General features: G+C 53.3%; 48 protein-coding genes (1 of these 48 cut by a window edge). 23 read left to right on the forward strand and 25 right to left on the reverse strand.

Translation table 11 applies throughout. The features are described 5' to 3' along the window. Together TH63_RS13040 and TH63_RS13045 are read left to right on the forward strand one after the other, a co-directional pair. A protein-coding gene (locus TH63_RS13040) for an ABC transporter ATP-binding protein (protein ID WP_048921323.1) crosses the window boundary here: on the forward strand, positions 1-222 show its 3' portion. The gene continues 414 nt to the left of window position 1, outside the view; only the last 222 of its 636 coding nucleotides appear in the window; its start codon lies beyond the left edge, outside the window; the stop codon is at positions 220-222. Positions 223-492: 270 nt separating this feature from the next. Further along, positions 493-834, forward strand: coding sequence for an endonuclease domain-containing protein (locus TH63_RS13045; protein ID WP_048921324.1), 342 nt, complete (start codon positions 493-495; stop codon positions 832-834). 305 nt (positions 835-1,139) lie between these two features. Here the strand turns inward: TH63_RS13045 and TH63_RS13050 are convergent, their stop codons facing one another. Together TH63_RS13050 and TH63_RS13055 are read right to left on the reverse strand one after the other, a co-directional pair. Beyond that, positions 1,140-2,423, reverse strand: a complete 1,284-nt coding sequence (locus TH63_RS13050) for an erythromycin esterase family protein (protein ID WP_048921325.1) — start codon at positions 2,421-2,423, stop codon at positions 1,140-1,142. Positions 2,424-2,734: 311 nt separating this feature from the next. Further along, entirely contained in the window at positions 2,735-3,469 is a 735-nt protein-coding gene (locus TH63_RS13055) for a DUF4197 domain-containing protein (protein WP_048921326.1), read from the reverse strand. A gap of 72 nt (positions 3,470-3,541) precedes the next feature. On the opposite strand from TH63_RS13055, the gene TH63_RS13060 reads away from it, so the two are divergent. The 3 genes from TH63_RS13060 to TH63_RS13070 all read left to right on the forward strand — a co-directional run bounded on the left by TH63_RS13060 (position 3,542) and on the right by TH63_RS13070 (position 7,088). Next, positions 3,542-4,804, forward strand: a complete 1,263-nt coding sequence (locus TH63_RS13060) for a competence/damage-inducible protein A (RefSeq protein ID WP_048921327.1) — start codon at positions 3,542-3,544, stop codon at positions 4,802-4,804. Between the two features lie 177 nt (positions 4,805-4,981). Then, entirely contained in the window at positions 4,982-6,337 is a 1,356-nt protein-coding gene (locus TH63_RS13065) for a dihydrolipoamide acetyltransferase family protein (protein ID WP_048921328.1), read from the forward strand. Between the two features lie 199 nt (positions 6,338-6,536). After that, a complete protein-coding gene (locus tag TH63_RS13070) occupies positions 6,537-7,088 on the forward strand; it encodes a hypothetical protein (protein WP_048921329.1) in 552 nt (183 codons plus the stop codon). 95 nt (positions 7,089-7,183) lie between these two features. Here the strand turns inward: TH63_RS13070 and TH63_RS13075 are convergent, their stop codons facing one another. Then, positions 7,184-9,817, reverse strand: a complete 2,634-nt coding sequence (locus tag TH63_RS13075; RefSeq protein ID WP_048921330.1) for a valine--tRNA ligase — start codon at positions 9,815-9,817, stop codon at positions 7,184-7,186. 247 nt (positions 9,818-10,064) lie between these two features. Next, the gene (locus TH63_RS13080; RefSeq protein ID WP_048921331.1) at positions 10,065-10,415 is read right to left on the reverse strand and encodes a 4Fe-4S dicluster domain-containing protein; all 351 of its coding nucleotides are present in this window, start codon (positions 10,413-10,415) and stop codon (positions 10,065-10,067) included. Between the two features lie 124 nt (positions 10,416-10,539). Between TH63_RS13080 and TH63_RS13085 the strand changes: the two genes are divergently transcribed. Next, positions 10,540-11,559, forward strand: coding sequence for an acyl-CoA reductase (locus TH63_RS13085; RefSeq protein ID WP_048921332.1), 1,020 nt, complete (start codon positions 10,540-10,542; stop codon positions 11,557-11,559). Positions 11,560-11,701: 142 nt separating this feature from the next. Beyond that, a complete protein-coding gene (locus TH63_RS13090; RefSeq protein WP_076606657.1) occupies positions 11,702-12,001 on the forward strand; it encodes a hypothetical protein in 300 nt (99 codons plus the stop codon). Between the two features lie 93 nt (positions 12,002-12,094). Here TH63_RS13090 and TH63_RS13095 read toward each other — a convergent pair whose 3' ends face one another. From TH63_RS13095 to TH63_RS13140, 10 genes are all read right to left on the reverse strand, one after another. Beyond that, positions 12,095-12,958: a nucleoside phosphorylase gene (locus TH63_RS13095; protein ID WP_048921334.1), complete on the reverse strand. Its 864-nt coding sequence runs from the start codon at positions 12,956-12,958 to the stop codon at positions 12,095-12,097. A 50-nt stretch (positions 12,959-13,008) separates the two neighbouring features. After that, on the reverse strand, positions 13,009-13,479 hold the full coding sequence (locus TH63_RS13100; RefSeq protein WP_048921335.1) for an HAD domain-containing protein: 471 nt from the start codon (positions 13,477-13,479) through the stop codon (positions 13,009-13,011). A gap of 90 nt (positions 13,480-13,569) precedes the next feature. Then, complete coding sequence (trhO, locus tag TH63_RS13105) at positions 13,570-14,538, reverse strand: oxygen-dependent tRNA uridine(34) hydroxylase TrhO (RefSeq protein ID WP_048921336.1); 969 nt, start codon at positions 14,536-14,538, stop codon at positions 13,570-13,572. Between the two features lie 203 nt (positions 14,539-14,741). Next, on the reverse strand, positions 14,742-15,374 hold the full coding sequence (locus TH63_RS13110; protein ID WP_048921337.1) for an acetyltransferase: 633 nt from the start codon (positions 15,372-15,374) through the stop codon (positions 14,742-14,744). A 165-nt stretch (positions 15,375-15,539) separates the two neighbouring features. Further along, positions 15,540-16,835 carry a hypothetical protein gene (locus tag TH63_RS13115; protein ID WP_048921338.1) on the reverse strand — a complete coding sequence of 432 codons (1,296 nt, stop codon included), beginning with the start codon at positions 16,833-16,835 and terminating at the stop codon, positions 15,540-15,542. Then, on the reverse strand, positions 16,832-18,127 hold the full coding sequence (locus TH63_RS13120) for a DUF2851 family protein (RefSeq protein ID WP_048921339.1): 1,296 nt from the start codon (positions 18,125-18,127) through the stop codon (positions 16,832-16,834). The genes TH63_RS13115 and TH63_RS13120 overlap by 4 nt, the downstream gene beginning before the upstream one ends. 127 nt (positions 18,128-18,254) lie before the next feature. Continuing rightward, positions 18,255-19,085: an orotidine-5'-phosphate decarboxylase gene (gene pyrF, locus TH63_RS13125; RefSeq protein ID WP_048921340.1), complete on the reverse strand. Its 831-nt coding sequence runs from the start codon at positions 19,083-19,085 to the stop codon at positions 18,255-18,257. Positions 19,086-19,214: 129 nt separating this feature from the next. Then, positions 19,215-19,868: a LolA family protein gene (locus TH63_RS13130; protein WP_048921341.1), complete on the reverse strand. Its 654-nt coding sequence runs from the start codon at positions 19,866-19,868 to the stop codon at positions 19,215-19,217. 39 nt (positions 19,869-19,907) lie between these two features. After that, the gene (locus tag TH63_RS13135) at positions 19,908-22,553 is read right to left on the reverse strand and encodes an FtsK/SpoIIIE family DNA translocase (RefSeq protein WP_048922827.1); all 2,646 of its coding nucleotides are present in this window, start codon (positions 22,551-22,553) and stop codon (positions 19,908-19,910) included. Between the two features lie 84 nt (positions 22,554-22,637). Further along, positions 22,638-23,660, reverse strand: a complete 1,023-nt coding sequence (locus tag TH63_RS13140) for a quinone-dependent dihydroorotate dehydrogenase (RefSeq protein ID WP_048921342.1) — start codon at positions 23,658-23,660, stop codon at positions 22,638-22,640. Positions 23,661-23,859: 199 nt separating this feature from the next. Between TH63_RS13140 and TH63_RS13145 the strand changes: the two genes are divergently transcribed. From TH63_RS13145 to TH63_RS13160, 4 genes are all read left to right on the forward strand, one after another. Further along, the gene (locus tag TH63_RS13145; RefSeq protein WP_048921343.1) at positions 23,860-24,378 is read left to right on the forward strand and encodes a GAF domain-containing protein; all 519 of its coding nucleotides are present in this window, start codon (positions 23,860-23,862) and stop codon (positions 24,376-24,378) included. Positions 24,379-24,387: 9 nt separating this feature from the next. Continuing rightward, positions 24,388-24,684 (forward strand): hypothetical protein, encoded by a 297-nt coding sequence (locus TH63_RS13150; RefSeq protein ID WP_048921344.1) that lies wholly within the window; start codon positions 24,388-24,390, stop codon positions 24,682-24,684. Beyond that, positions 24,657-25,028, forward strand: coding sequence for a hypothetical protein (locus TH63_RS13155; protein WP_048921345.1), 372 nt, complete (start codon positions 24,657-24,659; stop codon positions 25,026-25,028). The genes TH63_RS13150 and TH63_RS13155 overlap by 28 nt, the downstream gene beginning before the upstream one ends. A gap of 95 nt (positions 25,029-25,123) precedes the next feature. Then, positions 25,124-25,858 carry a DUF72 domain-containing protein gene (locus TH63_RS13160; protein ID WP_048921346.1) on the forward strand — a complete coding sequence of 245 codons (735 nt, stop codon included), beginning with the start codon at positions 25,124-25,126 and terminating at the stop codon, positions 25,856-25,858. A 42-nt stretch (positions 25,859-25,900) separates the two neighbouring features. Here TH63_RS13160 and TH63_RS13165 read toward each other — a convergent pair whose 3' ends face one another. Further along, positions 25,901-26,941 carry an LLM class flavin-dependent oxidoreductase gene (locus tag TH63_RS13165; protein WP_048921347.1) on the reverse strand — a complete coding sequence of 347 codons (1,041 nt, stop codon included), beginning with the start codon at positions 26,939-26,941 and terminating at the stop codon, positions 25,901-25,903. A gap of 309 nt (positions 26,942-27,250) precedes the next feature. Between TH63_RS13165 and TH63_RS13170 the strand changes: the two genes are divergently transcribed. Further along, positions 27,251-29,722, forward strand: a complete 2,472-nt coding sequence (locus TH63_RS13170) for a penicillin-binding protein 1A (protein ID WP_053093808.1) — start codon at positions 27,251-27,253, stop codon at positions 29,720-29,722. A 219-nt stretch (positions 29,723-29,941) separates the two neighbouring features. Here the strand turns inward: TH63_RS13170 and folB are convergent, their stop codons facing one another. The 3 genes from folB to TH63_RS13185 are packed head-to-tail and all read right to left on the reverse strand — an operon-like array spanning position 29,942 to position 32,271. Beyond that, the gene (gene folB, locus TH63_RS13175) at positions 29,942-30,304 is read right to left on the reverse strand and encodes a dihydroneopterin aldolase (RefSeq protein WP_048921348.1); all 363 of its coding nucleotides are present in this window, start codon (positions 30,302-30,304) and stop codon (positions 29,942-29,944) included. 12 nt (positions 30,305-30,316) lie between these two features. Continuing rightward, a complete protein-coding gene (locus tag TH63_RS13180) occupies positions 30,317-31,345 on the reverse strand; it encodes a DivIVA domain-containing protein (RefSeq protein ID WP_048921349.1) in 1,029 nt (342 codons plus the stop codon). After that, positions 31,342-32,271, reverse strand: a complete 930-nt coding sequence (locus TH63_RS13185) for a WD40 repeat domain-containing protein (RefSeq protein WP_048921350.1) — start codon at positions 32,269-32,271, stop codon at positions 31,342-31,344. The genes TH63_RS13180 and TH63_RS13185 overlap by 4 nt, the downstream gene beginning before the upstream one ends. A gap of 78 nt (positions 32,272-32,349) precedes the next feature. On the opposite strand from TH63_RS13185, the gene TH63_RS13190 reads away from it, so the two are divergent. The 4 genes from TH63_RS13190 (at position 32,350) to TH63_RS13205 (ending at position 37,133) form a co-directional block, all read left to right on the forward strand. After that, positions 32,350-32,994: a 4'-phosphopantetheinyl transferase family protein gene (locus TH63_RS13190; protein WP_076606659.1), complete on the forward strand. Its 645-nt coding sequence runs from the start codon at positions 32,350-32,352 to the stop codon at positions 32,992-32,994. Positions 32,995-33,076: 82 nt separating this feature from the next. Next, on the forward strand, positions 33,077-33,670 hold the full coding sequence (locus TH63_RS13195; RefSeq protein ID WP_048921352.1) for a redoxin family protein: 594 nt from the start codon (positions 33,077-33,079) through the stop codon (positions 33,668-33,670). A 371-nt stretch (positions 33,671-34,041) separates the two neighbouring features. Next, positions 34,042-34,686 (forward strand): O-methyltransferase, encoded by a 645-nt coding sequence (locus TH63_RS13200; RefSeq protein ID WP_048921353.1) that lies wholly within the window; start codon positions 34,042-34,044, stop codon positions 34,684-34,686. 206 nt (positions 34,687-34,892) lie between these two features. Then, positions 34,893-37,133 (forward strand): LysM peptidoglycan-binding domain-containing protein, encoded by a 2,241-nt coding sequence (locus TH63_RS13205; protein WP_048921354.1) that lies wholly within the window; start codon positions 34,893-34,895, stop codon positions 37,131-37,133. Between the two features lie 126 nt (positions 37,134-37,259). On the opposite strand, the gene TH63_RS13210 is transcribed toward TH63_RS13205, so the two are convergent. Beyond that, entirely contained in the window at positions 37,260-38,597 is a 1,338-nt protein-coding gene (locus tag TH63_RS13210; RefSeq protein ID WP_048921355.1) for an MFS transporter, read from the reverse strand. 346 nt (positions 38,598-38,943) lie between these two features. Between TH63_RS13210 and TH63_RS13215 the strand changes: the two genes are divergently transcribed. Beyond that, positions 38,944-39,846, forward strand: coding sequence for a cyanophycinase (locus TH63_RS13215; protein WP_048921356.1), 903 nt, complete (start codon positions 38,944-38,946; stop codon positions 39,844-39,846). 112 nt (positions 39,847-39,958) lie between these two features. On the opposite strand, the gene TH63_RS13220 is transcribed toward TH63_RS13215, so the two are convergent. Continuing rightward, entirely contained in the window at positions 39,959-40,267 is a 309-nt protein-coding gene (locus TH63_RS13220) for a DUF3817 domain-containing protein (protein ID WP_048921357.1), read from the reverse strand. A 275-nt stretch (positions 40,268-40,542) separates the two neighbouring features. Here TH63_RS13220 and dnaE point away from each other — a divergent pair, with 275 nt between their 5' ends. The 3 genes from dnaE to trxA all read left to right on the forward strand — a co-directional run bounded on the left by dnaE (position 40,543) and on the right by trxA (position 46,186). Then, a complete protein-coding gene (dnaE, locus tag TH63_RS13225) occupies positions 40,543-44,178 on the forward strand; it encodes a DNA polymerase III subunit alpha (RefSeq protein WP_048921358.1) in 3,636 nt (1,211 codons plus the stop codon). A 575-nt stretch (positions 44,179-44,753) separates the two neighbouring features. After that, on the forward strand, positions 44,754-45,314 hold the full coding sequence (locus tag TH63_RS13230; protein ID WP_231583474.1) for a transposase: 561 nt from the start codon (positions 44,754-44,756) through the stop codon (positions 45,312-45,314). A gap of 545 nt (positions 45,315-45,859) precedes the next feature. Beyond that, positions 45,860-46,186 carry a thioredoxin gene (gene trxA, locus TH63_RS13235; RefSeq protein ID WP_048921359.1) on the forward strand — a complete coding sequence of 109 codons (327 nt, stop codon included), beginning with the start codon at positions 45,860-45,862 and terminating at the stop codon, positions 46,184-46,186. Between the two features lie 193 nt (positions 46,187-46,379). On the opposite strand, the gene TH63_RS13240 is transcribed toward trxA, so the two are convergent. Further along, positions 46,380-48,311, reverse strand: a complete 1,932-nt coding sequence (locus TH63_RS13240; RefSeq protein ID WP_048921360.1) for a hypothetical protein — start codon at positions 48,309-48,311, stop codon at positions 46,380-46,382. A gap of 168 nt (positions 48,312-48,479) precedes the next feature. On the opposite strand from TH63_RS13240, the gene TH63_RS13245 reads away from it, so the two are divergent. After that, positions 48,480-50,105, forward strand: a complete 1,626-nt coding sequence (locus tag TH63_RS13245; RefSeq protein ID WP_048921361.1) for an ArnT family glycosyltransferase — start codon at positions 48,480-48,482, stop codon at positions 50,103-50,105. A gap of 88 nt (positions 50,106-50,193) precedes the next feature. Here the strand turns inward: TH63_RS13245 and TH63_RS13250 are convergent, their stop codons facing one another. Continuing rightward, positions 50,194-50,751 carry a hypothetical protein gene (locus TH63_RS13250; protein ID WP_048921362.1) on the reverse strand — a complete coding sequence of 186 codons (558 nt, stop codon included), beginning with the start codon at positions 50,749-50,751 and terminating at the stop codon, positions 50,194-50,196. A gap of 77 nt (positions 50,752-50,828) precedes the next feature. On the opposite strand from TH63_RS13250, the gene TH63_RS13255 reads away from it, so the two are divergent. Next, the gene (locus TH63_RS13255) at positions 50,829-51,359 is read left to right on the forward strand and encodes a DUF4385 domain-containing protein (RefSeq protein ID WP_048921363.1); all 531 of its coding nucleotides are present in this window, start codon (positions 50,829-50,831) and stop codon (positions 51,357-51,359) included. 41 nt (positions 51,360-51,400) lie between these two features. Here TH63_RS13255 and TH63_RS13260 read toward each other — a convergent pair whose 3' ends face one another. Together TH63_RS13260 and TH63_RS13265 are read right to left on the reverse strand one after the other, a co-directional pair. Further along, positions 51,401-52,666 carry a DUF819 family protein gene (locus tag TH63_RS13260; protein ID WP_048921364.1) on the reverse strand — a complete coding sequence of 422 codons (1,266 nt, stop codon included), beginning with the start codon at positions 52,664-52,666 and terminating at the stop codon, positions 51,401-51,403. A gap of 166 nt (positions 52,667-52,832) precedes the next feature. Continuing rightward, the gene (locus tag TH63_RS13265; RefSeq protein ID WP_048921365.1) at positions 52,833-55,034 is read right to left on the reverse strand and encodes a protein-disulfide reductase DsbD family protein; all 2,202 of its coding nucleotides are present in this window, start codon (positions 55,032-55,034) and stop codon (positions 52,833-52,835) included. Between the two features lie 217 nt (positions 55,035-55,251). Between TH63_RS13265 and TH63_RS13270 the strand changes: the two genes are divergently transcribed. Next, complete coding sequence (locus TH63_RS13270) at positions 55,252-56,562, forward strand: hemolysin family protein (RefSeq protein WP_048921366.1); 1,311 nt, start codon at positions 55,252-55,254, stop codon at positions 56,560-56,562. Between the two features lie 169 nt (positions 56,563-56,731). Here TH63_RS13270 and TH63_RS13275 read toward each other — a convergent pair whose 3' ends face one another. Next, positions 56,732-57,523: a polysaccharide deacetylase family protein gene (locus tag TH63_RS13275; protein ID WP_048921367.1), complete on the reverse strand. Its 792-nt coding sequence runs from the start codon at positions 57,521-57,523 to the stop codon at positions 56,732-56,734. Positions 57,524-57,671: the final 148 nt, after the last annotated feature.

Genomic DNA, 57,671 nt, shown 5'->3' on the forward strand with positions numbered 1-57,671 from the left:
AAACTGGGCCTGGCCCTCTACTCAGACACACCCCTCCTGCTCCTGGATGAGCCCACCACCAACCTGGACCAGGCCGGCGTTGCCTGGTATCTGGAGCACCTGGAAAAGAACCGCCAGAACCGCCTGGTCATCATCGGGTCCAACGTGCCCCACGAATACAGCTTCTGCGACGAGCAGTTGCCTATCAACGAATACCACTACAAGAAAACTCTGCGATCTTAATCACTAACCCCTTTAGCGTTTTGGGCCTGTTTTCGGTAAAAAGCTTAAAAACGCAATAGCAGAGTTCCTTCTCCCTGAGGGAGAGGGTTAGGGGCACCGGTGAATGAAAGTCAGAGGCCTCTCGCAAGTAACCGTTTCCTAAATTCTAACCGCACGTTACACAGTGGAAGTTTTTCTAACTTTCAACTTCTTCCCCCTCATCCTACCCTTCTCACTCAGGGAGAAGGAACTGCTGCATTACTTTTTGAAGCGAGTAACGTAAGGCCGCAGATGGACAGAAGAAACTTCAGAAAAGAGCTGAGGAGAAACGCTACGGCCGCGGAGGTTATCTTATGGCAAGGCCTCAGAAATAGAAGTCTGCGCAAAAGAAAATTCAGAAGGCAGCATTCCATTGGCAATTTCATAGTGGATTTCATTTGTCTGGAAGAGCGGTTAGTAATAGAAGTAGATGGCGGGAGTCACCAAAACATTGGTACCCAGCGAGCAGATGAAGAACGCGACCAATGGCTGAAGGCACAAGGTTTCACTGTGTTACGCTTCACCAATGAGGAAATTTACCAAAATGTGGAGCGAGTGCTTTGGGCCATTGAAGATGCCTTTGATCAGAAGTAATGTTCTTCGATTTTTTGTCTTTGCGGCAGAAAACCAAATAGCAGCAGTTCCTTCTCCCTGAGGGAGAAGGTTAGGATGAGGGGGACTGTTTGAAGCTAGAAATACCTTACCCCATTCAACAACTTTTTAAAGGAATCCAGTTGCCAACCCTTACCTAAGAGCCACCGTTGCTCCCTCACCCTAATGCTCTCCCCCGGAGAGGGAATTCCCGTCAAACGTGCTCTGGGCGTGTTTTCTGGAAAACAGCCTCAAAACAGAAAAGCCACCGCAATCGGTGGCTTTTCTGTTTTAATTATAGCTATAGACTATTCGTTGGCTGGGTACATTTCTGGTGGTTCTTTCTCTTTAGTTTTGACGATGAACGGGCGCAGGGCCTCTGTCTCATCCAGGTACAGGAAGGCGTCATACCGCTCGGGGATGATGGTGGGCACGTAGTTGCCGTAGGCTTCGCGGTTGGGGTCATAGACCACGCCGATGGCCCGGTGGGCAATGAGTTGGCGCATTTCATCAATGTCACGGAGCTCGCGGGAAAGGAGGAGTTTATCGGTGGCGCCCAGGCTGTGGAGCCATTCTTCCCAGGAGCCTGCCCGGGCCGGCGGCACTTCCATCTTTTTCATGGGGGCGCCCCACGCCTCGCCGGCAATCACAGAGCCTTCATAAGACCCGAAGCCCGTGAGGTAGACATTCTCCCTTCCGTATTTTTCCCGGGCCAGCTGGCCTATGTTCACCATGCCAGCGCGGGCCATGTCGGTGAAGCGGGCATCACCTACGTGGGTGTTGTGTTCCCAGATAATGGCCTTCGCGTCTGGGCCATGGAATTCCAGCAGGCGGTTCAGGGTCTCCATCATGTGTTCATCGCGCACGTTCCAGGAACTTCCGCCGCCGCGTATCATGGCTTTGTAGTACCGCTCTGCGTTCACGGCCACCAGGGCGTTCTGCTCGGCGTCAAAAACGGCTTCTGAGTTTAGGGGCTCCGTCTGCTCCCGCTTGCCCAGTTCCTGCAGCATGGAAATCACCTCGTCTTCGCAGTCTTCTGAGACATAGGCCACTGCGCGGGCGTATTCCTGGGGGTCTGAACTATAAGGCTCAAAGCATTTGAAGGCTTCCTTGGCCGCTTTCATGGCCTTGCCGTCCTTCTGCTCTAGGTATTTCATGATCCGGTTGAGCGAGTCCCAGAGGCTGTAGACATCCAAGCCGTAGAACCCAATCTGGTTGGTAGTATTGGGGCGGTCATTGTGTTCTTTGAGCCACTCCACCAAGGCTGCAATTTCCCAGTTGCCCCACATCCAGGTGGGCCAGCGGTTAAAGTTCTTCAGCACGTCAGATACCTTGGTACCGGCCTTGCAGGATCCCCTTATAAATTTATTTACCTGGTAACAATCGGGCCAGTCTCCTTCCACGGCAATGAACGTGAAGCCTTTCTCCTCTATCAGGCGCTTGGAAATAGCCGTGCGCCAGCCGTAATATTCTGAGGTTCCGTGAGAGGCCTCACCCAGCATGACAATACGGGCGTCTCCAATGTCTTCCAGCAGAATATCTAAATCAGCTTTATTTTCAAGCCGGTGGTACGGCAGCTTTAAATACGTCATGGGTTAAGCGTAATATGAACTCCCTGCCTTTTACCGTTCCTTGCCGCATAATGTTTGCCCGTTTTTAGCCTATTTTTTCAAAAAAAGGTCAAAAATGCCCGCCCCAAAATGCGCTTTCTTGGAATAAGGAAATTCAAAACCAACATTGAAAGAACTGAGCCTGAATCAGTAACCGTATCTGACTATGCACAAAAAGGAGCCATTCAACCCCGCGTTAACAGCTGTTTAAACAGGGCTTTCACATAAAAGGCCCACCGCCCGCTAACAAGTAGCGGGCGGTGGGCCTGAAGAGCAAAGGGGGCAAAAAGAAATTACCTGGACCCGAACACGCGTTTCAAAAGTTCAGTGGTGCGGGCAATGGGATTCTCCCTGATATTGGCTTCTTCCTGGGCCACCAAGGTAAACAAACCGTCAATGGCCTTTTGGGTGGCATAGGACTCCAGGTCTGGGTTCACTTTCTGCACCACGGGTATTTTGTTGTAGCGGTTCACCAGTTCTGAGTAATACCGGGTGGCGTTCACGCGGTCAAGGCTCTGCTTCATGATCGGGCTGAACGCTGAGGTCAACTGCGAGGTAGTGGTCCGCTTCAGGTATTGGGTGGCAGCGTCTTTCTCCCCGCGCAGAATGTTCCAGACATCACTAAAGGTGAGCTGCTTAATGGCATTCAAAAAGATAGGGGCGGCACTTTTGGCAGCATCCTCGGCCCCGCGGTTCAGGCTCAGGATAAACTTATCTACCTCAGACCCCAGCCCTACCGACCGAAGCGTGTTCTCCACCTTTTTTACGTCTGGCGGAAAAGGGATTCTGATGAGGCTGTTTTTGTAGAAGCCATCGGTCTGGGCGGCTTGGGTAGCGCCTTTGTTAATACCCTGTGACAAAGCTTGTTTTAAGCCCATGGAAACCTCAGACTGGGTAAGGGGCACATTCTGGCCGGTGGTCTGCATGACACCGTCCATGGTCTGCTGAATCTGGCTGGCGGTGCAACCGGACAGTGCCAGCATAAAGAGTCCAGCTAAAACAAAGTAAGAAGAGAGTAGTTTCTTCATAGGTGCGTACATGTTTATTACATTTGAGGGAATACGTGTCTCCACCGTCTACGCATAAATCAAGCCAAATAAATGGAAAAAGAAATATCGGCAGAAATCATTACCATAGGCGATGAGCTTCTGTACGGCCAGGTTATTGACACTAACTCGGCGTGGCTGGGCCAGGAACTGGGCCTGATTGGGGTAAGGGTACGGCAGATCACCAGCATCTCAGATAACCCGCAGGCCATCAAAGACGCCCTCACCAACGCCCTCTCCCGCGCCCAGGTCATTCTGATGACCGGCGGACTGGGTCCTACCAAAGATGACCTGACCAAGCACACGCTGGCCTCCTACTTTAACACAGAGCTGCAGTTGCACCAACCGTCCTTAGACGATGTGGAAGCCATTTTCAGGAAATACAACCGGCCCATGCTGGAGGTGAACCGCCAGCAGGCGTTTCTGCCAGCTTCCTGCACCCCCATCCGGAACCCGTTGGGCACCGCCCCCGGCATGCTGTTTGAGGAAAAAGGCGCTTTGGTGGTTTCCATGCCCGGGGTGCCCTTTGAGATGAAGCGCATGGTCACCGACACTGTTTTGCCCCTCCTCCAGCAGCACTTCTGGCTGCCTAAGATCATCCATAAGGTCATCCAGACCATTGGCGTGGGCGAGTCTTTCCTGGCAGAGGCCATTGCCGAATGGGAAGACAACCTCCCCGAAAACCTGAAACTGGCCTACCTGCCTTACCTGGCCGGCGTGCGCCTGCGCCTGACCGGCCTCTCAGATGGCGTCCATGACCTGGAAGCTCAGTTGCGGGAGCAGGTAGACAAAGTAACAACCCTTATCCCAGACGCTATTTTTGCCTACGGTGAGGTCTCATTGGAAGAAGCCATTGGTCAGCTGTTGAAAGCCAGGAACCTGACCCTGGCCACGGCTGAAAGCTGCACCGGCGGCTTGGTGGCCCACAAGATCACCAGCGTACCCGGCAGCTCGGCGTATTTTACGGGCAGCGTGGTGGCCTACAGCAATGCCGTGAAGACAAACCAGTTGGGCGTTTCTGAGGAGCTACTGGCCCAACATGGCGCCGTGAGCGAGGAAACCGTGAAGGCCATGGCCCAGGGCGTGCGGCAGTTGCTGCACACAGACATTGGCCTAGCCACCAGCGGCATTGCCGGCCCAGACGGCGGCACGCCAGAGAAGCCCGTGGGCACCATCTGGATAGCCTACGCAGATGCCCACCAAACCGTGGCACGCAAAATAAGCTACAATAAAACCCGCCTGCTCAATATAGAGTACACGGCCTTGCAGGTATTGAACCTGGTGCGGCAAAGTTTACCTGCCCAGGTGGCGGGATAACTAAAAATTTCTAATTTTGCCTAACAACGGTTAGGTAACTCAAAACTGCGGGCAGATAACAGAAATCCTTTTTCTGTTTTTATGTACCTTGCATAGGACTGAGTACCTTTCTTTATTAACCCGCCCTGAAATCCTGTTTTCTGGGTGCGCTAAACTGATAACTGAACTACTGACAATATGGCCCTTGTAGAAATGGTGATGCCCAAAATGGGCGAGAGTATAATGGAAGGTACCGTGCTTAAATGGTTGAAGCAAGTAGGCGACACCATTGAGCAGGACGAATCTGTATTGGAAGTGGCCACCGACAAAGTGGATACCGAAGTACCCGCCATTCAAGCCGGAATATTGAAAGAGATTCTGGTGCAGGAAGGACAGGTGGTAGCCGTGGGTGCCCCCATCGCCATCATCAGCACCGGTGGTGAGGACCAGCCTTCTGCCGCCCCAGCCGCTGAACAGGCTGCTCCTGCTGCCCAGCCGACTACCCAACCCGCCGCTCACCCCGCCGAGGCGCCCCAGGCCACGGCCCAGACCTCACAACGTCTGGAGCAACCGGCCTCGGGCCGTTTCTACTCCCCGCTGGTGATGAACATTGCCCGTGAGGAAGGCATTACCATGCAGGAACTTGAATTTGTACCAGGCACCGGCAATGAGGGACGCGTGACCAAGAAAGACATTCTGGAATACGTGGTCAACCGCCAAAGCGGAGCTGCTCCCGCTGCTGCCCAACCAGCCGCAGCTCAGCCACAAGCCCCAGCTTCTCAGGCCGCGCCTCAACAAGCCGCCCCTGCTCCTTCTGTTCCGGCCCCGGCCCAATCATACAGCGGCGACGCAGAGATCATTGAGATGGACCGCATGCGCAAAATGATTGCCCAGCGCATGGTAGACAGCAAGCGTATCTCTCCGCACGTAACCTCATTTGTGGAGGCCGATGTGACCAACATTGTGAACTGGCGGAACAAAAATAAAGACGCCTACAAGAAGCGCGAAGGCGAGAACCTGACCTTCACCCCTATCTTCATTGAAGCCATCGTGAAAGCCATCAAGGACTTCCCGATGATCAATGTGAGCGTAGACGGCGACCGCATCATCAAGAAACGCAACATCAACATTGGCGTAGCCGTGGCCCTGCCCAGCGGTAACCTGATTGTGCCCGTGATCCATAACGCCGACCAGATGAACCTGAACGGTATTTCTAAGAAGCTGAATGACCTGGCCAACCGCGCCCGCATCAATAAACTAACCGCCGCAGACCTGGCCGACCCTACCTACACCGTTTCAAACGTGGGTTCATTTGGCAACGTGATGGGCACGCCTATCATCATGCAGCCGCAGGTAGCCATCATGGCCGTGGGTGCCATTAAGAAGAAGCCAGCGGTCATTGAAACGCCAGAAGGAGACCTGATAGGCATCCGGCAGTTCATGTTCCTATCGCACTCCTATGACCACCGCGTGGTAGATGGTTCTCTGGGCGGGAACTTTGTGCGCCGCGTAGCCGATTACCTGGAAGGCTTTGACCCCAACACCGCTATTTAATTTACAGGTTTGAAGATTTAAAAATGCTCTACTAACAGAAAAGCCTCTCCTAAATGGAGAGGCTTTTTATTTGGAAACGTTTTAAGCCTGTTTTCTGAAAAACAGGCTTAAAACAGGAAATACAGAACCCACTCCTGAAGAAGATAGTAAAAGCCTTATCTTGCCGCGGCACGCCGATGGCCCTTTACCTACCAATCCTATGAAAAACACTTTATTCCTGATTCTAATTGCGTTCCTGCTGTTCCTGGCCATCTTCTTTTACTGGAAACAAAGCCAGGCCGAAAGCGAGCTTACCATGGCCAACGACAAAATCACCAGCCTGGAGCAACAGGTGCGGCGCTTCACCCGCAACCTTCCGCCAGATACGGTAGGTCCCATGCAATCTACCCAACCAGAATTGAAAGACTCCACCGCTGAGGAAGAAGAGGAAAGGATCATTCCGCCGGCCTCTACCCAATTTGAAGACGAGTTGGGCAGCCTGAGCGAAGCAGACATTGCCCGCCTCAAGCGCCAGGGCCTCAAAAACCCAGAGGCTGACCTGATGAACGACCTCATGCGCAAGCAGAAGACCGTATTGAACGCCACTGGCTCCGTAGGCGGCACCATGGCCATCCGGGACGTAAGAATTCTGAACGACCACTATGCCCTGGCCTACTTTGAGGACGGGCACAACGGCGGCCACATGGTACTGCGTTACACCGTGAAAAACGGGGCCATCACCTGGACCCGCCTGGATTCTTATACCATGTAACGTTTTGGGGCAGTTTTCAGAAAAACAGGCTTAAAACGAAAAAGGGGCTGCTCCATCTGGAGCAGCCCCTTTTTATGTAGGTAAAAATTTAATCCCTACTCCTTCGACAGGGCGGAAAGACTTTGCTCCAAGGCCGCGATTTTGGCTTCGGCGTCTGACTGTTTTTTGCGTTCTGCGCTGAGGACGGCGTCTGGGGCGCCGGCCACGAAGCGTTCGTTGCTCAGCTTTTTCTCTACTGAGGCCAGGAAGCCTTTGGTGTAGTCCAGTTCCTTGAGAATACGTTCGCGCTCGGCGGCGGCGTCAATCGTGCCCTCCATTGGGATGAAGAACTCAGAGCTGTCTACCACAAAAGAAAGGGCGTTGTCCAGTTGCTGGTCGGTTTCCTGGATTTCACTCAGGTTGGCCAGTTTGCTTACCAAAGTTTCATATCCCGCAATAGCGTTTTTGCCGTCTACCATCCGCACGTGCAGGGCCAGCTTCTTGGCCGGCGAAAGGTTCTTGCTGTTGCGCACATTCCTAATCTGGCCCACCACGTTGAGCACATACTCGGTTTGCTTGAGCAGGTCGGTGTCAATGCGGCCTTTCTCTGGCCAGGACGCTACCACCAGGCAATCTTTAGGAGCCCGCTCTTTCATGCTGTTCCAGATCTCCTCGGTAATGAACGGCATGAACGGGTGCAGCACCTTCATGAGTTTTTCCAGGTAACCGTAGGTGGTCTGCAGGGTTTCAGGGTCAATAGGTGAACCGAACGCCGGTTTGATCATCTCCAGGTAATAGGAGCAGAAATCGTCCCACACCAGTTTGTAGACCGTGAGCAGGGCATCTGAGATCCGGAACTTCTCAAAATGGTCTTCCAGCACATTGAGGGCCTCGTTGAATTTGGAGTCAAACCACTTAATGGCTTTCTCGTTGGGGTTAGGCAGCGTTTGGTTTACTTCCCAGCCATTGATAAGGCGGAAGGCGTTCCATATCTTGTTGCTGAAGTTACGGCCCTGCTCGCAGAGCTTCTCGTCAAACAGCAGGTCATTGCCGGCCGGCGAGCTGAAGAGCATGCCCGCGCGCACACCGTCGGCGCCGTACTGCTCTATGAGTACCAGCGGGTCTGGGGAGTTGCCCAATGACTTGGACATCTTGCGGCCCTGCCCATCGCGCACGATACCGGTCAGGTACACGTTACGGAACGGAAGCTCCTTGCGGAACTCGTAGCCGGCCATGATCATACGGGCAACCCAGAAGAACAGGATCTCAGGGGCGGTGACCAGGTCATTGGTAGGGTAGTAATACAGGATATCCTCGTTGTCCGGGTCCTTGAAACCGTCAAAAACGGAGATAGGCCATAGCCACGAAGAGAACCAGGTATCCAATACGTCTTCGTCCTGACGGAGGTCAGACAGCTGCAGTTTGGGGTTATTGGTCTTGACGCGGGCTTCCTCCAGGGCTTCCTCTGCGGTGCGCGCCACTACAAAGGTGCCGTCCGGCAGGTAATATGCCGGAATCTGCTGCCCCCACCACAATTGGCGCGAAATACACCAGTCATGCACGTTCTCCATCCAGGAACGGTACATGTTCTTGAACTTGGGCGGGTGCAGCTTGATGGTGTCATTCATGACGTTCTCCAGCGCGGGCTTGGCCATCTGGTCCATCTTGCACCACCACTGCATTGACAGCTTAGGCTCAATCACGGCATCGGTGCGCTCAGAGAAACCAACGTTAGAAACCGAGTCCTCCACCTTCTCCAGCAGACCTTTGGCCTCCAGTTCCTTGGTGATTTTCTTGCGTACCACAAAGCGGTCCTCGCCCACGTACAGGCCGGCGCGCTCATGAATGGTACCGTTGTCATTTAGCACGTCAATGCTGGGCAGGTTGTGCTTCTGGCCCAGTTCATAGTCATTGATGTCATGCGCAGGAGTCACCTTTAATACCCCGGTCCCAAACTCACGGTCCACGTACTCATCAAAGATGATAGGGATGGCGCGGTTCACCAGCGGAATAATAGCTTTCTTACCAGCTAAATGCTTGTAGCGTTCGTCCTCGGGGTGCACACAGATAGCCACGTCGCCCATGATGGTCTCAGGGCGCTTGGTGGCCACGGTGAGCACTTCGTCAGAGCCTTCAATGCCATAGCGCAGGTAATACAGCTTGCCGTTCACCTGCTTGAAATTCACTTCCTCGTCAGACAGGGCAGTCAACCCTTGTGGGTCCCAGTTGACCATGCGCACGCCGCGGTAGATCTGGCCTTTGCGGTACAGGTCTACGAACACCTCAATCACGGCGGCCGTCAAATCCGGCTCCATGGTGAAGCGGGTGCGGTCCCAATCACAGGAGGCACCCAGTTTCTTGAGCTGCTCCAGAATAATGCCGCCGTACTTCTCCTTCCACTCAAAGGCGTATTGCAGGAACTCCTCGCGGGTGAGGTCGCTTTTGTTGATGCCCTTCTCCTTGAGCATGGCCACTACCCTCGCCTCGGTGGCGATAGAGGCGTGGTCGGTACCCGGTACCCAGCAGGCTTCCTTGCCTTGCATACGGGCACGGCGCACCAGCACGTCCTGAATGGTGTTGTTGAGCATGTGGCCCATGTGCAGCACCCCCGTTACGTTGGGCGGCGGAATCACCACGGTGTAAGGCTCTTTCTTAGGATTGGGTTTTGACTTGAAGAAGCCGCGTTCCAGCCAGGTGGCGTACCACTTGTCTTCTACTTCTTTGGGGTTATATGTTTTAGGAATAGACATCTTTAGCTTGTATCAGGTAGCGAGTATCACGTAGCAAGACATATGCTTGTTAATCGACCTCGGGATAAAAATAAAACGCAAAAATAACAAATTAGAAGACTTACGGCTCAGATAATAGAGGTTAGATAGAAGCAATTGAATTACCACTTCGTTTTAGCCTTGATTTTAGGAAAACAGGCCTAAAACGAAATCCAACAAAAAACCCGCACGGGGCGGGTCTTCTGAAATGCGGTTCAAATAAAGCCTATTAACTGGCGGCGTGCAGCCACTCTTTCTTGGCTAACAGGTCTTCTTCGGCCTCACGGTAGTCTGGGTCATCTACGCAGCAGTCTACCGGGCACACGGCGGCGCACTGGGGTTCCTCGTGGAAACCAACGCACTCGGTGCACTTATCTGAGACAATGTAATAGAATTCGTCTGAGATGGGGGGCTGGGGCGCTTTGCCGTCCACGGTTTCTCCGCCGTCAATCTCCACTTTGGTCAGAGAGGTACCATCTGCCCAGGTCCACTGCACTCCACCTTCGTAGATAGCCGTGTTGGGGCACTCCGGCTCACATGCGCCGCAGTTGATACACTCATCCGTTATCATTATCGCCATAATCGTATCTCCTGTTTCTTTTTAGTAATTTTGCACCGGCAATCGGTACGCCATTCCGCGGGCAAAAGTAATACTTAGCGCGCATTGTATCAAACGTTTCTCACGTTTACACTGTTACTCCTTCATGCTATCTTTCAAAAATAGACTTTCCGCATTCATCCAGTTAGGCGATTACGTACGGCAGTTACCCCAGGAGGAACGCGAGTACCTGGCAAGACGGGCCGGGCAGCACAATAACTTCTTTGACCTGCCAAATGTTTCAGCGGCCCTGGATGGCATTGCCCACATGCTGCAGCAAGAGCAACTGGAGAACTGGGTGGCCCAATACAACCTTCCTGAAACGCAACCCAACCCCAAAAAAGTGGGCGTGGTGATGGCAGGCAATATTCCGGCGGTGGGTTTCCATGACGCTTTGTGTATCCTTCTCTCGGGCCATATTCTGCAGGCTAAGCTGAGCTCAGACGACCCCTTTCTCATAAAACATCTTCTGGACAAACTGATTGAGCTGGATGACCGTTTTGGCACGCAGGTACAGTTTGTGGCCATGCTCAAAGAGTCTGACGCCATCATCGCCACCGGCTCAGATAACACCGCCCGCTACTTTGAATACTATTTCGCCAAGCGGCCGCACATCATCAGAAAGAACCGCACTAGCGTGGCCGTGCTCACCGGCTTTGAAACCAAAGAAGAACTTTCCGCCTTAGGTGATGACATCCTGCGGTACTACGGCCTGGGTTGCCGCAACGTAGCCAAGGCTTACGTGCCCGAAGGCTATGATTTCACGCCTTTCTTTGAAGCCCTGGAATACAAGAAAGACGTGGTAGACCACCACAAGTACCGCAACAACTATGACTACAACAAGTCCATTCTGCTGGTGAACGGCGTGCCGCACCTTGACAACGGCTTTTTGATGGTCACGGAAAGCAAGCAGCTGGTCTCTCCTATCTCGGTGCTGTTCTATGAGACGTACGCCAATGACCAGGACCTGCGGGAGAAACTGGCGCAGGTGCAAGAGAAGCTGCAGTGCGTGGTTTCCAAGGAAGGCGTGTGGGAGAAAAGCTTCGCGTTTGGCCAGGCCCAGTGCCCCGCCGTGAGCGACTACGCAGACGGCGTAGATACCTTGGAATTCCTTTTAACCTTATAGGCTGTTTCTAGCCTGTTTTTCTCAAAACTGCCCTAAAACGTAAAGTTCGGGCAGTTTTTTTGTTCGGGGAATAGCTAATTTGCGTTGTCTATCGTTTGACTAAATATTGAATTATTTTTTAATTGGACCTAATATGTTTGCTATGGAAAATGCCGCGTCGTCTTATCCTTTGGTAGAAAAAGAAATCGTTCCTGACCTGCAGTTCAGTACCCAGGATGTGCTCCCAGACGAAGCCTCCCAGAAAAAGCGCCTGCATGACCTGAACCGCGCCAGCCTGCTGGGCAATGGCTACCACGGGAAAGTAGAGATCACGTTTCAGGTGGCCTCCGGCGAAGTCTATAGAATGCAGACCACCATCTGGCAAGCCGACGAAGATTTCACCTCCCTCAAATCTGGCGCCTCATTGCCAACCAAAGCTATTCTGGGAGTGGAGTTCTTTTAATGAAATCCATTTCCCTTTCGGCTCAGCCGATATAAAACAGCAATGCCCCGGTCCTACAACCAGGGCATTGCTGTTTTAGGGTGATAGAGGTGTTTACAGCCTGTTCAGCACTTTCAGGATCAGGTCATCTACCACCTCTTCATGGTTGGCGGCAAACTGATTGGTGATGCGGTTGGCCACAATGGCGTTCAGCGACAATACCTCATGGCCCAGCAAACGGCCCAGACTATAGATACCGGCGGTCTCCATCTCAAAGTTGGTGAACCGCACGTCCTCAAACCTGAAGCTGCTCAGCTTCTGGATCACGTCCTCAATCTTGGGTTGCAGGCGAAGCAATCGGCCCTGCGGGCCATAGAACCCGGGGCAGGTGACGGTGTTGCCATGGATCATATCAAAAGCCAATTGCTCGCGCAACAGATCAGAGCCCTTGGCGCAGTACGGCAGGAACCCAAGGCCCAGCGCCAACTGCAGGTTTACGGCAATCTCGGTTTCATACCCCGTCTCCATGAGCGGATAGAATTGCATAAGCGTATCCAGGCCCAGGGCGTATTCCGTAGCCAGGTGACTGCCCAGCGGCACGTCTTCCTGCAGGGATCCCGAGGTACCGATGCGCACTATTCTCAGAGATATCCGGTCGTCATGTTCCAGGGCCTCACGGCTTACAAAGTCAATGTTCACCAGGGCGTCCAGCTCATTGAACACAATGTCAATGTTGTCTGTGCCGATGCCCGTGGACACCACCGAGATGCGCTTGCCTTTGTAATACCCGGTGTGGGTCACAAACTCGCGCTTGGCCACCTGCACCTCAATGGAATCAAAATGGCGGCTTACCCGTTCCACCCGGTCCTGGTCACCCACGGTGATGATGGTATCTGAGATCTGCTCAGGCAAAAGGTTGAGATGGTAGATGCTACCGTCTGGGTTCAGGATTAATTCAGACTCCGGGATGCGGGCCATAGGTTCATAGTTTTAGGTGGTGGACTTTATAATAGAAGGCTTTCTGTCCCCTATTTAATAGTATGATTTAAAATCATCAAAGCTTTTTTTGTTGCTTCTTCATCTAATCCTTTAAATGAACTTGTCAATACACATTTTTCCAAAATGGAATTTGGCAATCCTCTGATAGAAGAATCATCATCAAGTACTACATAGGTTTCGTCTCCAATTAGAGAGTTTACCCATTCTTGGATTTCATCAGCACGGCTAACTAAAGTACCGATAGTTGTTATCTGGTTAATTTTTGAAACTGAAGTAGAATATATACCCCTCCGCTCAAAAATCTTTCTCCATTCTTGTTCTGAGTAGCTTATCCTGTGAGACGACGTCAGCACAATCTCTGCACCCGTTTCCTCCATAAGCTTTTTCAAGTTTTCTGTAGCAAAGGCGTTGAACTTCATAAAGCCGTCTGCTTCAGACTCCACTGGTCTCCAACTTGGTGTAGTTACCAGAACGCCATCAATATCCAACAGAATTTTCATCAAACGACGTCTTGGCAACTTAAAAGAAAAGCGCCTGACAGTGCTGAAGGGTAGCAACATCAGGCGCTTTCTTTCTATTGTTGTTTTATCTTACAGGGCCTTGGGCTGCTCCGTCTTGCGGCGGTTCAGACCTTTGTACGGGTTGTAGCCGTTGGTGTTCTTCTGGTAATACCCGGTGCCGTCATAGGGGCGTTTGTCGGGGTGCTCCTGGCAGGTGGTGGAGCAGGCGCCGTCCATCTTGGTGCCGCAGCTCTCACAGATGGGCACGTGCAGGTTGCAGTGCGGGTTGGCGCAGTTCACCATCCTCGCCGAAGGCGTCTCGCACACGTGGCACCTGGAAATCACCACCGGATTCACGGTATTCACCTCCACGGCCACGCGGTTGTCAAACACGTAGCACTTGCCCTCGAAGTCCTCACCGCCGGCCTCCATGCCGTATTTGATGATGCCGCCGTGCAGCTGGTACACGTTCTCAAAGCCTTTCTCCAGCAGGAACGCACTCGCTTTTTCGCACTTGATGCCGCCGGTGCAGTACGTCAGGATTTTCTTGCCCTCGTACTTCTCCTTCAGTTCATCTATCTTCTCAGGAAACTCCCTGAAGTTCTCAATATCAAGGGTGACGGCATTCTTGAACTTGCCCATGCTGTGCTCATAGTCTGAGCGCACGTCCAGCACCACCACATCGTCCTGGTCTTTCATGTCCCGGAACTCCGTAGGCGATAAATGCACGCCGGTGCGTTCGGTGGGGTCAATGTTCCGGAGGCCCGCGTGAACAATCTCGGGCTTGTGGCGCACGTGCAGCTTGGTGAACGCGTGGGCATCTGCATAGTCCACCTTAAAGTCGATGCTCGCAAAACGGGGGTCAGCTTTCACGGCCGCCATGTAGGCTTCACAGTCTTCGGTCAGGCCCGAAACGGTGCCGTTCAAGCCTTCAGGAGCGACGATGATGCGGCCCAGCAGATTCAACTTAAGACACAGCAGGTGGTGCTCCTCGCGGAATAGTTCCGGGTCTTCAATTTTGGTGTAGTAGTAATAAAGTAAGATACTGTAGGTTTTCATACGTGCTTAGTTTCAGACTAAGTGTAGTCAATGTGCTAATTGGTTTATGTGCTGATGTGCTAATTTCGGAAACACCAGCGTCTTTGTTTTGGTGCGAATTTACAGAAAACAGGCTGGAAACAGAAAATGACCTTTGTCAGTTCTGAGTCTTCTTGTATTTCAAGATTCCACAAGTCTTACCTCTTGTGTCTTATGTCTAAAATTTAAACGGCTTTGGCCGGATTCCCGAAAACGGTTTGTTTGGCGGGCACGTCGGCGATTACCACGGCGCCGGCGCCTACGCGGGCGTTCTTGCCAATCTTCACACCCGAGACCACAATGGCACCGGTCCCAATAAAGGCGCCCTCGCCTACGGTCACGCCTGGGTTGATCATGGCACCTGGGCCTAACTGCACGTTATCTCCCAGCTCGGCGTGGGCATCTACCACGGCTCTGGAGCCGATGAGGCAGTTCTCGCCAATCTTGGCGTTGGCGTTCACGATGGCCCCGGCCTGAATGAAGTTGCCGTGGCCCAGCCAGGCGTGCTCTGACACGTAGCTGAATTTATGGATGGCGTTGACCGGCACGACCTGATACTCTTCCTTGAGCATTTTCACCAGGCTCTTGCGGGCGGCCATGTCCTCGGCGGCCACGAACACATCGCATTTCTTGCCCAGGAGCTTCAGTATTTTCTCATCTTCGGTGTTGCCCATCACGGTGATCTCGTTCACCTCTTTCTGCTGCAGCGCCACCTGGTCATCCAGGAAACAATACACCACCACGTCATTGCTCTGGAAGGCGTCTAAGGCCAACACGCCCAATTCCTGAGCACCTAATATAATTACAGGGTTCTGCATGATCTTCTTTCAGTTAAATGGTTGGCGGGCCTGGCTTCTTTGAAAGCAAAAGACCCTGAATTTTCTCCCTTTACCGGGAAAGCGATTGGCGTTTTGGACCAGTTTTGGGAAAAATGGGTCTAAAACGGAACAGCCTGCAAAAATAGGCAAAGAAAATGGAATAGGTTAACGCCCCCACCTGATTAGCCCATTGAACCACTTCTGCCAGGGTCCCCATGCCAGCACCACCGTCAGGAAAAACGGTAGCAGCGGCGCGCGGTACCTGAACAGGGTTCCCAGGTTGGGCGTGGGCAACGAAACCAATACCGCCCCGATGAAAAAGAAAACAAGCAATACCACTAAGAAACCCGGCAGACGAGGCCATCGTTTCTGGTACAATAGATACCCTATAGTTATGCTCACCAATACCAGTAAAAGTAAATTCTCCAACCCTGCCAATTTGTAGAACAACGGCGTTGGTTCCCATACAAAGGGCCGGAACAGCATCTGGAACACCGCCTCAGGAGAATATCTTATAAAAGACCAAACATTCGCATCTAACCCCGGGAGCAGCAACAGCGGTTTGGTGGGATCAGACTTGGCCAGCAGATTGGTGTAATTCCAGACAATATGCTGCACAAAAAAATCTAGGTTGAAGGTGGGGTGCGCAAAGGAAGCCACAAAGCCCCCGGTCAGCAGTAGCATACCCCAGACTAGTAATTGCCTCCCCTTCGGCTGCAGCCATTTTACTTGCTTCGTTAGCCATTGCATGAATAGCCAGGAGAAAAGCAGCACCAATACCACCGCAGCCAAAAAGAACTTGATTTTCCAGAGCAGGTAGATGCTGGCCAGCAAAAGGATGCTATTATGCAGATTGACCGCTTTCTCTTTGGCTTGTCCTAATTGCAACACCAACCCTATGGTGAGGCAAAGACTGCCCATAAATACACTGTCTTTGGAGACACCTCCTGTCCAGAAAACCACCGAGGGGAAAAACAGAAAAGCGATGACCGCTGCGGTGCTATACTCTGGAAAATACCGCTGCAACTTGTCTACCAGGTACCAACATCCCCAGAAACTGAACAAGGAGAGATACAAACCGCTGCCCCAGAAGGAACTACCGGTCAGGAAATGGAGGAGGCTCAGTAGTTTCACGAAGAAGAAGGAGTTGGAATACCCCGGCCACCGGGAAAACCCGATGGGCATATCTCCTAGCTCATTGAAAAGCAGTAAGCGTATATATTGATTTGGATCTTCCTGGGCTGCTGCGTTTACCGCACTTGCCTGTTGATGGAACAACCCCATGTCTCCGCCGCCAAAGTATTCTAAGTAGATATACCCTAACAAAAAGCCACCGACTAACTTCAGAAACAGTGCGGGCCAGAAGAAACGCCGCAAGGCTTGGCTCTGCCGGGCCTGGGACCAAAGTAGATACACCAACAGAAAGAAGAAAGGAAGATGCAGCCTGGTCAGTAGGTTCATGCGGGTGATAGGTTCTGTTTCAGCAGGCGGTGCCCGATGCTGCAATGTAAGCATTTCTTGGGAGCACAGTAATTTTGGTACAGCCCCAGCAAGGCCTGGGAGTCGGCGGCGCAGGTGTGCGGGAAGCCAAGCCCGGTATAAATCCGCGTGATTTTGTTCTGTTCCTTGACCAGGCGTTCCAGCAGGGTCACGGCTTTTTCCTGATAGCCGTCATTGCCCTGCAGCCGGCTGTAGGCGACCAGCAAAGGAGCCACCACATTAATCAACAGCCCCTGAATGCTATCGTCTCCAATTCTCTGGTAAAGCTGGGCCGAAGTTCTTCCGGGTGCATAGTGCTCTTGCCAATAAGCCGGCGGGGATTGTCTGAAATAAGTAAAGTAATCCTCCAGGTTATCGCAGGCCACCAGGTCTGCCCATAAGTGATGATGCGCCTGCAGTACGGCCAACCATTGCCCTACCCGAATGGCCGGGAAATTAGCGGGCCTCAGCCGAAGGTAATTCCAGGCGCTCTGGGGCAGCGGGGCCGACAAGCTATGTTTCTGGGTGAGGTATTGATGTTCTTTTTCCAGTTCCTGCAAATAAGCAACCTGCTCCTCCAGCGAAACTAACAAACCAGCCTGCCCAAATACCAAAGCCTCTAGTTGTTTGGGAACGTGCCGGTACCGGTTTATCAGAGAAAGCGGCAACACCTGCGTGAGTTGAGAAAAACCCTGTTGGTTGATCTTGAACCCGAAGCCGGCGGCCATGGTCTGGTACACCGTACTTTCCCAATCTTGCCGGGTTTGGGTGAGGCGCTCCTGAACAAGGTCGGCTTTCAGTTGCAGCCTTTCCAGCAGGGTCTTCTCCATCATGGCCGACTTATAGATACTGTCCACCCGCGGGACCTGCGCGGCGCACGGGATCTCTTCCTGGCTCCAGAGCAATTCCTGGTACTGGGCCTGCAAGGACAAATCCACGCGGCCTTTCAGCTCCAGGGTAGGCATAAGTGTCCCTTCCTCCCGTTGCACGGACTCGTCTTCTTCCCACACCACATGCAATACCACCTGGTTGTATTTAGCGTCCTGCTGGTGCCTGTGCCGTTGCCAGTCAGAGGTCAGTAAGTGCAGTTCCACACTTCCCACCCACTCCGTATCCCCTAGTAATATGCGGGCATTAGAAAAGTCTGGCCCGGCATCTGACCGGTTGTAGAGGCCAGGCGTCCTGACTACTATTTCCTCGCCGGCGGTAGTACGCAGGTTATCTTTCAGGAAGTATTGGTATTGCCAGACGTAGTGGAGGAAATCTTCTTTCATGCAAACAGAAACAGCCTTTCTCGTATCCAGTGCTTCTACGCAAGAGACCGGGAAAGGCTGTTTCTGTTTTAGGGCTCGTTTTCCGGGAAACAGGCCCGAATAACTAAACTTCAGGCTGCAGACATTTCTATTTCGGCAGGTACTCGTTCAGGTAGCGTTCCATTTGCTGTTGCACGGCCATAGCGGCGGCCCGGGCTTTCTCCGCGAAGTCTTCGCCCTGCGACGCGTAGATGATCTGGCGGGAAGAATTCACCAAGAGGCCACACTGGCGGTTCATGCCGAATCGGGAGATTTCCTCCAGGCTTCCGCCTTGCGCGCCTACGCCGGGCACCAGCAGGAAATGGTCTGGCGCGATTTCCCGTACCCGTTCAATATAGTCATGGCGGGTGGCGCCAATCACGTACATCATATTCTCGGCGGAACCCCATTTCTGGCTGTCTTTGAGTACTTTCTCAAATAGGAAATAAGACTTGCCCTCAGACACCACGCTCAGCAACTGAAAATCGTCATGGCCGGGGTTAGAGGTAAGGGCCAGCAGGATTACCCATTTATTGGGGAACTGCAGGAAAGGGGTCACGGAGTCTATGCCCATATACGGGGCCACCGTGAGGGCATCAAAGTCCATCTGCTCAAAAAAGGCGCGCGCGTACAGTTCTGAGGTATTCCCTATGTCTCCTCGCTTGGCATCGGCAATAGCGAAAATATTCTCCGGGATCACGGACAACGTACGGTCCAGGCTCACCCAGCCTTTGGGGCCGTGTGCCTCATAGAACGCGATGTTGGGTTTGTAGGCCACGCACAGGTCCTGGGTGGCTTCAATGATCTGGCGGTTAAACTCAAAGATAGGGTCTTCCAACTGCAGCAGGTGCGGCGGGATTTTTTTCAGATCTGTGTCTAGCCCAATGCATAGGTAAGAGCGCTTGCGCTGAATCTGTTCAAATAACTGGTCTCTGGTCATGGGAATTTCAATCAGGTGCTACCGCAAATCTAACCTGTTTTTGGCTCGTTTTCTGAAAAAAAGGTCAAAAACAGAAAAGGCTCCCGCATTTCTGCAGGAGCCTTTCACTGATTGATAATTTGGTCAGTCCTAACGAAGGTCTACCACTTTCACACCTTTGTATTTGCTCTTATCAAAAGCGAAATAGTTGTTCTCCAGGGGAGGATTGGCGGTAAACTTCTTCACCGAATAGGTGTAGCGGTTCCCGTTCTTGCGGAACATCTTCCAGGACTTGATGGAGTTGTCCTTCTTGCTGATGTGCAGCCTTACTTTGAACACCTGGTTATCGCGGTCATCCGGGGTCAGGTCCACTACGTGCACCGCTTCGCCGCCCACTTTCTCCTCGCCGGCATACACATAGCGGTAGCCTTTCTGATAGAGGGTGTAGATCTGGTTAGGCGTCATTTCCTGCTCTTCGGGGTCAAAGTCTGAGATGGTCACTTCGTTCTCCTTTTTCATGAAGGTCCAGATGGTGGCGCCGTTGTTGATGATCTCCTGCCCGGCCACGGCCAGCCTGAATTTATTGCCGGCCACCGTGATATCGCCGTTGATGGACTCCTTCACCTTGGTGGAAGGACTTTCCAGCGTCTGGGTGAAAGAAACTTTAAAAGCATTCATGGCCTGGTACTTCTTGCTCATGGCATCCAGAATTTTCTGGGCCTGCGGGTCTTTCTGGGCGTTCTGCGCCTGGGCAAAAGGCACTACCAGCAAAAAGGCGAGCAGAAGGGAAAATATTCGTTTCATGGGTTCTTATTTTGTTGAATGAAATGCAGTCATAGTATACTACGGTTGCATGCTATTCAATAACTGTTCCAAACTGTACTCATCCGGAATTAAAACTTCGCGGGCCTTGCTTCCCTCAAACGGGCCTACCACGCCGGCGGCCTCTAATTGGTCTATCAAACGTCCCGCGCGGTTATAGCCCAGTTTCAGGCGGCGCTGCAGTAAAGACGTGCTACCCTGCTGGTGCGTGACCACAATGCGGGCAGCTTCTTCAAACATGGCATCCTTGTTACTAGGGTCAAACTCGGCTTTGTCATTGCCGCTTTCATCACCCACAAATTCCGGCAACAGATACGCATCTGAATAGCCCTGTTGTTCGCCAATGAAATCACAGATGCGGTCCACCTCGGGGGTATCCACGAACGCGCACTGCACTCGTATCAAATCTGAACCTAATGAGAACAGCATGTCCCCCTGGCCAATCAACTGATCGGCGCCGCCGGTATCCAGAATGGTACGGGAGTCAATCTTGGACGTTACCTTAAAGGAGATACGGGCCGGGAAGTTGGCCTTGATGATACCGGTGATCACGTTCACCGACGGACGCTGCGTAGCCACCACCAGGTGAATCCCGATGGCCCTGGCCAGCTGCGCCAGACGCGCGATAGGCGTTTCCACCTCTTTTCCGGCGGTCATCATCAAGTCGGCTAACTCATCAATTACCAGCACGATGTAGGGCATGAACTTGTGGCCCTTCTTGGGGTTGAGGCGGCGCTCCACAAACTTAAGGTTGTACTCCTTCAGGTTACGGCAACCGGCGTCTTTGAGGAGGTCATAGCGCTGGTCCATCTCCATGCAGAGCGAGTTGAGCGTGTTCACTACCTTTTTGGTGTCGGTGATGATGGCCTCGTCGGTATCGGGTAGTTTGGCCAGGAAGTGGCGCTCAATCTTGTTGAACAACGATAACTCCACCTTTTTAGGATCCACCAGCACAAACTTCAATTGCGACGGGTGGCGCTTGTACAGCAAAGAAGTCAAAATAGCGTTCAGACCCACTGATTTACCCTGACCCGTGGCACCCGCCATGAGTAAGTGGGGCATTTTGGCAAGATCGGTGATAAAGACCTCATTGGTGATGGTTTTCCCGAAGGCGATAGGCAGTTCCATCTCGCTCTTCATGAACTTCTCAGTGCTCAGAATGGATTTGATGGACACCATCTCCTTTTTCTTGTTGGGCACCTCAATACCAATTGTTCCCTTGCCCGGGATGGGCGCAATGATCCGGATACCCAGGGCGGCTAAGCTCAGGGCGATGTCGTCTTCCAGGCTCTTGATTTTGGAGATCCGCACGCCGGCTTCGGGTACAATCTCATACAGGGTCACGGTGGGCCCGATGGTGGCTTTAATGGAAGCAATCCCAATGCTGTAATTGCCCAGGGTCTCTACAATCTTGTCTTTGTTAGCTTCCAGCTCTTCTTTAGTCACTTGTACCTTGCCCACGCCGTAGTCGGTGAGCAGGTCAATGGAGGGGTATTGGTAGCGCGGCAGGTCTAGCGTTGGGTCATAATTCTCGCTCACCAGCGTGTCGGCCTCTTCTTCCAAAGGAACCTTGGCAATGGCCAGTTCTACTTCCTCTTCCTCCTCGTCTTCAAAATCGTCCTCCAGCAGCACGTCTTCGTCCTGCTCTACTTCCAGGGCTAAGGAAGGGGTGCTTACTCTAGGGGTAACCGGTAATTCATTGACGGCAAATAATTCGTCCTCCGGCTCTTCTTCCTCCAGCAGTTCATCTTCATCATAATACTCTTCCTCCTCCTCCTGCTCTTCCTGGTTCTGCAGCGCGAACGGCGCCGGGTAAATGGTTTCCTCTTCCTCTTCTTGCTGGGCGGCAAACGAGCCTGATGGATTAGTCATGTGGTTCATGCCCGCCATGGACGGCGAGGCATAGACACCGGATTCAGCTCTGTCTTCCGCGGCAACAGCGGGAGCAGCAGAAGGCCGGGCAATGCGAGGACGGTTAAGCGTAGTGATATTGAAGAAGAACATCACAAAGGCAATGAGCGCAAAGGCCAGCAGCAGACCGGTTCCCCAACCCAGCAGGCTTTGGAGCCACAGGGCAGATTCATAACCAATGGCGCCGCTCATAAACCCGAAATCGGCGGCCGAACTGTTCATGAGCACCAGGTACCCGGCAGTCACGCAACCCCACAACAGCCCGAAGAGGCAAAGGGTCATGACCGATGAGAAAGTGATGGTGGTGCGCCGGAACACAATCCGGTATCCTATGTAGAAAATGATGGGCACAAAAAAGAAGGAGGCAACCCCAAACCAGCGGTTAATGAAGTAGTCTGACACCCAGGCCCCAAACAGACCCAGCCAGTTCTCAGACTCCAGGCCGGCGGCTTTCACGTCCTCGGTGGTCACCGATTCCACAATGCTCTGGTCTGCGGCACCCGTGAACAGGAACGAGACAAAGGCAATGGTCAGGTACAGCGAAGAAAGCAGGAAGAAAAACCCGATGAACAGCTGCAGCCGTCGGTCTTTGAAAAAAGTGAAAGATAGTTGCGGGGTCTGGAAAGGTTTCCTAGGTGCTTTCGGCTCTTTGGGGGCTTTTGTTTCCGTTCTTCCCTTCGGTTCATTCTGCGTGCGGGGCGTATTCTTTGGCCGCGGACCAGTCCCTACTTCCCGTTTATATGTGTTCGTTGCCATGCTGTCTCCAAACTTCAAATCTACACTATTCCGTTCAATAAGCCTTGAACATTTTGGCAGTATATGGTTTATAAAATATAGTATTTACTTCAGCAGGCGCTGGTTAATCTGCTTTATCAAACCCGGCCCCTCGTAAATGAAACCGGTGTACAATTGCACTAAATCGGCCCCGGCCGAAAGCTTGTCCAGCGCGTCCTGCGGGTTCATGATGCCGCCCACGCCTATTATTCTTACTTCCTCAGGCAACTGCTGGCGTAGGTACCGTACTACCTCAGTAGAGGCATGGGTCAAGGGTTTTCCGCTCAGGCCGCCGGCGCCAATCTGGGCAATGCGCTCCGGAGAGGTGGTCAGCCCGGCCCGGCTAATGGTGGTGTTGGTGGCGATGACCCCAGAAAGCTGGGTCTGGACGGCAATCTCCACAATGTCATCCAGCTGCGCCTGGTTCAGGTCGGGGGCAATTTTCAGGAGCAGGGGCTTGGCTTTGCCCTGGTTGCGGTTCTGCAGGTTGCTCAGCAGGTCCAGAAGCGGTTCCTTTTCCTGCAGAGCCCGCAGGTCTGGGGTATTGGGCGAGCTCACGTTTACCACAAAATAATCTACCACGTCATAGAGCGCATCAAAGCAATACAGGTAATCCTGCAGGGCCTGCTCATTGGGCGTGACCTTGTTCTTGCCAATGTTGCCGCCCACTATCACGTTACTCTTCCGGCTCCGCAGGCGCTCCACGGCTTTGTCTACGCCCTCATTGTTGAAGCCCATGCGGTTGATGATGGCGCCGTCTTGCGGCAACCGGAACAGGCGCGGCTTTGGGTTCCCCTCCTGGGCCTTGGGGGTAAGCGTGCCAATCTCAATAAACCCAAACCCCAGCTCCGCGAACTCATCAATCATGCGGGCGTCTTTGTCAAAGCCGGCGGCCAGCCCCACGGGATTAGGGAACGTCAGCCCAAACACCTTCCGCTCCAGCCGCGGGTCCGTTACCTGAAACAGGCTCTTGCTGATAGACTTGGCCAGTGGCAGGTGGTAGGCACTTTTTAAGGCAGCGGTGGTGAGGTGGTGGACCTTTTCAGGGTCAAGTTTAAACAGCAGCGGTCTGAGGAGTTCTTTATACACGGTGGCAAGGGTTTAGGCAAAGATAAAAAATACCCGGGTTCTACCTGCCTTTCGTGTAATCTTGCGGACGCTCTTCCAATATTAAACACTTAACCGCGTTACTCTTACAGTGGCAGACTAAAATGATTCATATACTTTTTGTAGAATACTGCAAAAGGCACGAACTTTGCTACATCTTGGTAAATTTAGGAAGAGGACGATGGTAGAGTTATTGAATTCAAAGTTGGAGGTTACCTGGTCAGCCGAGGAGAAAACGATTTTAGATGCCGCCGTGGCCCTGGCCGAAGAAAGCCACCAGCCTACTTTTATAAGGGACGTGCTGCTTTTCCTGTATCAGCATTCCCGGGCCAAATTCATCCTTGTCAGCCGGAAAGGGCCTCAACCAGAGGAAATGACCAGTCTGGGGCTGTTAGTGGATGGCACCTTAACCTTTGAGCAAATTACCTATTCCCTTGCAGGCACCCCCTGTGAGTTGGTCCAGAAGCACGAGATCTGCTACTTCCCCAGAGATACCCAAGCCCTCTTCCCCACCGATGAGTACCTGAGCCTTTATGGCATTGACAGTTATTTTGGGGCTCCGCTCCTGAATGCAACTGGGGAGGTTACCGGCCTGGTAACCCTCATGCATCAGGAACCGCTGGCCAACCCTACCCTTATTGAACTCATTCTCAGTATTCTATCTCCTCCGCTAGAGGAGTTGTTAGAAGCATCTGCGTAACCTACGTCTATGAAAGCCAGCAAAAAGTGCCCCCACTGCGCCCAATGGTCTGTCTGGCAAAGAAACCCTACGGACCGGTGTGAGCATTGCCACAACCTGCTGGACCCCGCCGCCGCGGAACGCCTCAAAGCCCAGGCGCAACGCAAGACCGAGGAGAACAACCGCTTTACGGTAGACTTCATTCAGATAGACCCGCAAGACTCTGCCTTCACCAAGTTCTATAAAGGGATTGGGCTTGGCTTTCAGTTGGCGTTTGTGGGCATTATGTCTTTTATCTTATGGCTCATCGCGCTGCTGGCCGGTTAAGCTGGGCCACCTTTACTCCCCTTTTCTGGGTTCTGGCCGCCCTGTACTTGGGCCACCGTATTTTAGCCTGGCTGTCCGTTCCGCGGGCTTCCTGGGTGCGGCATTACCTGGACGACCTCCTTTGCCTGCCCCTTCTCCTCACCGTCACCCTTTTTTTCATGCGGGCACTTTTCGGCCCCGCCGTGCGGTTTACCAACTACCAGGTGGCTTTTGCGGTAGTTTATGTGGCTTTGGCCTTTGAGGTTTTCTTCCCGCTGTTCCTGCCCCGCTACACCCCAGATCTTTGGGACGTAGTGCTGTACGCCATAGGAGGTTTTATTTTCTACCGCTTTTTGAATAAGTAACCCGTGGGCTGTTTTAGGGCTGTTTCCGTAAAAACAGGCCCAAAACGCGCTGCTCAGCCCAACCTCCTTCTCGTCTGTCTGGTATAAACAGGGCGATGGAAGAAAAGGGACACATATATATTGGCACCTCGGGGTGGCACTACAACCACTGGAAGGGCAATTTCTACCCCTCGGGCGTTACCTCCAAACAATTCACGGAGTACTACCTGCGGTATTTTAAGACGGTGGAGATCAACAATTCCTTTTACAGGTTACCTTCTGCCGAGACCTTTGCCGCCTGGTACGCCAGCGTGCCCGAAGACTTCATCTTTGCGGTAAAGGCCAGTCGCTACATCACGCACATGAAGAAACTCAAAGACCCGCAGCAGGGACTTTCTCTGTTGTTGGGCAACGCGCAGGCGTTAAAAGAGAAACTGGGACCCATTCTATTCCAACTGCCGCCTGCCTGGCGCCTGAACCTGGATCGGTTCCAGAATTTCCTGAAGGCCCTGCCGCCCTACCACCGCTATACCTTTGAGTTCAGGGACCCCAGTTGGTACCAGGAAGAAGTGTACCAACTGCTGCAGGAGCACAACCACGCCTTCTGCATTTATGACCTGGCCGGCCACCAATCGCCTATAGAAGTCACCGCCGATTTTGTCTACATCCGGCTGCACGGCCCCGAAGGCAAATACAATGGCAGTTACTCAGAGGAAGCCCTGCAGAACTGGGCCGCCCATTGCCGCACCTGGGCCCGGGAAGGGAAAGACGTATACGTGTACTTTGACAATGACATTAACGGCCACGCCCCGGTCAATGCCATCCGGCTGCAGGAGCTGGTGCGGGAGTAAGCATTTTGAGGCCGTTTTCCAAAAACAGCCTCGAAACGAAAATCAGACTATAGACTCAGAACGCCTTTCCAACCCATATGCCTCTGCCAACAGTTCATAGCTGCGTAGGCGGTCCTGGAAATCATAGGTGATGGTGACCACCACAATCTCGTCTACCTGGTAGGCTTCGGCTAAGGCATCTAATTTTGCTTTGACCGTGTCTGGCGTACCCACCACCAGGCGCTGGCGGTTGTATTGCACCTGGGCCAGTTCATCGGGCGCTAAATCCTCATAAAAAGCCTTGGCCGTTTCCAGAGAGGGCACCCCTCCGGCTTTGCCTTGCCTGATGTGCAGCATGAGCATGTCCATGGAGAGTTGCAGTTCCTCGGCCTTTTCTTGGGTGTCGGCGCACAAGACAAAGATCCCGAAGTTACCGGCCGGCTTTTTCAGAAGGGCTGAGGGGCTGAACCGGGTCTGGTAGGCGTGCATCATCTCGGGGCCGCCGTTGGGGTTGATGAAATGGGCGAAGGAAAAACCCATCCCGAAGTGAGCCGCAAACACGCCGCTCTGCCCGCTTGAACTCAAGAGCCAGCGCTCGGGCGTAGTCGCCGACCGGGGCGTCACTTTCACGTTGCCAGCTTCAGAGCCATTCAACCCGTCCTGCAGGAACCGGTCCAGGTCCATGAGTTGGTCCACAAAATCCTGCTCGTTGAACTGGTTGTAGGGGTTGAGCAAGGCGGCGGTCCGGCGGTCGGTGCCGGGCGCGCGGCCAATGCCCAGGTCAATGCGGTTAGGGTACAGGGCTTCCAGTAACCGGAAATTCTCCGCTACTTTCAGGGCACTGTAGTGCGGCAGCATGACCCCGCCCGAGCCAATGCGCAGGTGTTGGGTATGAGCCGCCAAATGCGGAATTAGGACTTCGGGCACAGGCCCGGCCAGGCCTAACGTGTTGTGGTGCTCAGAGACCCAGAAACGGGTGTAGCCCAGACGGTCTGCCAACTGCGCCAATTGCAGGGTTTCCTGCAACGCCTGCTCTGCCGTTCCGCCCGCCCTCACTGGCGACTGGTCCAACAAACTTAATTTTATTTTCTTCGCCTGGGTCATACTTCTATTCTATTTAATAATGTTCTTCGCGCCAAGGTGCCTGTTGCCGACGGTTTATTCGCTGGGGGTGGTTTGCGTTTTGGGCCCATTTCCGTGAAAACAGGCCTAAAACGGCGTATACTTTCCTGGCACCGGTAGGCGTTTAGGCCTTACAAATACGCTTGCTTCCTGTGGGCTTACGGGTACTTGCCCTGTTTCAGCCCTTCTATTTTACGGCCATTTTAGGAAAAACAGGCCTAAAACGGTGCAACCCGGCCAGTATCCTTGGGGGAAGCATAGCCTTTGCCTCGGTTTATACGTTCATAGCGCATGCCCTTTTTCAATTCTTACTTCGGGAGCTTCTCAGACTGGATCAATACCCACTGGCACCGGTGGCGCATACGTCATGCCCCTAAACTGACCATGACCTACTGGCGGTCGCTGGACCACCGCGGCTGGATGCGCGTTTTGGGCAAGGCCGTAACGGCGGTGCTGCTGGTGCTGTTCCTTTTCTACCTGGCGGTGTACTTCGGGTTGTTTGGCTGGCTGCCCACCAAGCGGCAACTCAAAGACGTGCAGAATGACATGCCCTCTGAGGTCTACACCGCTGACAGCGTGCTTATTGGCCGCTATTTTATCCAGGACCGGACCAACGTGAAGTTCCAGGACATTGCCAAACCCGCCATTGACGCCCTAATTGCCACCGAAGACGTGCGCTTTTACGAGCATGACGGCGTGGATTACCGAAGCCTGGCCCGCGTGTTCATCAAAAGCCTTTTAATGCAGGAAGAAAGCTCCGGCGGGGGAAGTACCCTTAGTCAGCAGCTGGCCAAGAACCTGTTCCCGCGCAAGGACCTGGGCTTTCTCTCTATGCCCGTGAACAAGATGCGCGAGGTCATTCTGGCCCGCCGTTTTGAGGCCATTTACACCAAAGAAGAGATCCTGACGCTGTATCTGAACACCGTGCCCATGGGCGGAAACGTGTACGGCATTGAATCGGCGGCCCGCCGATTCTTCAACACCTCGGCAGACTCCTTGAAAACTGAGGAGGCCGCCACCCTCATTGGCATGCTCAAGGCCACCACCACCTATAATCCTCGCATCAATCCGGAGCGCTCGCGGCAACGAAGAAACGTAGTGCTGGCCCAGATGGCCAAATACGGCTACCTTACCCCGGACCAGAAAAACCACTTTCAGGGCCAACCTCTCAAGGTCAAATACAACCCATACTCCCACCACAGCGGCCTAGCCACCTATTTCAGGGAGCACCTGCGCGGGGAACTGACCAAATGGGCGGCCCAGCAGGAAAACCGCGAGGGCGAGCCCTATAACCTGTACAATGACGGCCTCAAGATCTATACCACCATTGACAGCCGCCTGCAGCGCCACGCTGAGCAGGCTCTCAAGCAGCGCATGTTCGCCCTGCAGCTGGATTTTGACAAGCACTGGGGCAAAAGTTCTCCTCTGGCGGGCCAGCCCGATATCCTGAAAGCCGCCAAAGAACGGTCTCTGCGCTACAAGCGCCACAAGGCTGCGGGGTTGTCAGACAAAGAGATAGACAAGATCTTCAACACTCCCCGACCCATGGAGATCTTCAGGTGGCGCGGCGCGGTTTCCCGCACCATGAGCCCCATGGACTCGCTTCGGCATTATCTGCGCTACCTTAATGCGGGTTTTGTGGCCATGGAACCCCGTAGCGGCTACGTGCGTGCGTGGGTGGGCGGCATCAACCACAATTTCTTCCAGTATGACCACGTGCGGTCCAGAAGGCAGGTAGGCTCCACCTTTAAGCCGTTGGTGTTTGCGGCGGCCCTGGACCGCGGCATTGCGCCCTGCTCCTACTTCCCCAATGACCGCGTGGTGTTTCACGAGTACGAAAACTGGTCGCCCAAGAACTCAGACGATCAGTACGGCGGCGCCTACTCCATGCAGGGTGCCCTGGCGCAAAGCGTGAACGTGGTGGCCGTGAACGTGGCCATGCAGGTAGGCATACCCAAGATTGTGCAACTGGCCAAGAACATGGGTATTACCGGCGACCTGCCTACCACTCCATCGCTGGCCTTAGGTACTGCCGATGCCAGCCTTCTGGAAATGGTGGCTGCTTACGGCACCCTGGCCAACGGCGGCTACCAGGTAAAACCGCGTTACCTGCTGCGCATAGTGGACAGAAACGGCAAAGTGCTCCTGGACCAAACCAACCCTAACGGCCAAGGGCGGCAAGTACTGGCCAGCCAGGCCACGGCTCTGTTAAGACCCATGCTGCAAAGCGTGATCACTGAAGGGACCGGCCAGCGCCTGCGCCGCGATTACAACCTGAACATGGACATTGCCGGCAAGACTGGTACCACCCAATCGCACGCTGATGGCTGGTTTATCGGTTTTACGCCCGACCTGGTGGCTGGGGCCTGGGTAGGTGGCGAGGACCGCCGCATCCGGTTCCGCGACCTGGAACAGGGAGGGGGTTCTAATACCGCGCTGCCCATTTGGGGGAATTTCTTCCAGCGCGTGGGCAAAGACCGTGATTTCAGGACCTATGCGTATAGCAGGTTCTCGCCTTTACCGTCTCATCTGCAGGGCTATCTCAATTGCCCGGCCTTCCAGCCGCCTATGCCGGTGTACACCGAAATGCCTGAGGAAGAAGACAGAGGTGTAGATGAGTTCTTCAAGAAAAGCGGTAAAAAGCTGAAGGATCTTTTTAAAGGAAAGGGTAAAAAGAAAAAGGATTGGCAGGAACAGCTGGAGGAGGATTTAGAGAAAGAACAGAAACGAGGCAAAGGCCGAGGCCGCTGGTCCAGAGAGTAAAGGTGGAGATTTTGAAATGTACAGGCAATCCCTTGTGTTTGCCCTAACGCATAACCATTGTACAAGCTTTCACCAAACGTAAAAAGGCCAACCACAAGGGATTGCCTCTACCAAAGTCTCTACAGACAAAAAAGCCTCATCCTTAACGGGTGAGGCTTTTTTTATGCTTCGTTTCAGGGCCGTTTTCAAGAAAACAGGCTCAAAACAGTTTTGGCTACGTTACTGGCCTTGACGCTTCTCAAGTGTCACCTTGGCTTTATGGCAGATGCCACCCAGCGGCGGGTTGAACTTGGAGACACTCACCTTCACCTGCTGCACAAACGGAAACTCATTCAGGATTCCTTCAATGATGCGGTGGCCCAGGTGTTCCAGAAGACGGGCCGGAAGGCTCATTTCATGGAGGACCAGCTTGTAGAGTTTTTCGTAGTTAACGGTTGCTTCCAGGTTATCTGAGGCGGCGGCGGCATGCAAATCGGTTTGGATGTACAGGTCCACGCCGTACTTGTTGCCTATCTTCTGCTCCTCGTCATAATAGCCATGGAAGGCAAAGAACTCCATGCCCTCCAGCGCAATTTCTCCCATAAAAACCGTTTCCTAGATCTCGTCAAAGAAGGAACCACCGCCGGCTACCGCCGCGGCGGGCTTAGCCTGGGTAGTCAAAGGAGGTTGTACCTCTGGCTTTTCTGGAAGTGGGTGCTCCCGCTCTGGCTCTGGCTCCTCTACCGGGGTTGGACCTGGTTTAGAAGGAACCTCTGGCTTGGCCGGCTCAATTTCAGGAGGCGTGGTAGTGGGGCGTACCGGCGTGCTTGGCGGCACAATTTCCGGGGTGCGCGGGTGTACGTCTGGCGCCGGGTTAGGGATATGCACGGGCGGAATGGTGCCCGGCGTAGACGGGATAGACTCCCGGCTACCGCCGCCGCCGCCAATCTCATAAGCTTGGGGCTGATCTGTGAAAGTGTGCGCAGAAGCGTTGCTTGGTATAGAGGCAGGTGCTACCGGCTGTATAGAAGTTGAATTGAAGGCGTTCATGTGTGTATCTTTTTCGTGGCCTGGGCGCTGCACTTTTGCCTGTGCGGCCCTAGATAAGATACTGCCAATAGAGGTTTTTGGTTTTGCTTTGGTCTTCTCCACCTTGTCCAGGGCGTCTGAGGCCATGTTCTGCAAGTCACGCACCATGTTCTCCAGGTAATCTTCCAGGCGCAGGTAATCCTGCTCCAGATGCTTCACCTCGGCTTGCATGTCTGTGATGGCTTTTTCGGCTTGCTGATAGGCGTTGTCTACCACGCTGCGGGCCTTCTGGCGGGCGGCATCCAGGAGCTGATCGGCCTGTAGTTGGGCTTCTCTAATCTGCAGGTCGGCAGCTTTGGAGGCCTGCTCTACCATGCTGTTACCGGTGTCTTCGGCGGTCTTGAGGGTTTTGTATAAAGAAGATTCCACTTCGCGCAGCTTCTGGACTTCACGGGTGGCCACCTCCAACTTCACTCTAAGGTCTTTGTTCTCGTCCTGCAGCTTTTCCCACTGCTGGGAAAGCGTCAATAAAAAAGCCTGAACCTCATCTTTGTCCAACCCCCTAAACGCCTTCTCAAACGTTTTCTGTCTGATTTCTAACGGTGTAATCTTCATATTTCCTTCAAGGTTAACGCCCAAACCGCAATGCTGCGGTCATCACTACACGAAACTAACTGATTCCAGTGAGCCGACCAAAACAATTTGTTGACAGAGGTACCGTGGCCGGCGTGGCGGGCTTTGTCAATCACTTTCAATAATTTAAAGGTCTGGGCATCCCACACCTTCACAGATTTATCCATGCTGCAGGTGGCAAAAAGCCGCCCGTTGGGGCTGAACGCAATGTGGTTCAGGGTGAACAAATGCGCTATGATGCTGGTGTGTTCCTGGTAACTGTTTTCCGTGTCCCAGACCCGCAGGTGGGCATCGCGGCTGCCGCTGAGCAGGTAGCTGCCGTCTGGGGTATAGGCCACCGTGAAAACCGAGCCCGTATGCCCTTCTAACGTTTGCTTTACTTCCAGCGTGTGCAGGTCCAGAATCAAAATTCTATGGTCGCTCAGGCCCAGGGCCAGTTCAGGCTTGCCGGGGTGCAGAGCCAGACTACGGGTGCTTTTCTCAGAGAACCGCACCACCTTTTCCACTTCCAGCTTCTCCATATCCACTACTGCCAGGGAGCCATCGCCCAGGGCCACAAAGGCTCGGTGCAGTTCATGGGCGTACCGGATGTCAAAAATGGCGGCCGCCGGCAGCAGAATGGTTTTCACGATGGCTTTACTGGCCAGGTCCAGCACCTCCAGGCTATTGAAGTTATGGCCAATCAAAAGCCAGTTACGCTCGGGCACGTACCGCAGAGCATACACGCTGGAGCTTACCTGCGCCACCAGTTCGCCCAGTTCGGGCTTGGTCAGGTCCCAGCGGGCCACCATGCCATCGGCCCCCGCCGAAAAGAACTTCTGCGATTCAGGGGCCTGCTCCAAAACGTACACGCAGTCTTGGTGGCCGGTGAGCGTGTGTAATTTCTGAACCTGAAACGGACTGGCCATGGCGTGTCTGAAAAGTAAGGGAAGCTATTTTTGCCTAAATTTACCAAAAACAGGCCAAAAACCGGTAATTTCCTTTCCATGCCCCTGCACCAACTCTCCTCTTTGTCTCCTACCACCATGCTGGGCCTCTGGCATGTGCAGGAAACCGCAGAGCAGTTGCAGGCACAGTTATTCGCCCTCCGGCCCGGCCATGATATTCCGGTTTTCAAGTCTGAGGCCCGCACCCGCGAGTGGCTGGCCGCGCGTCTGCTGGCCTACACGCTGCTGGAAAAACTGTCGGCCCCGCCGGTGATGCTGCACCGCAAGGAAACGGGCATGCCGGTCTGCTCTGCGGCGGGGTGGCACGTGTCATTGACGCACTCGGGCCCCTGGGTGGGGGCGCTGGTTTCGTGCTCTGCGCAAGTTGGCATAGATATTGAATTAAGACATGAGAAGATTCTGCGGCTGGCGCCGAGGTTCCTGAACGAGCCTGAACTAAAGGCTTCAGAAGGCGATCTGGAAAAGGTGCTGTTGTACTGGAGCGCGAAGGAAACGCTCTACAAGGTGTACCAGGAAAAGGAACTGATTTTCAAGGAACAGCTGCTGGTCAGCGACTTCCACCGGCAACAGGCCGGTGTTTTTGAGGGACAGGTGCTTACCCCCACTTTTAACCAGCGGTACCCGGTGCAGTATGCCGTACATCCGGAATTTGTGCTTACCTATTTGCTGGCGTCTTTACCCTGAGCATCAGAATGAACCATTTGAGCGTTACCTAATAAATTGGCGGGTTTCGCTTCTAAAAATAATTCCCCGTAAACCTATGACTATGAACCGATATTTTACCTTTCTCCTGGCCTTCCTCCTCAGCAGCGCGGCTTTTGCCCAAAACGGCTACCGCATAGGGTCTAAGGTGGAGAACTTCACATTAAAGAACGCCCAGAACCAGTCGGTTGAGCTGAACAGTTTCAAAGACGCGCCGGTGCTGGTGGTGGTGTTTACCAGCGTGAACTGCCCGTATGCCAAGCTTTATGACGGCCGTATCCAGAGCCTTTCCAAAGCCTATGCCGGCAAAGGCGTGCGTTTTGTTTACGTGAACACGAACATTGGCTTGGAGGAAGGCGGCGAAGCAGCCCAGGCCCAACCCGACCTACCCACCTCCAACAGCTTCCCTTACCTGATTGACGAAGGCCAGCAACTGAGCAAGAAGTTTGGTGCCACCAAAGCCCCCGAGGTTTTTGTACTGCAAAACGCCCAGGACGGCTTCTACCTCCGCTACAAAGGCGCCATTGATGACAACCCCCAAGCCGAGGCCTACGTGAAAGACCGCTACTTGGCTACTGCCTTAGACGCGGTGCTGGCGGGTAAATCTGTTTCTTCAGCGGAACGCCGGGCCACGGGCTGTTTGATCAAGCGATTTTAAACGAATTGCCGATTGTTGATTGCTAATTGCTTTTAAGTAGACCCCACAGGTTGTAAAGACCTATGGGGTCTTTCTGTTTTAGGGCTATTTTCTGGAAAGTAGGCCAAAAGCAGAAAGGCTCTCTCCCGCAAGTTTACCGCCAGCGTAACTTGTGGGTGCCTATATAGTGAGATTAAAAACTCACGTCAGTTGATAAACTGACCATAAGAAAACCCTCAAGTTACGCTGTCGCTAAACTTGCGGGAGGAAGTAGGCATTGCCAGTCACTATTTCGGCTTCACTTCCAGAATTATACCCAAAACTGCACTTCTCATTTTCCCCTCGTACCTTTGCCCCACCCTTTTCTTAATTCTTAATTCCTAATTAAAAAGATGGATTTCCTGGACCCAGACCTGCAGGCCTACGCCGAAGCCCATACCTCACCCGAGTCACCGCTTCTGCGCCGGCTCAACCGTGAGACCCACCTGAACGTGATGAAACCGCGCATGCTGTCGGGGCATTTGCAGGGGCGCACGCTGGCCATGTTCTCACAGATGCTGCGCCCGCGCCGAATTCTGGAGATTGGAACTTACACCGGTTATTCGGCGCTTTGCCTGGCTGAGGGGCTGACCCAGGACGGCGTGCTGCATACCATTGACGTGAATGACGAGTTGGAGGACATGGTACGTCGGTATATAGCAGAGGCTGGACTGGAGCAGAAGATCCAACTGCACATTGGTCAGGCGGCCGAGGTGATTCCAACCTTGGAAGAGCAATGGGACTTGGTGTTTATTGACGCCGACAAAAAAAGCAACGCGCTCTACTATGACCTGGTCATCGATCACGTGCGGCCCGGCGGGTTCATTCTCACGGACAACGTGCTTTGGAGCGGGAAAGTGGTAGAGAAATTCAGGCCCAAACTGGACAAGGACACCGAGCTGATGCTGGCCTTCAACCAGAAGGTGCAGGATGACCCGCGCGTAGAAAACCTGCTCCTGCCCATCAGGGACGGGATTTTGGTGGCCCGGAAAAAGTAATCCACAACTTGTGGATAAGCCCGTGGATAAGAGCGTGGATAAATTTTACCGCCGCCCGCCTTCCTTCTCCCTCCCAAAATCGCCTACTTTGTAGTTGAACCGCGTGCTACAACTGGCTACCCAATAGGTGTTTATAAGCGCCCAACTCCAGTTTTACACGAACATAGGTTTTCTGCTATTCTTTTACCTTTTCTTTGATTCATCAGATGAAAAAATCCTTATCGCTCCTGTTGCTCAGCCTGTTATGCTGGGTGGCGCGTGCCCAGAGCCCGGTAGTGCCCAACAACATTTATTTCGCGGACATGCATCTGGAGATAAAAGAAAGCGCCCGGGTGGAAATCCAAAAAAATGTGGATGCCCTCATTAAGCACCCCGCCTATTTCCAGAAGAAAGTAGAGTTGGCAGACGCGTACTTCCCGTTTGTGGAGCAGGCCCTGAAACAGGAAGGCGTGCCCACTGACTTCAAATACCTCGTGCTACAGGAAAGCGGCCTGGTCTCTGATGCCGTGTCTACGTCTAATGCCGTGGGTTTCTGGCAGTTCAAGGAAGGTTCGGCCACCGAGTTGGGCATTAAGGTGAACAGCCAGGTAGACGAACGCAAGCATATTATTGAGTCTAGCCGCGGGGCCGCCAAATACCTTGTGCGCAGCAACGCCTATTACAAGAACTGGTTCAACTCGCTGCTTTCCTACTACCAAGGCCTTACCGGCACCAAAGCCCTGACCAAGACCTCAGACATTGGCGCCAAGAAAATGGAGGTGACCGCGCAGACCAACAAATACCTGCTCACGTTCCTGGCCCACAAAGTGGCCTATGAGAACGCCATCGGCAAGAACCCAAACCCCACCATTACCCTGCAGCCGGTAAAAGCGGTAGCAGGACAAACCCTAACGGAGATTGCCATGGCGGCCCAGGCAGATGCCGCTGAGGTGGAGCGCTACAACAAGTGGCTGCTGGCCTCCCGGGTGCCGTCAGATAAAGAATACACCGTCATGGTACCGCAGCTGTCCGGGGCTCCGCGTCCGGTAATCGCGCAGGCCTCCAGCCCGGTTTGGAAATCTTCTTCCACGGCCAGAACCTCGGCCAAGCCGAGAGCCTCGGTCATGAAGCCCAATGACAGCATCAGTAAAATTAAAGGCTTCTTTGCCACCCTGAAAGCTAAACTGACTGGCCAGCCGCAGGAATTGAAGTCCATCGTGGCCCAGCCCGGTGACACCAAAGACATGCTGGCCCTGCAAGGCAACATCTCCACCAGCAAATTCCTGCAGGTGAATGACATGAGTTCCTATGACCCCATTGTGCCGGGCCAGACCTATTACCTGCAAGCCAAGAACTCCAGAACATTGAACCCTGAGTACCATGAGGCCCAACCCGGCGAGACCATGCACAGCGTGTCTCAAAAGTACGGCATCAAACTCAAAAAGCTCTTGTCCAAAAACCGTATGACCTCCAAAGAGCGTCTGGAGCCGGGCCGCATGGTATGGCTGAAAGAAACCCGCCCGGAATCTATTCCGGTGGAGATCAGGCCTCAGTTGCAAGATGAGCCGGTGTCCGCCCCCAGGGAAGTGATTGCGCAGAAGCCTGCCCCTGCGGCGCAGCCTGCCGCCTCTAAACCGGCAACTGCCTCTACCTCCTCAAAGCCCGCTGCCATTAGCGTGGTAGTGGAAGACACTACGGCGGCCCCTTATGTTCGCAAGGCCATTGAGGATGTAGATGTGGCCGCACCGGTTGTGTCTTCTAACACCCAATACCCGAGCAAAAAGACGACCGGCGCCACCAAACCTGCCGCGCCCTTAGAGCGCAAAGCCCCAGACGAACCAGCAACGGCAGAACTGGAAACATCGGCGGCGGTGGTGGGTGCCACGTCACACGTGGTAGAGAAGGGCGAGACCTTGTATGCCATCTCCCGCAAGTACGGCGTCTCAATGGAAGACCTGCTGGCCTGGAACAACCTGGACGGCAGCGCCCCGCTGGCCTTAGGCAAAGAGTTGGTGCTGGTAGGCCCGGCCAACCAGATCTCAGCGGTAGAAACAATTGGTTCTGCTCCTGCTAAGGCACCTGCCACTTCGGCACCAGCCAATAGACCTGCCGCTGGGGTGAAAGAGCATACCGTGGTAGCCGGCGAAACGCTGTATGCCATCTCGCGTAAGTACGGCGTTACCCTGCAGAACCTTCAGGAATGGAATGAGCTGGGTACCGGCGCTATCTCTGTTGGTCAGGTGTTACAAGTGACCGCCCCGGAAACTACCCCAACCGTAGCTCCTGCTCAGGCACCTACAGCCAAACCAGCGGCGGGGGTAGTGACCCACAAAGTAGCTCCCGGCGAGTCTATGTATGCCATCTCCCGCAAGTACGGCGTCACCATCAAGGAGATTATGGAGTGGAACAACAAATCAGATTTCAGTGTGACGTTAGGTGAAAACCTGATCGTGAAACCTAAGCAATAACCTTAATACTTAACATAAACAGGAAAGGCCCGCTATAGTAGCGGGCCTTTCCGTTTTAAGCTAGTTTTGGCCAAACCAGGCTTAAAACGGAAAGCAGACTGTCCTTTTGGGAAGGCTTAGAAAAACTTAATCCTGCTCCGGCGGGGTGGTTAACTGGGTGGCTGAGCGAAGGCCAGTGGCTATCTCGGGCAGAATGCCCAAGCGCTCATAAATGGGCCGCACCATTTTTCTGAGGGCAGGAAGCTGCAGTGCAAAAGGCAGTACGCTGAGCGCGCAAAGCACCCCGCAGCCCAGCAGCGTATAGGTCACGCCAATATGTTCGGCCACCCATCCGGCCAGCAGACTGCCAAACGGGGCCATGCCCATAAAGGCCATGGCGTAAAAGCTCATCACGCGGCCTCGTTTGTCTTCGTCTACAATGGTTTGCAGAATGGTGTTGCAGGAAGCCATCTGGAGCATCATGCCTAACCCAGCCAACAAAATACAGAGCATGGCCAGCGGTAAGGTTCGTGTAAAGGAAAACAGGATCAGCCCTACTCCAAAGAGGACGGCGGAGCCCACAATCAATCGGCCCAGGCCCAATACGCTCTTGCGCGAGGCCAGGTACAGCGCCCCCGTCAAGGCCCCTACCCCCGAGGCGCCCATGATAAAGCCCAGCGTATTGGCACCGCCGCCCAGCACATCACGCGCGAACACCGGCATGAGCACACTGAACGGCATCCCAAACAAGCTGAGCATGGCAATGAGCAGGATAATGGACCGGATGGGCGCAAACCCGAAGGCGTAGCTGAACCCTTCACGCAGAGATTCCAGCACCCGGGTTTGCACCAGCGGCCGCTTTACCGGCTGCAGCTGCATGGCCAGCAGCGAGGCAATCACGGCCAGATAACTCAGGGCGTTTATCAGAAAGCAGATCCCCTCGCCCACGGCGGCAATCACCAGCCCCGCCACCGAGGGGCCTACCAGCCGGGCTGCGTTGAACATGGAGGAGTTCAGGGCGATGGCATTGCTCATGTCATCACGGTGCTCTACCAGTTCCACCACAAAAGACTGCCGGGCCGCCACGTCAAAGGCATTCACCACGCCTATAAAAACGCTAAGAAACATGATAAACGGGATATTCACGTGGTCGGTTAAGACCAGCGCCGCCAGCGTGCCGGCCTGCAGCATAGACAGCGCCTGTGTGAGCAGCAGCACCCGGTGCCGGTTGAACCGGTCTGAGATGACACCCGCCACCGGGCCCAGCAGAAAGGACGGCATCTGGCTGCAGAAATTCACCAACCCCAGCAATAGCACCGAGTCGGTGAGGCGGTAGACCAGCCAGCTCATGGCCAGTTGCTGCATCCAGGTACCAATCAGGGATATGCCCTGGCCCGCAAAGAACAGCCGGTAATTGTAGGACCGCAGCGCCCGGAACATGCCCCCCAGCCGGGACGGAGAAGAAAGGGAAGTAGAATCTGCCATGCGTGTTAATGCCCCTTCGGGCTGAAAAGGTGTACGGAACCCAGGCCTTTTATAGCTTGCCTTCCTGGCTTTTTCAACAGATAAAATTTCCGTTTTGAGCCTGTTTCCAGAAAAACGGCCTTAAAACGGAGGTAGGCCGCCAAAGCCTAAAAAGACAACCTGCGTTCCTGAAAGCTTAGGCCCGGGTAACCCATTACCGACCTAGCCCAGCTCTGCAAGGGCCAGATCGTTATCAAAGAGAGACAAATTCCGTTTAATAAATCATCTGGTTCTTTATTTGCGCGTATATCTGCTTTCAACCTGTTACGGTGCCCTAAAACGTTTTAACCTTCTTACGCTGAGAGACATGAGCAAAGCAAAAAACGCCCATACTGCCCCCACCCCGGCCCTTAAAGTGCGGGGACTGGTACCCAAAGGCAAACTTTTGGCCATTGGGGGCAAGGAAAGCAAGGAGAAGGAACAGCCCGATGAACAGGACCGCAACATCAATTTTATAAGCGAGCAGATACTCAAGCGGTTTGTGGCAGAACTGAAAGGCAACAACCCCATGATTGCCATCATTCCCACGGCCTCTAACCTACCAGATGTTTCCGCCAAGGACTACACCACCATCTTCAACAAACTAGGCGTCAACAACATAAAGATTGTAGACATAAGAAACCGGGTGGACGCCAAAAAGCCTGAGTACATGGAGGCCATCAAGGAAGCGGCTGGCATCATGTTCACCGGCGGAGACCAGCTGAAGCTCACCGCCATCTACGGCGGCACCGACATCCTGAACGCCATGAAAGAGCGCTATGCGTTCTCTGACATCATCATTGCCGGAACCAGCGCCGGGGCGGCAGCCATGTCCACCCCTATGATCTATGAGGGGGAGTCTGAGGGCGGGTCCATCAAAGGTGATGTGCGCATTACCACCGGCATGGAATTCCTGAAGAACGTAGCCATTGACACCCATTTTTTGACCCGCGGCCGCATTGTGCGCATGACCCAGGCCATTGCCACCAACCCCGAGTGCATTGGCATTGGGCTGGAGGAAGACACCGCCATTCTGGTCACCGAGGGAGGTTTTGTGGAGGTAGTGGGCAGCGGCCTGGTCACGGTAGTAGACGGCACGGGCATTACAGACACCAATATCTACGCCATTCAGACGGGGGAGCCATTCACCGTGAAAGGGCTGCGCGTGCACCTGCTGGGTGACAAGGACAAGTACTTTATCCCGAGCTACGCCCGCCTGCAGATGCGGTAAAACCCCGGCCTCCGTTTCGGGCCTGTTTTCAGGAGATTAGACCAGAAATGAAAAAATAACGCCAAAAAGCTATCCGCAAGTTTTGGCCGGGGCTAACTGGACAGTAGGGATGTTACTTCTGGGTTTCCTCTTTCTCCAGGCGCCGGTCCAGAATGAAAGTCCCGAAGGGAATGAGCGAGGATATGAAGGCCACCACCACTTTGTAGAAAGACCATTTGTAGGTTACCCACACCTGCAATAGTAAGGCTACGAACAAGATAAATAGGAGGCCATGGGCCCAGCCTACGTATTTCTGCACTTCATGGATACCTGCCAGCCTTTTTAAGGGCATGGCAATAAAGAGGAGAATCAGGTAAGAGATACCTTCCAGAACGGCCACCGTCCTGAACTTGTCTAAGGCTGTTTTGAAAGAGAAATGCATGGTACTAACCGTTTTAAAGGACAAAGGTACGGCACAGTCTACTCTTACACCTATTGCTTTCTAAAATGCCTCCATTAATACTTTCCGGTTCAGGAAAAGTCTTATTTCCTACCTTTTCTGTTTCCGGCCTGATTTTCAGAAAACATGCTAAAAACACCCCTTGGTAAAGCAACTTTCTGCCCCGCGCCTGCTGTTTTCTTTGTACCTTCGTAGTCCGCTTTGAGCCCGTTTTCAACGCAGGACTCAAGACTCAGAACTCTAGACTCATTTCAACTGTGCCAGATTTTTCCCACCTCCATACCCATACCCAATACTCGTTGCTAGACGGGGCCGCCAGCATTAGCGGACTCATGAAGAAGGCCCAAGCCGATGGCATGAAAGCCGTCGCCATGACCGACCACGGCAACATGTTTGGGGCGTTCAACTTCGTGGCCGAGGCCAACAAGTACAACGTGAAACCCATTGTGGGCTGTGAGTTCTATCTGGTGAACGACCGGCACCAGAAGACCTTCACCAAGGAGGTAAAAGACGTGCGCCACCACCAGCTGCTCCTGGCTAAAGACCAGGAAGGCTACCAGAACCTGGCCAAGCTCTGCTCCTACTCCTACATTGACGGCCTCTACAGCAAATGGCCCCGCATTGACAAGGAACTGCTGGTCAAATACCACAAAGGCCTCATCGCCACCTCCTGCTGCATTGGCGCTGAACTGCCACAGGCCATTCTCTGGAAAGGCGAGGAAGAAGCCGAGAAACTCCTGAAATGGTGGCTGGACTTGTTCGGCGACGATTACTACATTGAGATTCAGCGCCACGGTCTCATGAACATTGATAACACTGGCCTGTCTCAGGAAGACGTAAACCAGGTATTGCTCAGATTTGCCATCAAGTACAACGTCAAGGTTATCTGTACTAATGACTCGCACTACGTAGAGCAAACCGATTGGAATGCGCACGACATCTTGCTATGCGTGAACACCGGCGAGCAGGAAAGTGTACCCGTAGGCGATTTCCAGACGCAGTATTTCAGGATGATGTCTGGGAGCGGTGAGGTTATTTATGACACGCTCACTAATATCAGAAACACCTACGGAAACGATGAGAACGTGCGCCGTATGCTGTACCGCATAGAGGAAGAACAGCAGAAACCGCGTCCTCAGGACCGATTTGGGTTCCCGAATGACCAGTTCTTCTTCAAGTCTCAGGCAGAGATGAACCATCTGTTCGCGGACGTGCCCTTCGCCGTGGACAACACAAACGAGATTGTAGACAAGATTACGCCGCCTAAGCTGCAGCGCGATATCCTGTTACCCAACTTCCCGTTGCCTCCGGAGCACCCCACGGCAGACTTGTTCCTGCGCCACTTAACCTTTGAAGGGGCCAAGAAGCGCTACCATGAGATTACCCAAGAGGTAGAGGAGCGCCTGAACTACGAGCTGGGCATTATTGAGACCATGGGTTTTGCGGGTTACTTCCTCATTACCCAGGACTTCATCAACAAAGGCCGGAGCATGGGCGTGGCCGTGGGTCCGGGTCGGGGGTCGGCGGCGGGCTCTGCCGTGGCCTACTGCGTGGGTATCACCAACATTGACCCTATCAAGTACGCCCTGCTGTTTGAGCGTTTCCTGAACCCAGAACGGGTTTCCATGCCCGATATTGATATTGACTTTGACGACGTGAACCGGCAGCGCGTGATTGACTACGTGGTAGACAAGTACGGCAAGACGCAGGTGGCCCAAATCATCACGTTCGGTACCATGGCGGCCAAATCGTCTATCAAAGACGTGGCCCGCGCCATGGACTTGCCTTTATCTGAGGCCAATGAACTGGCCAAGATGGTCCCCGAGGTGCCCGGAACTACGCTGGCAAAGGCGTTTATAGAATCGCCTGAGCTCGCCTCCATCAGAGATGGCAATGACCTTCGGGCGAAGGTTTTGAAACTAGCAGAAAAGCTGGAAGGCTCCGTGCGAAACACGGGTATTCACGCGGCGGGGGTGATTATCGCGCCAGATGACATCACCAACTACATTCCGGTGTCCACGTCCAAGGACTCTGACCTGTTGGTGACCCAGTTTGACGGCAAGGTGATTGAAAGCGCTGGCATGCTGAAGATGGACTTTTTGGGCCTGAAAACCCTGTCCATCCTGAAAGACGCCATGGCGCTTATCAAGCGTAACCACGGCGTGGAGATTGACATTGACAACATTCCGCTGGACGACGAAAAAACCTACGCCCTTTACCAGCGCGGTGACACCATAGGCACGTTCCAGTTTGAGTCTGAGGGCATGCGCATGTACCTCAAAGACCTGAAGCCCACCAACATTGAAGACTTGATTGCCATGAACGCCTTGTACCGTCCGGGCCCGATGCAGTTCATCCCGAACTTCATTAACCGGAAACAGGGCCGTGAGGAAGTAGAATACCCGCACATATTGCTGGAACCGCTCCTCAAGAACACCTACGGCATCATGGTGTACCAGGAGCAGATTATGCAGACGGCGCAGGTGTTGGCGGGTTACTCATTGGGTGGAGCAGATTTGCTTCGCCGTGCGATGGGTAAGAAGGACATGAAGAAAATGGCCCAGGAGCGCGAAAAATTCGTGGCCGGAGCCAAAGAGATTCATAACATCCCCGCCAAGCACGCCTCTGAGGTGTTTGACGTGATGGAGAAGTTTGCGCAGTACGGGTTCAACCGCTCGCACTCCGCCGCCTACTCTGTGGTTGCTTACCAAACCGGTTACCTCAAAGCGCATTATCCTGCCGAGTACATGGCCGCCGTGCTCACCCACAACATGAACGACATCAAGAAGGTGACGTTCTTTATTGAGGAGGCGCGCAAACAGCAGATTCAGGTTCTAGGGCCAGACGTGAACGAATCCATCCACCAGTTCAACGTGAACCAGCAAGGGCAAATCCGTTTCGGGATGGGCGCCGTGAAAGGCACCGGCGAGGCCGCCGTGGAAGCCATCATTGAGGAGCGCGAGAAAACCGGCCCGTACACCGATGTCTTTGATTTTGCCAAGCGCGTGAACCTGCGCGCCGTGAACAAAAAGACCTTTGAAAGCTTGGCTCAGGCGGGTGCGTTTGACTCCTTTGAGCGCTACCACCGCGCCCAGTACATAGAAACCCCGCCCGGCGAAACCATCAACCTGCTGGAAAAGGCCGTCCGTTTCGGGAACCAGTTCCAGGCCGAGAAAAGCGCCGCTCAACAGTCTTTGTTCGGGGGTGGCGGTGCCGTAGATATGCCGTTACCCAAAGTACCAGACGTACAGCCCTGGTCCCTGACTGAGATGCTTCGCCGTGAGAAAGAGGTGATTGGCTTCTACCTGTCGGGCCACCCGCTGGACCAGTTCAAGCTGGAGATTGACTCCTACTGCACCTGTAGCCTGGACCGCATTGAAGAGTTCAAAGGCCGCGACGTGAACGTGGCCGGCATCATCAGCAACGTGGTCATGCGCACCGGCAAAAACGGCAACCCGTTCCTGCTCTTCTCGCTGGAGGATTATGACAACACCATGGGCCTGGCCTTGTTCGGCGAAGACTTTGTGAAATTCTCGCCCTACGTGAAGGAAGGCATGTACCTGTTCATCCGGGCCAAAGTGACGTTGCGCTACAAGTCTGAGGACCAGTGGGAATTGAAACCGCTCTCCATGCAACTGCTTTCAGATGTGGCCGAGAAAATGGCCAAAGGCGTGCGCATGGATATTGACATTAGAAACATCAACGCTATGCTCATTGACCGGTTGGAGGAAGCGGCTATTGCCAGCCCAGGTCAGAAGAAGCTGGAGCTTGTATTGACGGAGCCCGGTGAACGTTTGGCGGTGGAGTTGTTCAGCCGGAAATACCGCATTGACCCGAAGACGTTTTTGCAGAATGTGAAAGAGTTGGAGGTGGCAACGTGTCAGTTGATTTGAGGTGTTATCTGATTTTATTCTATAAATGAATTCAAACTTGAAATACCTCCGAACCATTAACTTTCAAAGTGTTCGCTCCTTCGTCTTAGATAACAAACTAGGAGCTGGTGACTTGTTGTACTTCAGCAATGAAGACTTTTCTAATTTGATAGAGGAGTATCGATCTTTATACAACTCAGGAATGCCAACACCATACTATATTCTTGGAGTAGAAATTGAAGAGAGTTTAGAAATACCCAAGGGTAGAGTAAAAGTTAAACCTACTGATTTAGAATAACTTTCTATTTTCATTCAACTAAATTCAAGCCACCTGATAAGTAAAGATTACAGATGCAAAGCCCAGTTATGTTTTCTTAACTGGGCTTTACGTTTTTGAATGTTTTGGTAAAAAGAGACCAAAAACAGATTGAAGGCTTATCGTTTCGGTCTGTCAGGGGACAGACCGAGGGGACTTTATAGGATTTCTCAACTCATAAACAGTTTCTTATTAATCCTTTTCCTTTAACTTTTACTTATCCGTGGTCTGTCCCCTGACAGACCACCACCATCAGCTTTTGAATTCCGTAATTCCCTTCATGAATGCAGAAATGTTCACTTCTCCGCGTAAATCAAACATGCAATTGGGCGAAGTGTATTTCTGGACCAACACCATCAAAGACTGGAAAAAATTATTGAAGCCAGATAAATACAAGCAAGTTATTTTAGAACAGTTGCAATGGTTAGTTGAGCAGAAGAAAATAGCTGTGTATGGTTTTGTCATTATGCCCAACCATCTCCATCTCATCTGGGAAATGCTTCAGATGAACGGCAAGGAAATGCCGTATGCCTCTTTGAATAAATGGACAAGCAGTAGTTTCCTAAGAGATTTGCGACAGCATCACCCATTGGCACTCAGTTCTTTCGTGGAAGACACCAAGGAAAGAAAGCATAGATTCTGGCAACGTGACCCTCTGGCTGTTTTGTTGCCTTCAAAGCAGCTAGTGGAACAGAAGTTAGAGTACGTTCACTTAAACCCATTGCAAGAACATTGGCAATTGGCCCTTAGGCCAGAAGACTATCTTTGGTCTTCGGCCAACTTTTATGCAACTGGCAAGGATAGTTTTAGCATCCTTACCCATTATCAGGACAGGTTCTAGAATGGCCTGTCAGGGGACAGGCCATGGATATGGAGTTTAGACCATGACTATACTGGTGGTAAAGGTCTATTAGAAATTCTACCTGCCAAATAGCAACCTCTCTTCATCCTTTTGCCAATCCAGCCAAAATCCTTACCTTTGTCTCAACCTTCGGGTTCTTGGCTTTTCCGGTTTAAAGTTGGCTTCCACCTCTTTCTACTAGAAAAGCCTTGTTTTTTTAGAGCCCGATTATCAGCAGCAGCCTTTAAGGACTTCTTTTCAATATTGGTTTAAAGTTCCAACCTTAGAAAGCTTGCCCTTCGCAAGCGCACCATTGTGCCATCCTGTCACGGGGCACGCACTTCTAATTACCCAACCTTTTTTACCTGCAACCAGTAGACATACTACTGTTTTTGGGCTGGTTTCCTCAAAACGGGCTCAAAACAGGTATCCTTGAGGATATTGACTCACATGACAGAAAATCAGTAGCTTTACTGTCAGTTCAGAGTTGGTTCTATTTTTGAACAGTGACCCTTACCATATACACGTATTCAACCATAACGATCATGGCAAATAAAGCAATAGAAATTACAGACGCGAACTTCGAAGAGATCATCAATTCAGACAAGCCAGTATTGGTAGACTTCTGGGCAGAATGGTGCGGCCCTTGCCGCATGGTGGGCCCGGTGGTAGAAGAACTGGCAGGTGATTATGAAGGCCGCGTGATTATTGGTAAAGTAGATGTAGACGCCAACCCGCAGACTTCTGCAAAGTTTGGTATCCGTAGCATCCCTACCTTGCTGGTTTTCAAAAACGGACAAGTAGTAGACAAACAAGTAGGCGCCGTTCCTAAGAACGTGTTGGCTCAAAAATTAGATGGCCAGTTAGCGTAAGCTGCCTTCGCCTTCATAAAACAAGAAAGCCGCTCCTTAACCGGGGCGGCTTTCTTGTTTTGGGCCTGTTTTACAGAAAACAGGCCCAAAACGGTCACACGCAGGCGAAGTAGCTATTGACTTTCCCCATCAGTCCTGCCTGATTCCAGCGGAAAAGTCTTACATCCTGTGTCCTGCATCATACATACCCACTTTACTCACAGCCGCAAAGGCTTTTCTCGGCGGCGCAGAGATCGGCAAAGCCTTGGTCCAGGGTACGCAGCAACCCGAAGACCCGCTGGTTGTACTCCCGCAGGAGCGAGGTCTTGCCTTCGGGGGCCGGTTCTTTGACTAAGGCTTCCAGTTCAGTAACCTGTTTGGTCAGTTCTCCTTTGCGTTCCTGTATGCGCTGGATATGGGCCGGCAAGGCGCCTTCGGTTGAATACTGCGCTTTAATGGCCGTGTCCATGCAGGTACCCTGTTTCAGGTAAAGGATGATTTTGCGTTCGGCCTGGGCGTGCAGGTCGCGGTATTTCTCCCGCTCCCGGTCCAGGGTCTGCTCTTCCAGACGCTGGTTAAACTGGCGGGCGGCCTGTTTCACTTCTTCGCGGCAGCTGCGGCACTTGGTAGTGTTGGCCTTTTCCAGCAGGGCGTTTCTAAGCGAAATATTGTCCTCATTGGGGGTCGCTTCGCGTAGTCTGCCTACTTCTTTGGCGTACACGTCATTGAACTGCGCCGATTCCAGCCGGTTCATGTGCTTGGAGATTCCCGCGCCTTCCAGGGTACTGGCCAGGAATTCGGGGTTGGGCAGTTCCACAGAGTAGAGTCTGTTCAGGTATTGCTCGCGCTGCGCCACGGTGATTGCTTTGCTCTGCTCCTGGTCCAAATCCAATACGGTGTTCACCAGTTCTTTCCCGTTCTTAAGGTTATGGTCAGATTCCAGGTAGCCGTCGGCCGAGGCCAGGATAGACTGGTACTCATTTTTAAAGATACGCTGGTAGGTGCTGTTGCGGGCAAACTCATGGTCGCGTAGGCTGGCCAGGGTTTTCAGGCGTTTGTAGTCCTGAATCACCGCGAACAGCGTTTTGGCGTTGGCCTCGGGGCTGTTGTTTTTGTAGTTGAGGCGGTAGTTGTTGAGGTCTTGCTTCAGGTCACTGAAGTTGCGCAGAAACTCCACAAACAGCTTTTCCTGCTTGTAGGCGTCGTCGGTGACCAAGCCGGCCAGATATGCCTGCTCAATGCGCACGCGGCGTTTCTCAATAGTTTCCGTGGTGATCTCGCTGCCCGAGAGGGCATCCATGCGGTACAGTGACTTGTAGTTGGCCACCACCAGCACCGGGTAGTCCTTGAAGTTAAGGGCGGCTTCCAGCTTCTGGCGCTCAAACCCCTGCGGACTGTTACTCAGTAACTCCGTGAGCCTTGGCGTGCGCAAGGCCGGTATCTTGGCGAAGGAAGGCACAAACACATACACCCTTACTGAATGCAGCCGCGTGTCAAAATTTTGCCCCTCATACAGCCTGATGGTAGAGCTGAATTTGTATTCCTTGCGCATGGCGGTGTTCCTGATCAGGTTCCCAAACTCCCCTACTAACGAGAGCATGGCCGCCTGCGGGGTCATCTGCTTGGCAATGTTGGTGAGTTGGTTGGCAATGATATTGAAGAACACCTCTCGGCTGTCTGAGGTGAAGAGTTTGGCGTCAATGACGGCGTCAATGTTACGTTCGTCGGCAGCCAGGGGCAGCTTGTCAATAATCCGGATGGCGTCAATATTGTCTGAGATGCGCGTGGAGTAGTCTTTCTTGCCGGAAGGTGGTTCCACGGCAAAGTTATAGAGCGGGTAGACCACGGGGTCCTGCCCAAAGAGCTTCGCGTTTTTCAGCTGCGCCGAGATGAACAAGGACTCTAGGTTGATGTAATCGCGGCGGCGGGCCCGGGTGGTGCCCTGTTCCAGCTCGTTGATGACCTTAGAGAACTGGCCGGCGTTGAGCAGGTACATATCCGTGGTGAGGTACTGCCACTCATCAGTAAACTCAAACTTATCCAGGTAGTTATAGCTCAGGCGGGTGTCAATCATGTCCTGGGCCCAGACCCGGGGAGCGCCCAGCAACAGAAAAAAGAAGAAGAAACGCGTAACAGTTGACCTCATGTATTTACTCATAATGGAAAGCGTCATGCCCTTAACGAAAACGGCAACGGTTTAAGTGTAAGCAAGTTTTAAAGTTCCGGCTTTCTTCGGGAAATACCAAAACCTAGTTTTGTTGCATAGGCCGCCCCGTTTCCCGAACTTCCGCCTTACAAAGCAAAATCCCTGTTTGTGGCTCCCATCTTTTCCTTTTTCCGCCGGGTAGGCGAAAACCCTTTATTCTGGTTTCTGCTCACCGTAGGCTTTACGCTGCTGTACTTTTTTGCGGAACACGAGGGCTTTTACTTCGGGGATGATTTCTCCTATGGCCTGTACGCGCACCAACTGCTCTACGGCGGCTTCCATTTTGACGACTACTCCTTCTGCCACCGGTTTATGGTGTTCGTGCCCACGGCCCTTTTCTACTGGCTCTGGGGCATGAATGCCTATACTACCACCCTTTGGCCGTTGCTCTGCACGCTGGGCACTTACATGGTGCTTTTTCTAACCTTCCGGAAGAACCACCCCGTGGCCAGCTCCTGGGCGCTGGTGCTCATGGGCTTTTACTACTTCCAGCTCAACACCGTCAATTACCTGTACCCAGACAATATTCTGCTGTTCTTCTCCACGGCCTGCCTGCTGGTGCTCTACAAGGCGCGCCAACCTCTACCAAACCCCCAATCAGAAATAGGCTACGGCGTATTGTTTGCGGTGCTCAACCTGCTGGCCTTCCTTACCAAGGAGACCATTGTCTACGCCGCGCCTTTTTATTTTCTGGTGTTTCTCTACCATCTGCTGCGCAAAGAGAACCTGCGTTTCTGGGCCGCGGCTATCCTGTCCGGCGCGCTGTTGCTGGGCGTTTACTTCTTGCTTTATAAGGTATACGCGGGCAACGCCTGGCAACGGTTTGATGATATCGCGGCTGCAGGGTATGCTGACACCAAAGCAGACTACTTTGCCGCCCGCGCAACCATGTTGCTGTCCCGGCTGACCTATGGCCCTCTGGTTTTCTTTGCCGGGTCTGGGCTTGCCATTCTTCTGGCCCCGGCCGTGGCCGGACTGGCACTGGCGAAGCGAGGAGATTTCCAGGTGCAGAAACCATTTGGTTTTTGGGCTTTCGCTACGTTGGTGATGCTGTTTCCTATCTGGTTTGGCTCCGTGTCATTGGAATATTACAAACCCATGACCTTGCTGCCCCGCATGTTCCATCCGTTGCTTCCCGCTTTCTGCCTGTTGGCCGGACTAGCGGTAGAGAGAATCTGGGGGGATAAAAAAGCCTATCTGCTTCTGGCCCTTCTTTTCCTCGGTTCAATGGCAGTTACGGATAAGGTCATGTGGACCATGTATTTGCCGCTGGCGATTTTCTTCACGGTCCTGTTTTTCTGGCGCCGCGCGGTGCCGCACTGGCTGGCGTTGGCGGCGGTGATGTTGGTTAGCCTGATACGGCCCGTATATTTCATCACCAAACCTACAGTATCTTATTACTTTGAGCAGAAACAGATCATTGACCAACACCTGTCCAGCCCTGTAGGTAGCCACGTGGTGGTGACAGATTCTATGATGGCTCGCATGCACCCGTTTTTCTATGGCTATCAGGTGCCTAAAAACTATACCTACCTCCCCTATTCAGCGGCAGATTCCAGCATCCTGCAACAGGCAGACACCGTTTTCCTGCTCATAAACAACGGCGTGTTGGAACACCCTGAACTGATGATGCCGCTCCGCGAGAAGGACGTTCTACCCAAATTCTCACAGGCCAGGCTAATTGCCCAGGAAGGAAAAGTGAAACTGTATTTGCTGCCGCCCAAAAAGCGGTAAACCATTAAAACCAGAGATCCCGTTTTGGGCCTGTTTTCTGTAAAACAGGCCCAAAACGGGATTTATCATTATACTTATTTTAAAGCGATTACGGCTGCTTCTGCTCCTTCTTCACCCGTTGGTAATCCCGCACATCGGCGCGTTTTTCCAGGGCCACGTATTCTGCCTGCAGGGCTTTGATCTTGGTGGCGTGCCGAAGAATGATATCATCATGCAAGGCCTCTTCGCGCTCGTTCAGGCGCTTGTAAATGGCGTTGGCGTAATCCCAGTCTTCCATGGTCCAGGTTTTGTTGCGGTCGCGCACCTGCTGCAGGAAAAACACGTAGGCATCGCGCATGCTGTCGGCAGACACGCTGGAGAGGTATTTATAGTTGCCCAGCAACTCCTGCTCCATCTGCAGTTGCTTGCCGGGCACCGGGCCGCGGGCTTTACGTTCTTTTTCCTCGGCTTTGCGGCGGGCCAGGGCCTCGCGCACGTCTCTGGCCTCGTTTTTGGTTTTATTGGCCAGATCGGCGGCGCGCTCATCCAGTTTGTCTACTTCGCGGGACACGGTTTCCTTCCGCTCGCGGGGCGTGGTGTCACAGGAAGTCAGGACGGCCCCACAGAAAAGAAGCAGTGAAAGAGGTAACAGGTGGTATGGTTTCATAGTAGGTATAGTTTCAGGTTCACCTCGCATACGCAAACGCGGCACAAGAAGGTGCTTTTTCCGTATTTCAAGTTGTCATGGCCAAAAACACCTTCAATTATTCCCTTGATTTCAAGACCGTAGATTTCCGGGAGCACCCCGAGCTGTACCGCGTGGGCGTGGGGGAACAGGGCGTGCTGCTGGTGCAGCCCTACAAAAGCGAGATTCTGCCGCACTGGCGCTTCAAAAATCCTGAAGTGGCCACCGCATCGGCGCAGAAGATCTTTGCGCTTTTTGAGGACTACCTGCGCCAGCACGATTTCGTGGGCGCCGACATGGCCCGCAAGTTCCTGCAGATGGGATTCACCCGGGCCCGGCGCTATGCCAACCACAAAAGCGGCCGCAAATATGAAGAATCGCCGGGGGCGAACAATGAGGGCCTGGCCTACCCCTATTCTTCGGGCAGCGCCAACAAAGGGAACGAGGTTCTGCCCCAGGCCGAAGATGCCCTCACCAACGAGAAAGCGCAGGCGGCGGCTATTTTCAAGGACTACTGGTTCCAGGCCAAAGACCACCCGGAATACCTTAGGCAGAAGCAGGAGTTCCGGGACCAGTATTATGAGAAATAGCTTTTTAGGCCCGTTTTCCGGAAAAGAGGCTCAAAACGGGTTTACTTAGGGGCGACTATCTGCATGACCAGCGCGCTTAGGTAGGCACCATAGGTACCAATGGCGTAGCCCAGGATAGCGAGCAGAACGCCCACCGGGGCCAGGGCTGGATGGAAAGCGCCTGCCACAATAGATGCGGAGGCTGCCCCGCCCACGTTCGCCTGACTGCCCACGGCAAAGAAGAAGAACGGCGCCTTGATCAATCGGCCTACTATCACCAGCAGGGTGCCATGGATCAGGAGCCAGATAAAGCCCACCAGGAACAGACCGGGGTTACTGAAAATGGCCAGCAGGTTCATCTGCATACCAATGGTAGCCACCATAATGTACAGGAACACGCTGCCAATGCGCGAGGCCCCTACCCCTTCCAGCTTGCGGGCCCGGGTAAAGGACAGGATAATCCCGAAGGCCGTAGCCAGCACCACCAGCCAGAAGAAGCCCGAGGTTAGGCTGTACTGCTCCAGGTAAGGGGCGTTGGTTTCAATCCAGGGGGCAATGATATCGGCAAAGAAATGGGCCATACCCGTAAGCCCAAGCCCCACGCCCACAATGGCCATGGTATCTGACAGCGTAGGTATGCGCATGATGCTGAGGCGGTAGGCCTCAATTTTATCCTGCAGCTCTGTCACGGCGGTAGTGTCTGCTTTAAAGAAGGCATTCACTTTGTCTACCTTGCCCACCCCGTACAGCAGCAACGCCATCCAGATATTGGCCATTACCACGTCTACCGCAATCATAGCTGAAAACAAGGTAGGGCTGGGCTGAAACACCTCTTTCATGGCCAATTGGTTTGCCCCGCCGCCAATCCAGGAACCAGCAATGGTAGAGAGCCCGCGCCACACGGCATCGGGGCCTGCCCCACCCACCACGCTGGGCGCAAAGAAAGAGACTATTAAAATAGCCAGCGGCCCACCAATCATAATCCCCACGGTGCCGGTAATGAACATGAGCCCCGCCTTATGGCGCAGCTTCCAGATTTCCTTCAGGTCAAGGCTAATGGTAAAGAGCACCAAACTGGCCGGCAGCAGGTACCTGGAGGCCACAAAGTAGAGGTTGGATTTTTCGCCGTCAATCACGCCCATGGAGTTGAGCACGCTGGGAATGAGGTAACAAAGCAGCACCGAAGGCACCACGGAGTAGAACTTCCGGAAGAAGGGACGGTGGCTGGATGAGGTGGTGAAGACGAAGGCGAGGATCATGACCAGAATCCCGAGTACAACGGCATCATTGGTAATCATGGCTTCGGGGGCAGCGGCGGCGGGTTCCATGGCAGAGAATTTGGCTTGTTAGTAAGGGTAGCGGCGGGAAAGGTAAGGGTTAGGAAGGGTACTTACCAAAAATAATTAAAAAGATAGCGCCTCTGCGTTTTAGGCCTGTTTTTCAAAAACCGGGCTTAAAACGCAGAGGCGCTGGTAAAAAGAACAGATCACGTTCTTATTGGGCTCCTTTGCGGGCTTTGTAGGCCGCCACGCCGGCATCCAGGAACTCCACAAATTTTTGCACGCTCTTTTCATAGGCCACCGGCGTCACCAGCATGTTCTCCTGCTCGTCTATGAGCACATAGTAGGGCTGGGCGTTCACGTTGAATTTGGTGATCTGGTAATCGGCGTACTTCTTGCCTAGCGTGTTTTTCTGCTTCTGGTCATAGGTACTGGTGTACCATTCGTTTTTGGGGAGTTCGGTCTTGTCATCTACGTACAGGGCAGCAATGACATAGTCTTCGCGCAGGCGCTTGAGTACCTGAGGGTCGGCCCAGACGTTGGCTTCCATTTCGCGGCAGTTCACGCAGCCGTGGCCCGTAAAGTCAATGAAGATAGGTTTGCCCTGCTCGGCGGCGCATTTCTTGGCCTGCTCCAGGTCAAAGTAGCCTTGCAGGCCGTGCGGCAGCTCCAGAAAATCTCCGTATTTGGGCGTCTCGCAGATAGTGCTGGCCGTGGGAGTTCCGGCGGCACCCCGGTTGGTCATCAGGTCAAAATCCAAGGTGTGCTGGGGCGGCAAATACCCAGAAAGGGCTTTGAGCGGTGCGCCAAACATACCCGGAATCAAATAGACCACAAACGCGAAGGTGGCAATGGCCAGCAACAGGCGCGGCACACCCAGATACGGCAGATCTGAGTCATGGGAGAATTTGAGTTTGCCCAGCAGGTACACGCCCATCAACGTGAAAATCACGATCCAGAGGGCCAGGTACACCTCGCGGTCCAGCAGGCGCCAGTGGTAGACCTGATCGGCCACGCTCAGGAACTTGAGCGCCAGGGCCAGTTCAATAAAGCCCAGGCACACCTTCACGGAGTTCAGCCAGCCGCCGGACTTTGGAAGCGAACTAAGCCAGTTAGGGAAGATAGCGAACAAGGTAAACGGCAGCGCGAAGGCCAGGGAATAGGCAAACATACCGGCAATGGGCTTCAGGGTCTCCCCGCCCGCCGACATCACCAAAATGGACCCCACAATAGGGCCGGTGCAGGAAAAGGAAACCAGCACCAAGGTGATGGCCATGAAGAACACGCCATAATAGCCGCCTTTGTCGGCCTGGGCATCTGCCTTGTTCACCAGCCAATGGGGCAACGTGATCTCAAACATGCCCAGAAACGCCATGGCAAAAACCAGGAACACTACAAAGAACAGCACGTTTGGGATCCAGTGCGTACTCAGGAAATTGGCTACCTCGGGCCCGGCCAGCTTGGCTACCAGCGTGCCGATGAGGGTGTAAAACGCGATGATGGACAAGCCGTACACCAATGCCTTCAGGATAGCATTACCCCGGTTGGAGCTTCCGCCAGTAAAGAACGTCACCGTCATCGGGATCATGGGAAACACGCAGGGCGTAAGCAAGGCAATCAAACCCGACAGGAACGCCCCGATCATGAATTCCCAAAGGCCTTCCTGCACGGGCGCCCCGGCGGTTTTGGCCGCGGCCCCAACTGTGGCAGCAGGAATTGTTCCGTTGGCTGCTGAATCTGAGAAAGCAGCCGGGGACGTGGTAGTACCCAATGTAGTGGTATCTGGGTTCACCGTAGCGCCAGTTGTAGTAGTGGCGGTAGTGGCCGGGGTCGCCGGGCTGGCGGCCGTAGTTCCGCTAAGAGCGGGCGTGGCCGTGGTGGCGGGAGCACCGGTAGTAACACCTTGCGCCGGAGCAGTGGCGGGGGCGCCTGGCAGAACCGTGATCTGGGTGAACTGGAAATCGGCTTCGCCGGGAATACACTGGCCGTTCACCTCTGAACATACCTGGTACTCATAGCTTCCCTTAATTACCAGGGTGGGCTGCAACACTTTAATCCGTTGTCTGAACTGGGCGGTTTTGGTGAAGTAGGTGTATTCACCGCCCCACATCTGGTCAAATTTCTTTTTGGGGTTGACGGCCTTTATCTTGCCTACCAGCGCATAGGAAGGGTGTTTCTGAAAGGTGAAGGTGGTGACAATAGGCCCCAGTTCCGGGTCAAAGTCTGAGGAGTACAGGTACCAATCGGGGATAATTTTGGCGTTGAACAGCAGTTCAACCTCCTCACCTACCTTTACTTCTTTGGCAGAGACGTCATAACTCCAGGTGGCCGGCTTGAGCACCTGCGCCTGCGCCACGGCCAGCAGTAAGAACAACGGCAGCAGCAAACCAATGGCACGTTTCCAATCTATAGTCATTTATTTTTTGCTTCTGTTTAGAAGGTGCTAAATTACTACAAATACCACGTAAACCCGAACAAACCACCACAAAGCATTGCTTTTATCCGGCATTCTGGGGTTACTTTCTGCGGCCGTTCACGTACAGCAAACCAACATTATCTCTTTGATAGTGCTGATAAACCATTAAATTTGACGCAAGCGCCTCTTTTTTACCCCTGAAGGGCTGCCCAAAACTATGATCCTCAACATCCTTCTCACCATTCTGCTTGTGGCCTTGAATGGTTTTTTTGTGGCCGCCGAGTTTGCCCTGGTCAAAGTACGGGCCTCGCAGATTGAACTCCGGGCGCAGGCCGGTAACCAGTTGGCCAAGATCGCCTACCACATGATCGGGCACCTGGATGCCTACCTTTCTGCCACGCAGTTGGGGATCACCCTTGCCTCCCTGGGTCTTGGTTGGATTGGCGAGGGCGTGGTGTCTGAGATCATCATTGAGATCATGCACGCCATGGGCATTGCCCCGGACCCGGTGCTGGCCCATAAAATAGCCCTCCCCATTTCCTTTGCCGTCATCACTGTCCTGCACATTGTGTTTGGCGAGCTGGCGCCTAAATCCCTGGCCATTCAGCGCCCAGAGTCCACTGCCCTAGCCGTGGCCATCCCGCTGCGGATTGTCTACTACGTGCTGCTGCCTTTTATCTGGGTGTTGAACGGGTTCTCCAACTTTATTCTAAGGCAGATAGGCATCACGCCCATGCACGGCTCTGAGGTACACACCGCCGAGGAGTTACGGCTGCTCTTTGAGCAAAGCGCCGAAAGCGGTGAGATTGGCGGCAGCCAGCAGGAGCTCATTGAGAACGTGTTTGAGTTCAATGAGCGCATGGTCAAGCAGATCATGGTGCCGCGCACCAAACTCATTGCCCTGGACCTGAACGCCACCGAGGAAGAAATTTTTAAAGTGGTCTTCAACGAGGGCTACACCCGCATGCCTATATACCGCGACACCATTGACAACATAGTAGGCATCCTATATGTCAAAGACCTGTTGGTGGTGCTACGGGCCGGCGAGCAGGTGAGCCTGGAAAGACTCATGCGCCCTGCCTACTTTGTGCCGGAGACTAAGAAAATCAGCCGTCTGCTCAAAGACTTCCAGCGCAACCGCAACCACATTGCCGTGGTGTCAGATGAGTTTGGTGGTACTTCTGGTATTGTCACCATTGAAGACATTATTGAGGAACTGGTAGGCGAGATTCAGGATGAGTACGATGAAGAAGTGCCCCTGATTGAGAAGGTTGGCGCCTTTGAGTTTAAAGTAAGTACCGCGGCCTCCATCCAGGACGCCAACGACGACCTCCCCTACCCGCTGCCCGAAGGCGAGGACTACGAAACCGTGGGCGGTTATATCAACATGATCTACGGCCGTATTCCAGAGATAGGTGATACCGCAGTGCATGGCGTCTATGAGTTCAAGATCCTGGAGAAAACCGACCGAAACGTGGAATCTGTGCTCCTCACCGTGACCGAAGACAAACGCGACGACCTTTTGTAATCTACTGCGCTGTGCGACGGTGTCTGGGTTTGAAGTTGAAGTAGGCAAAAGCGCTGAAAGCAAAACTTTTCTTTTTATATGCGAATACCGTTTCGGGCCTGTTTTAGCTAAAACAGGCCCGAAACGGTATTAAAGATTTTTGCCTTGTTGGCAAAAAAATACCTAGCTCTTACTTCTTAGCCGTGGCAGCGCCCTTCAGATGCTTGGCGGCTTCCAGGAAGGTGGTGGTCCAGATCTGCTTCTCGTTTTTCTTTAGGTATTGCAGCAGCTGGCGGTGGGCTTGTAGGGAGACGTTCAGGGAATGTTCGCCACCCACGCCGTGGAACAAGAACACAATCATGCTGTTAGTCTCCTGGGCCTTTTTCACCAGCGCAATAAGCTCCTCGCCGGTCTGCCCGTTAATCATGTAAGAGCCTATGGTGTAGAGGTTCGTTCCTTTGCCAGACACCATCTCGCTCTGCACACCGCGGGCCGCTACAAACTCCCCTTTCATGCCGTCCAGGTAAGAAACGCCGCCAATCTGGGTATCACCGCAGGGGTACGCGAAGGTGCGTTCCTTCTTGCCGTCCAGGGCTTCCAAGGCCGTGTTGGTCATGCGTATCTCATCCGTGATCCGGCGTACCGAGTAGGTGGCCAGATTATAGTCTGCAGTCACGAAGTCACGGCCGGGGCGGCTGCCGTCACAGGGGTGGAAAAGCGTGTGGTTGGCCAGTTCATGTTTGTTAGCGGCCACTTTTTTCCACTCAGGCAGGCGCTTGGAGAACGGCCCGGCAGCGGCGGTCAGGTAAAAGGTGCCTTTGAGTTTGAACGAGTCCAGCGCAGGCACCACCTGGTCCAGGTGCACGTTCAGGGCATCGTCATAGGTCAGGACCACAGCGCATTTCTTCTTATTCCAGTCCTGGGCAAATACGGTGGCACTGGTAAGGCAAAGCAGGAAAACAAGGGTTCTTTTCAGGAGCATACAATATATAAAAAACAGGTTAAGGCAAAGGCATTGAGATTGCCATCAGCGTAAGGCTAGATACTAAGATACTTAATTCCCTTTTACAAACCGTATTTACCAAGAAAGCAAAGTAGCGGACAAGTATATATAACTTTTACTATCCTGT

The sequence above is a fragment of the Rufibacter radiotolerans genome (assembly GCF_001078055.1).
GTDB lineage: Bacteria > Bacteroidota > Bacteroidia > Cytophagales > Hymenobacteraceae > Nibribacter > Nibribacter radiotolerans.

Excerpts from the sequence above, each read along its gene's own strand:
- TH63_RS13045 (WP_048921324.1), top strand. The coding sequence starts at position 493 with ATGGACAGAAGAAACTTCAGAAAAGAGCTGAGGAGAAACGCTACGGCC.
- TH63_RS13050 (WP_048921325.1), bottom strand. The coding sequence starts at position 2,423 with ATGACGTATTTAAAGCTGCCGTACCACCGGCTTGAAAATAAAGCTGAT.
- TH63_RS13055 (WP_048921326.1), bottom strand. The coding sequence starts at position 3,469 with ATGAAGAAACTACTCTCTTCTTACTTTGTTTTAGCTGGACTCTTTATG.
- TH63_RS13060 (WP_048921327.1), top strand. The coding sequence starts at position 3,542 with ATGGAAAAAGAAATATCGGCAGAAATCATTACCATAGGCGATGAGCTT.
- TH63_RS13065 (WP_048921328.1), top strand. The coding sequence starts at position 4,982 with ATGGCCCTTGTAGAAATGGTGATGCCCAAAATGGGCGAGAGTATAATG.
- TH63_RS13070 (WP_048921329.1), top strand. The coding sequence starts at position 6,537 with ATGAAAAACACTTTATTCCTGATTCTAATTGCGTTCCTGCTGTTCCTG.
- TH63_RS13075 (WP_048921330.1), bottom strand. The coding sequence starts at position 9,817 with ATGTCTATTCCTAAAACATATAACCCCAAAGAAGTAGAAGACAAGTGG.
- TH63_RS13080 (WP_048921331.1), bottom strand. The coding sequence starts at position 10,415 with ATGGCGATAATGATAACGGATGAGTGTATCAACTGCGGCGCATGTGAG.
- TH63_RS13085 (WP_048921332.1), top strand. The coding sequence starts at position 10,540 with ATGCTATCTTTCAAAAATAGACTTTCCGCATTCATCCAGTTAGGCGAT.
- TH63_RS13090 (WP_076606657.1), top strand. The coding sequence starts at position 11,702 with ATGGAAAATGCCGCGTCGTCTTATCCTTTGGTAGAAAAAGAAATCGTT.
- TH63_RS13095 (WP_048921334.1), bottom strand. The coding sequence starts at position 12,958 with ATGGCCCGCATCCCGGAGTCTGAATTAATCCTGAACCCAGACGGTAGC.
- TH63_RS13100 (WP_048921335.1), bottom strand. The coding sequence starts at position 13,479 with ATGAAAATTCTGTTGGATATTGATGGCGTTCTGGTAACTACACCAAGT.
- trhO (WP_048921336.1), bottom strand. The coding sequence starts at position 14,538 with ATGAAAACCTACAGTATCTTACTTTATTACTACTACACCAAAATTGAA.
- TH63_RS13110 (WP_048921337.1), bottom strand. The coding sequence starts at position 15,374 with ATGCAGAACCCTGTAATTATATTAGGTGCTCAGGAATTGGGCGTGTTG.
- TH63_RS13115 (WP_048921338.1), bottom strand. The coding sequence starts at position 16,835 with ATGAACCTACTGACCAGGCTGCATCTTCCTTTCTTCTTTCTGTTGGTG.
- TH63_RS13120 (WP_048921339.1), bottom strand. The coding sequence starts at position 18,127 with ATGAAAGAAGATTTCCTCCACTACGTCTGGCAATACCAATACTTCCTG.
- pyrF (WP_048921340.1), bottom strand. The coding sequence starts at position 19,085 with ATGACCAGAGACCAGTTATTTGAACAGATTCAGCGCAAGCGCTCTTAC.
- TH63_RS13130 (WP_048921341.1), bottom strand. The coding sequence starts at position 19,868 with ATGAAACGAATATTTTCCCTTCTGCTCGCCTTTTTGCTGGTAGTGCCT.
- TH63_RS13135 (WP_048922827.1), bottom strand. The coding sequence starts at position 22,553 with ATGGCAACGAACACATATAAACGGGAAGTAGGGACTGGTCCGCGGCCA.
- TH63_RS13145 (WP_048921343.1), top strand. The coding sequence starts at position 23,860 with ATGGTAGAGTTATTGAATTCAAAGTTGGAGGTTACCTGGTCAGCCGAG.
- TH63_RS13150 (WP_048921344.1), top strand. The coding sequence starts at position 24,388 with ATGAAAGCCAGCAAAAAGTGCCCCCACTGCGCCCAATGGTCTGTCTGG.
- TH63_RS13155 (WP_048921345.1), top strand. The coding sequence starts at position 24,657 with ATGGCTCATCGCGCTGCTGGCCGGTTAAGCTGGGCCACCTTTACTCCC.
- TH63_RS13160 (WP_048921346.1), top strand. The coding sequence starts at position 25,124 with ATGGAAGAAAAGGGACACATATATATTGGCACCTCGGGGTGGCACTAC.
- TH63_RS13165 (WP_048921347.1), bottom strand. The coding sequence starts at position 26,941 with ATGACCCAGGCGAAGAAAATAAAATTAAGTTTGTTGGACCAGTCGCCA.
- TH63_RS13170 (WP_053093808.1), top strand. The coding sequence starts at position 27,251 with ATGCCCTTTTTCAATTCTTACTTCGGGAGCTTCTCAGACTGGATCAAT.
- folB (WP_048921348.1), bottom strand. The coding sequence starts at position 30,304 with ATGGGAGAAATTGCGCTGGAGGGCATGGAGTTCTTTGCCTTCCATGGC.
- TH63_RS13180 (WP_048921349.1), bottom strand. The coding sequence starts at position 31,345 with ATGAAGATTACACCGTTAGAAATCAGACAGAAAACGTTTGAGAAGGCG.
- TH63_RS13185 (WP_048921350.1), bottom strand. The coding sequence starts at position 32,271 with ATGGCCAGTCCGTTTCAGGTTCAGAAATTACACACGCTCACCGGCCAC.
- TH63_RS13190 (WP_076606659.1), top strand. The coding sequence starts at position 32,350 with ATGCCCCTGCACCAACTCTCCTCTTTGTCTCCTACCACCATGCTGGGC.
- TH63_RS13195 (WP_048921352.1), top strand. The coding sequence starts at position 33,077 with ATGAACCGATATTTTACCTTTCTCCTGGCCTTCCTCCTCAGCAGCGCG.
- TH63_RS13200 (WP_048921353.1), top strand. The coding sequence starts at position 34,042 with ATGGATTTCCTGGACCCAGACCTGCAGGCCTACGCCGAAGCCCATACC.
- TH63_RS13205 (WP_048921354.1), top strand. The coding sequence starts at position 34,893 with ATGAAAAAATCCTTATCGCTCCTGTTGCTCAGCCTGTTATGCTGGGTG.
- TH63_RS13210 (WP_048921355.1), bottom strand. The coding sequence starts at position 38,597 with ATGGCAGATTCTACTTCCCTTTCTTCTCCGTCCCGGCTGGGGGGCATG.
- TH63_RS13215 (WP_048921356.1), top strand. The coding sequence starts at position 38,944 with ATGAGCAAAGCAAAAAACGCCCATACTGCCCCCACCCCGGCCCTTAAA.
- TH63_RS13220 (WP_048921357.1), bottom strand. The coding sequence starts at position 40,267 with ATGCATTTCTCTTTCAAAACAGCCTTAGACAAGTTCAGGACGGTGGCC.
- TH63_RS13230 (WP_231583474.1), top strand. The coding sequence starts at position 44,754 with ATGAATGCAGAAATGTTCACTTCTCCGCGTAAATCAAACATGCAATTG.
- trxA (WP_048921359.1), top strand. The coding sequence starts at position 45,860 with ATGGCAAATAAAGCAATAGAAATTACAGACGCGAACTTCGAAGAGATC.
- TH63_RS13240 (WP_048921360.1), bottom strand. The coding sequence starts at position 48,311 with ATGAGGTCAACTGTTACGCGTTTCTTCTTCTTTTTTCTGTTGCTGGGC.
- TH63_RS13250 (WP_048921362.1), bottom strand. The coding sequence starts at position 50,751 with ATGAAACCATACCACCTGTTACCTCTTTCACTGCTTCTTTTCTGTGGG.
- TH63_RS13255 (WP_048921363.1), top strand. The coding sequence starts at position 50,829 with ATGGCCAAAAACACCTTCAATTATTCCCTTGATTTCAAGACCGTAGAT.
- TH63_RS13260 (WP_048921364.1), bottom strand. The coding sequence starts at position 52,666 with ATGGAACCCGCCGCCGCTGCCCCCGAAGCCATGATTACCAATGATGCC.
- TH63_RS13265 (WP_048921365.1), bottom strand. The coding sequence starts at position 55,034 with ATGACTATAGATTGGAAACGTGCCATTGGTTTGCTGCTGCCGTTGTTC.
- TH63_RS13270 (WP_048921366.1), top strand. The coding sequence starts at position 55,252 with ATGATCCTCAACATCCTTCTCACCATTCTGCTTGTGGCCTTGAATGGT.
- TH63_RS13275 (WP_048921367.1), bottom strand. The coding sequence starts at position 57,523 with ATGCTCCTGAAAAGAACCCTTGTTTTCCTGCTTTGCCTTACCAGTGCC.